This window comes from Haloglycomyces albus DSM 45210, assembly GCF_000527155.1.
GTDB classification, from domain to species: domain Bacteria; phylum Actinomycetota; class Actinomycetes; order Mycobacteriales; family Micromonosporaceae; genus Haloglycomyces; species Haloglycomyces albus.
Map to the genome: position 1 here is coordinate 2,644,825 of NZ_AZUQ01000001.1, position 57,671 is coordinate 2,702,495.

The window sequence follows — 57,671 nt, forward strand, 5'->3', positions numbered from 1 at the left end:
GGAATCGAGGTGTCGCTGCCGCCGACGGCGGTGATGACGCCGTCTTCGACCACGACGGTTCCGTTGGGGACGGCCTCACCGGTAATCGGAAGTACCGTGGCGCCGGTGAGAGCGAAGGTGTTGTCGGCCATGGTGCGAACTCCTTCTCGCAAGTGAGTGTTGTCGACTTCGGATGTCGACCGGTAGCCGATGGGGTGGCCGCCGACGGCATCCTAGCCGCTTGGCTAGTAGCCTAGCAGGGTCGTGAATTGCCTGATGCGGCGGTCAATCTGAGACCTTTTGTGCCCGAGTTGTCGGAATCGACTTGATTGAATACCGGGTTCGACCCGCCTGGAACGAGGCGAGACCGTCGGACCCTGATGTCACAATGGAGGGGTGACTGCCGAGGAAAAAGACTTCACACAGGCCAAGGAACGGCATGAGGAGCTTGCTGCCGAGATCACCGAACACCGTCGTCGCTACTACGTCGACGACGCCCCCACGGTTTCGGACGCCGCTTTTGACCGATTGATGCATGAACTGATCGAGCTGGAAACCGCGTTTCCCGAGTTGGTCAACGCCGATTCACCCAGTCAGCGGGTGGGTACCTACTCCACCGCCTTCGCTCCAGTGCGCCATCCGCAGAAAATGCTCAGTCTCGACGACGTCTTTGAACAGTCGGAGGTGCGGGCTTGGGCCGATCGAGTCACGCCGCACGTTCCCGACGCGCGGTATCTCTGCGAGGTGAAGATCGACGGTTTGGCCGTGGATCTGTTGTATATCAAAGGGCGGTTGACCTCGGCGGCGACGCGCGGTGACGGTGTGACGGGCGAAGACGTTACCGCCAATGTCGCTACGATCGGCGCGGTGCCGCAACGACTGGTCTCCGACGGTGATTACCCGGTTCCCGAGCGCCTCGAGGTGAGGGGAGAGGTCTACATTGCCGTCGAGGATTTCGAAGCTTTGAACGCCCATCAGGTCGAGGTGGACGGTCCGGTTTTCGCCAACCCGCGCAATGCCGCCGCCGGTTCCCTGCGGCAGAAGGACGCCACCGTCACCGCTTCCCGCCCGCTCAGCTTCATCGCACACGGCATCGGGGAGCATGTGGGGTTCGAACCCGACGGCCAGTCGCATTCGTATCGTGCACTCGACAGCTGGGGTATCCCGACCAGTCCTTACTGGAAACTCGTGGACTCCGTTTCTGAGGTATTCGATTACATTGATCATTATGGGGACAACCGCCACAGTCTGATTCATGAGATCGACGGAATCGTGGTGAAGATCGATGACATCGCGTCTCAGGAGCGTCTCGGTGCTACCGCGCGTGCCCCGCGCTGGGCGGTGGCGTACAAGTACCCGCCCGAAGAGGTCAATACCCGGCTGCTGGACGTCAAAGTCTCGATCGGGCGTACCGGAAGAGCGACTCCGTACGCGGTTCTGGCTCCGGTTCGGGTGGCCGGCTCCGAGGTCGAGTTTGCGACCTTGCACAATGCTGACCAGGTGCGTGCCAAGGGGGTTCTCATCGGCGATCTCGTTGTCGTGCGGAAGGCCGGCGACGTGATTCCGGAAGTGGTCGGGCCGGTTACTCAGGTCCGTACCGGAAACGAGAGAGACTTCGAAATGCCGGAGGCCTGTCCCGAATGCGGTACCGCGCTGGCGCCTGCCGCTGAAGGGGATGTGGATCTGCGTTGCCCCAACGCCCAGTCGTGCCCTGGGCAACTGCGGGAGCGTTTGGCCTTCCTTTCCGGTCGTTCGTGTTTCGACGTCGACGGTATGGGGTATGTGGCGTGCGCGGCCCTGGTACAGCCGTTGGATCCGAGTCAGCGCGTATTGGACGATGAATCGGGAGTGTTCGCGCTTCGTATGGAAGATCTGCTTCCCATTCAAACCGTGGTACGCGATCCCGATACCGGTTTGCCCAAGCACGACGCCGAGGGCAACGAAAAGGTCGTCACCTATTTCGCCACCAAGACGGGCGAGCCGAAGAAAACGACGATTCAAATGCTCGACAATTTGGAAAAGGCAAAAGAACAGAACCTCTGGCGTGTGGTCAACGCTCTGTCAATTCGCCATGTGGGGCCGGTTTCCGCGCAGGCATTGACAGAATACTTCGGTGACATTCAGAAGATGATGGAGGCGGATGAGGCGGAACTTGCCGATATCGACGGCGTCGGTCCCACCATCGCCGCCGCAATTAAAGAATGGTTTTCCGTCGATTGGCATCGTAATATTGTGGACTGTTGGCGTACGGCCGGCGTGCGAATGCGTGAAGACGTTGAGACCGAAGGCAGTGGCCTCTCCCAAACCTTGGCGGGCGCGACCGTCGTTATTACCGGAGCGCTGGAAGGCTATACGCGTGACAGTGCGGCCGCTGCGGTGAAGGCGCGTGGCGGTAAGGTGACCTCGTCGGTATCGAAAAAGACGTCAGTGGTTGTGGCAGGGGAATCAGCGGGTTCGAAGTACGATAAGGCGCTGAAACTCGGTGTGCCGGTGGTTGACTCAGACGGATTCGACGGATTGCTCGAGTCCGGAGTCGAGTAAGGAACACTAAGATAACAAAATTGTAACGATTGGAGTCGGCGCGCGCAACTCCAATCGTTTTGCGTGGTTTTTTCCCGGAGTCGTTGTAGTCTGAAATTCGCTATGTGACATATTAAATAATAATATCTCTTCACCATTATAAATGGCTGCAATTGTTACTATTTCGTAACTCACTGGAAGGGTTTGGTCGTGAGTGTGGTGTTTATAAGGGAGACAAGAAAATACCGTGAATAGCTTATTCGGCGATGCCGTCCGCCTACAAAGGGTTCCGGGTGTTCCTCAGTAGGCTCGGCGAGGTTTCGAATAAGGCTGCACTTGAACGAGTTCAGCAGGAGGAGAAATGGCGACCACCTTGATGCGGAATACCGCGCCCAGCGACAGTCCCGGGCGCTACTACCTGTATCTCGCCGTGGTGGGGATCGGCGCCGCTCTCGGTGTCGGCGTGACGCTCCTGTCACTCGATGCGAGTTGGGCCGCCCTGCAGCCGGCCTCCGCGGCCTTCGTCGTGTGCGCGGTAGTGGCCGTTGTTTCGGAATTCGACCCTTTGCGATGGCGCGGTATCCACAGTACCGCCGCTTCCCTGGTCTCGATATCCTTTGTCCTTGCCCTGCTGGCTACCTGGGGATTGATTCCGGCTCTGGTCGTGCAGGCGATCGCTATATCGATCGTGGGTTTTCGAGTTCGATCTTCGCTGCTGCGGGCCCTGTTCAACTTGAGTCAAACCACGCTGGCTCTCATTGCCGCGGCCGTGGTCTGGAACTGGCTCGCAGGTGGTGCGACCTGGCTCAATACTCCCTCACATATTCTCGCTCTTATCGCTTCCGGAGCGGTGTGGTCGGTCGTCAGTTACAGCTTTGTTTCCGGCGCGTTGACCCTTCGCCTGGGCGGCAGCTGGTTGAGTCATTGGGTTAAGTGGGTGAAGGGAGAGTGGAAACTCCGTTCGCTCCTGATCGTCGTCGCGCCGGTCATCGCCTTGGCCGCCACGACCTCGGTATGGATGGTCGTCACCGTGGCTCTTCCCCTTTTCGGCCTGCATTATCTCCTGCGCGTCATGGCGCAGCGAGAACGTGAGGCCGAAACCGACAGCTTGACCGGTCTACTCAACCGTCGTGGCTTTCAAAGCGAGTGTGAACGAAAGCTGCTGGACGCCGCCGAGACCGAGACCGCAGTAGCGGTGGTCGTTCTCGACGTCGACCGGTTCTCCGAGATCAACAACGCCTTGGGACACGGCATCGGGGATCGTGTGCTGCGTGAACTCGCCCAGCGTTTCGTGAATGAGAACGTGCCGGGCAAATTGTTGGCCCGTCACGGTGGGGACGAATTCGCCTTTGCGTGGTCGGAACTGGACGGTATGACCGACCCGATGGAATGCGCTCGGGCCGTGAAGGGCGCCTTGGACGCTCCCATTTCATTGGGTGAGTTCAGCGTTGAAGTGGACGGATCGGTCGGGGTCGCGGTTTACCCGGATGACGGTGACGGTTTCGACACCGTTCTGCAGCACGCCGATATAGCTCTGTACGAAGCCAAACGACGGTCGTCGACGTATACGCGGTACACTCCGGACTTCGACCATCCCTCGCCGGAGCGGATCACCCTGCTCGCCGATCTACGTCGCGCTTTGGAAAGTAGTGGGACCCCCGGTGTCGAACTGTTCTACCAGCCTCAGATCGACTTGCGCGACGGGCGAGTGGTGGGGGCCGAAGCTCTCTTGCGATATACCCACCCCACTCGAGGACACGTCCAGCCTTCGGAATTGATCGCGGCAGCGGAACAGTCCTCGGTCATGCGTATGTTGACCGAACGGGTGGTCGAGATTGCTCTACGCCAGATGAAAGAGTGGGAGCGCGACGGATTCGACCTCGGCATGGCGGTCAATGTGAGCGTGCGTGATCTGCAGTCGGCCGAGTTCACCGACTATCTGACCGGGCGTGTGAAGGAACTTGGGGTGGAAGCCGGTAAACTGCGCCTGGAAATCACCGAAAGCGCGTTGATGGACGACCCACGCCGGGTGGTGGGAAACGTAGAGAAGATCGCCGACATCGGCGTGCAGATCAGTCTGGACGACTTTGGCACGGGTTTTTCCTCCATGCAGCATTTGAGACGTCTGCCGGTCAGCGAAATCAAAATCGATCGCCTTTTTGTCTCCAACCTGACTGAAGACAGCGACGACGCCGCGATCGTCTCGTCGACGATCGATTTGGCGAAGGCACTTGATCTCAATGTGGTAGCCGAGGGAGTTGAGGACGACTCGACTCGCGATCTTCTGCGCAGCTGGGGCTGTCACATCGCCCAAGGCTGGCATTTCGCACGCCCGATGGACGCGGTGCGGTTCGACGTCTGGCTGCGTAGCTATCAGGCGCACGAGGCGGAGTCACGAGGACTGCGGGACGTTTCCTGATCGTCGTTTGGGCGCTTGAAAAAGGGATCGCGCAACACCCAATCGCGATCCCTTCGCTGGCTCTTTAGAACACCACCACAAGTGACAATCAATGCCACTCGCACATCAGCAAGGAAACAGAAAGGAAACCAGAACTTTTTCATTCCCTGAGCCAGGTTGAAACCCGTATGGATCTCAACAATATGAAGAGTACCACATGTTTCCTCGAGTTTGAACCTGCCCCGTAGGCCAAAACAGTTCGCAGCGTAAAGCTGGAGGGTGATTCGTATCGTCCACAGTGGGGCACCGAGTTCCGATCAAAGCGATACTCTCAGTATTATTATCGACAACCATTGCCAATAATCGAGGAGTGTTCGCATTGTGAAGGAACTGAGATAATGCCGGGTGGATTCACTGCCTTCCTGGAATGGACGGTTCTCGGCCCCGTTCTCTTCAGCTTGATATCAGCGGGCACCACCTTGCTGGGCGGTGTTACCGCCGCCCATCTCACCCGAGGTAAAGAGCTGGTCATGGCCCTGGCCGCCGGTCTCATGTTGGGAGTGGTGTTTTTCGACCTCATTCCCGAGGCGCTCGAACTGACCGGAGGGGCGTGGCATGGAGTCCCTGAAGCGATGCCCGCCGTGGCCGCCGGTTTCTTCACCTTTCATCTCCTTGAACGGCTGCTCGGCGCACATCCGGGACATGAGCGCGGATACGCCGTCCATTCGCACAGCGTTCGCCGGCTCGGCCTTCTCGCCGGCGGAGGTTTGGTGTTCCATTCTCTGCTGGACGGATTCGGTATCGGTACGGCGTTCCAAGTCAGCGGCGGCCTCGGACTCTCGGTGGCCGTGGCGGTGATCGCGCACGACTTCGCCGACGGGTTCAATGCCTTCACCCTTCCCAGCGCGTACGGCAACGAACGCAAACGTGCCTTCCACGTCCTGTACGCCGACGCCGCCGCACCAGTCGTTGGTGCAGGATTGGCGATCTTCCTCACTGTTCCTCCGGAAACCGCTGGACTGTACCTTGGGTACTTTGCCGGCGTCCTGCTCTATCTCGCCACGGCAGAAGTGCTCCCGCAGGCACACTCCCGCCGTCGCGGCCTGGCATTGTTGGCGACCGGTACGGCGATGGGGGCCATGTGGCTCATTGTCGGATTCGCCGAGCACTCGAATTGACCAAGGTAGGCGACTACTGCCACGCGGGTGGCCGGTTCGTCGATCGCAGCCGCGACGGCTTAAAATTGATGAGTCTTCCCAGACCAATTCTCGTTTCCCGCTTCCCGGTCGTCGCGACGAACCTCGGGCCACGGCGGAACCGGGAATGAGTCGTACACAATTCGAATTTGTAAGGACAAACAACGTGAGCACTATTTCTCGCGACGAAGTCGCGCACTTGGCGCGCCTCGCTCGACTGGAGGTCACCGAAAGCGAACTGGACTCCTTTGCCGATCAACTCGACGTCATTCTGGATTCGATGAAGTCGCTCTCCGAAGTCGATACCGACGGAGTCGAGCCGACCTCACAATCGGTTCCCTTGATTAATGTGTTCCGGGAAGACCAACCTCATACCTCGCTCGAAAGGGACGACGTCCTTGCCGGAGCGCCCGATACCGCCGAAGACCGCTTCCGTGTACCACAGATTCTCAGCGAGGAAGAGTAAGCATGAGTGAACGCATCATCGACAAGACCGCCGCGGAACTGGCCGACGACATTCGCGATGGAAAACTGACGTCCGTGGAAGTCACTCAGGCGTTTCTGGACCGCATCGCCGAAGTCGACGACACTGTTGGAGCCTTCCTCACGCTTGACGCCGAGGGGGCCCTTAAAGCAGCTGCCGAAGTGGACACCGCATTGGGTGCCGGGGAACGGCTCAGCCCCCTGGCGGGTGTTCCGATCGCGGTGAAGGATCTCTTCGTGACCAAGGGCTTGCGAACCACGGCCTCGTCGAAGATTCTGGAAGACTGGATTCCCCCGTACGACGGAACGATCGTGAGCCGCCTACGTCAAGCCGGGCTACCGATCCTGGGTAAAACCAACCTCGACGAGTTCGCCATGGGGTCGTCGACCGAGTATTCGGCCTTCGGAGCCACGAAGAACCCCTGGGACACCGACCGCATTCCCGGCGGGTCCGGTGGCGGCTCGGCGGCGGCGGTGTCGGCCCGGATGGCGCCGATCGCGCTGGGAACCGACACCGGTGGCTCGATCCGTCAACCTGGTGCGGTGACCGGAACGTTTGGTGGCAAGCCCACCTACGGGTCCAATTCCCGCTACGGGGTCGTCGCCTTTTCCTCGTCTCTGGACACTCCGGGCCCGGTCAGCCGCAACGCTTTGGATGGAGCCCTGCTCAACGAGATCATTTCGGGGCACGACGAGCGCGATTCGACCTCGATCCCACAGGACGTGCGTCCGGTCGCCGAGGGTGCACGTACCGGAGCCACCGGGGACCTGGACGGCGTCACTCTCGGCGTGGTGAAGGAATTCGCCGACGGTTCCGCGCAAGGGGCCGAGGCGGGAGTATTGGAAGCCTATCAGGCGGGTGTCGAGCAGCTGATCAAACTCGGTGCCACCGTCAAAGAAATCTCCGTGCCGCACTTCCGGTACGCGCTGCCCACTTACTACCTGATCGCTCCGTCGGAGGCGAGCTCGAACCTGGCGCGGTACGACTCGGTACGGTACGGCCTGCGGGCCGGTGACGACGGTAAACATTCGCTGGAGCAGGTCATGAGCCTGACTCGCGAAGCCGGGTTCGGTCCCGAAGTCAAGCGCCGCATCATGTTGGGAACCTACGCCCTGTCGGCCGGCTACATCGACCAGTTCTACGGCCAGGCGCAAAAGGTCCGCACTCTGATCAAACGGGATTTCGACGCCGCCTTTGAACAGGTGGACGCCTTGATCAGTCCAACGACCCCGTTCGTGGCCTTCCCGTTCGGCTCGCGAACCGCCGACCCGTATCAAATGTATCTGTCCGACCTCTACACCATTCCCAGCAACCTCTACGGGGGACCCGCAGTGTCCGTTCCCACCGGCCTGTCCGAAGGAATGCCGGTCGGTTTGCAGGTGATGGGTCCCGTCATGCGCGACGAAGTCTGCTATCGCATCGCAGCGGCGCTTGAAACGACTCAAAGTCCACTGCTGGCCGACACCGTACCGGAAATCGAGGAATAGCCGTCATGACCACATTGAACAAATACGACAAAGCCGTGGCCGACTATGAACCGGTTCTCGGTCTGGAAACGCACGTCGAACTGGGCACCAAGACCAAGATGTTTTGCGGCTGCACCACCGTCTTCGGCGCCGAGCCCAACACGCAGACCTGCCCGGTCTGCCTCGGTCTGCCCGGGGCCCTGCCGGTGGCCAACCGGACCGCGATCGAATCCACCATTCTGATCGGCTTGGCGCTCAACTGCCGTATCGCCGAGTGGACGCGGTTCGCGCGTAAGAACTACTTCTACCCCGACATGCCTAAGAACTTCCAGACGTCGCAGTACGAAGAACCACTGTGCGAAGACGGATACGTCGACGTGACGGTGGACGGCAAGGAGTACCGGGTCGAGATCGAGCGTGTCCACCTCGAAGAGGACACGGGTAAGAGTCTGCACGTCGGTGGCGACACCGGACGGATTCACGGTGCCACGGAATCGCTGTTGGACTTCAACCGAGCCGGTATACCGCTGGTGGAGATCGTGACCAAACCGGTCCCCGGTGCCGGTGAGCTCGCTCCGGAAGTCGCTCGGGCCTACGTTACCGAACTGCGGGACATTCTGCGTTCGCTCAACGTGTCGGACGTGCGGATGGAGCAGGGCAGCCTGCGTTGCGACGTCAACCTCTCCCTCAACAAGCCCGGCGACGAGTGGGGCACCCGCACCGAGACGAAGAACGTCAACTCGCTGCGCAGCGTGGAACGAGCCGTGCGCTACGAGATTCGCCGTCAGTCAGCGCTTCTGGACAAAGGCGAGAAGATCCACCAGGAAACCCGCCACTTCCACGAGGCGACCGGCGAAACCTCCGACGGCCGCTCGAAGGAGACGGCCACCGACTACCGGTACTTCCCCGAGCCGGATCTCGCGGTCATGGAACCCGGTCGCGAATGGGTGGAGGAGCTGCGTCAGCGACTACCGGAGTTGCCGTCCAAACGACGTGCCCGCCTGCAGGGTGAATGGGGCCTGTCGGACCACGATATGGATTCGGTCAACAACGCCGGAGCGGTCGACCTGATCGAGGCCACGATCGACGCCGGTGCGAGCCCGTCCGCCGCGTTCAAATGGTGGATGGGTGAGCTGTCGCGCCGCGCCAACGACGCGGGTGAAGAGCTGGACTCGATGCGTATCGGTCCGGGCGAAGTAGCCGAGTTGCAGAACATGGTCGACGAGGGCAAACTCAACGACAAGCTGGCTCGTCAGGTCATTGACGGCGTACTGGCGGGAGAGGGTGGCCCGGCCGCCGTCGCCGCCGAACGCGGGCTTGAAGTCGTCTCCGACTCCGGAGCGCTCGAGAAGGCGGTCGACGAGGCGATCGCCGACAACCCCGACGCTGCGGAGAAAATCCGAGGCGGAACTCAGGCCGCCGCAGGGCCTCTGATCGGACAGGTCATGAAGGCCACGAAGGGACAGGCCGATGCGAAGACGGTTCGGGAGTTGATTCTGAACAAGCTCAGCTAAGAAACCGTGGAGTCGACCGGGAGACGTAGGGATACGTCCCCCGGTTTTCTCTGTCCAGAGGTGGACCCGTCAGAGGCGTTCAATCCATCGCGTGACTTTTTGGACGATGAAACCGACGTAACCGGAAATACTGTTCGAACATATATATTCAACTCAAGTGGGTAAAGACTGTGTGAGTTGGGAGTCCTCCCGGTCGACCGATACGGCATCGAACCGTGGAATCTTGCTATTCTTGCGATCAGGGTGTCCATACGTATTGAACGCGATACCCCATCATCAGAAGTTTTCCAAGTTCCGGAGCTGCCGTATCGACCCGGATATTGTGGAAAACAACCATGTGTACCAGTGTGCGTCGATATACGGCGAGCGCACCTTGGAATTCGGCGGGGAATGAGATGAACGGTGACCACCGTTCGCTCCGCCAAGCCGACCTGGAACCTCGAGGGGAGGTGGGGGCTGTGAACGACGACCCCGGAGATAGTCGCGGCGTTGACCGGTTTTTTCATATAAGCTCTCGCCGTGCCCCGCATCCACATAAGGTGAAGCCGTCGACTTAATTTCCATAAACCACGCGTCTTCACCCGTGCTCGGCACGGCCAGATCCCGCCAGGAGGTGGCTGATGCCCAACCACACCATGCAACCGATATCACCGGCCGCGGTGGACTCACTGACATCCCTACGCGCACAGTTGGGTGACATTTCCACAGTAGAACTGGCCGAAGAACTACCCCGGATGGAGGTCAGCGAGCAGGCGCTGCGGTTCCGACTGTTGCCCAAGGACAGAGCGCTCGCCGTGTTCGAAGAGCTCGACCCCGTGCACCAGCAGGAGCTGCTTGACGCTTTGAAGGACGAGTACGTCCGTGATCTGCTGGATTCGATGGAAGCCGACGACCGGGCCAAATTGTTCGATGAGGTCCCGGCCAAGGTCGCCACTCGTCTCCAGTCGCAGTTGTCGGCTTCCGAACGCCGTGCGACGGCGCAACTTTTGGGCTACCCACCTCGTTCGGCCGGGCGTATCATGACGCCGGACTATGTATCGTTGCGTGCGACGATGACCGCTGCCGAGGCGATCGAGCGCATTCGGTCGATCCGTGTCCGCCCGCGACATCTGGACGTCCTGCCGGTGACCGACGGGCATCGGAAGCTCTTGGGCGTCGTGGACCTGCCGGATCTGGTGGCCGCGCCGCCTGACAGCGCGGTGGCGAATCTGGTTGGACTGGAACATCACGAGGTGGAGACCGATGCCGATCAAGAGGAGGCCGCCCGGCTGATTCAAGAGGCGAATCTGAACGCCTTGCCGGTGGTCGATCACGAAGGTCGTTTGGTCGGTCTGGTGACCGTCGACGATGCCATGGAGATTCTCGAAGAGGAGGACACCGAAGACGCGGCTCGCACCGGTGGTGCCGAACCCCTGGAACGTCCGTACTTGGCCGCCGGGGTTTTCCGTTTGGCTCGGTCGCGGGCGATGTGGTTGATGATTCTGGCGGTGGCGGCGACGCTGACCGTATCGGTATTGACCTACTTCGAATCGGCTCTTGAGGGGGCCGTTATTCTCGCGACGTTCATCCCGTTTCTGACCGGTACCGGAGGTAACTCCGGTTCACAGGCCTCCGCGGTGATCATTCGGGCCATGGCGGTCGGCGAGATACGCTTCTCCGATACTCTGCGTATTATCTGGCGCGAAGGGCGGGTGGGTCTCTGCCTGGGGCTCATGGTGGGGGCCGTCGCCGGTCCTGTCGTGGGATTCATTTACGGGGTACCGATCGGGATCGTCATCGGCTTGACCTTGATCATTATATGTACCTGGTCGACCCTCGTCGGGTCGTTCCTTCCCCTGATCGCCACAAAGGTGGGCGTTGACCCGGCGGTCGTGTCGGCACCCATGATCGCGACTCTCTGCGATGCGACCGGCTTGATCATTTACTTCAGCATCGCGACGTCGATTCTGACGGCCGTTGGTTAGCCGCACTGCGCGGTCGCAGTTCCCAAGCAGCCGTTTATCATCCACGGTGACGGCCTTTGGCCGTCACCGTCTCGGCTTCAGCAACCGTCGGGTCCGCAGGCTTCTCCCGCAGCGAAGGTCTCCAGCTTGGGTTTTTCCGCCCAAGCCTTGTCGAGTGCTTCCCCGAACAGTTCGACCGGCTGCGCTCCCGAAATGCCGAATCGGTTGTCGATGACGAAGAAGGGCACGCCGGTGGCTCCCAGCGCCGCCGCTTGCTTCTCCTCGGCACGGACCGCGTCGGCATAGGCGGAGGGATCATCCAATACGGCCACCACGTCATGGCGCTCGAGGCCTGCCGCGACGGCGACGTCGATCATACGATCGCGCTGGTAAATAGACTCTTCATCGGCGAAGTTGCCTCGATAGAATGCCTGCCAGACCTCTGCTTCCTTCCCCATGTCCCGAGCCAGGTGTAGAAGTCGATGCAGGTCAAAGGTATTGCCGTGGTCGCGTCCGCGAGTGCGGTACTCCAGTCCGAGCTCGGCGGCCATCGCCCCCAGCCGATCCTCGTTCTGTTCGATCTGCTCTTCGGTGGCTCCGTATTTCTTGGCTATCAGCGGAATGACCGGACTGATCTCGTCGGAGGGGAAGTTCGGGTCCAGTTCAAAGGACCGATGGCGAATGTCCACCGCCGCGCCGTGTTCGAATTCGGACACGGCTTGTTCGAGACGTGCCTTTCCTACGTAGCACCACGGGCAGGCGATATCGGACCATACGTCCACTTGGATTGTTGCGTTAGTATCCGTCACTTTTGGAAAACACGCGCCGTCGGGGGAGTATTTCCATTCGGAGAGTGGCGTTGCGGACATCGAATCGACCGCAAACAGGAATTCGTCTACGTCTTACCCGGTGCGCTGGTCGATCACATCGTCGAGGCTTCCACCAATTGCATGAACTCCAGGCGGTTTCCGAACGGGTCACGGGTATGGAACCGACGAAATCCGATGAAGTCGTCGTCCCAGTTGACCTGGTATTCGCGATTTTCCAGAATCCGAGCGAGCGTGGTTACCTCTCGCACCACGATTCCCGGGTGGGCCTTCTCCATGGCGGCCATGTTCGGTTCGATCCCCAAGTGGATTTCCAGGGAGTCGGTCCGCAGCCACAGCCCGCCTTTCTTTGCCAGTTCGGGCGGCTTGGGTACTTCCCGCATGCCTAGGACATCGACGTAATATTCCCGGGCGACGTCCTCCGCGCCGGTGGGAATCGACAGCTGGACGTGATGTAGGCCGAATCCGTGCGATGACCGTCCGGCGGTAGAAAGGCCGTCGTCGGCAGGGGAGTGGGTGGTACCGGTGTCGAGGTGCGCCATGGGCACCGTCCTTCCAGAGTTGTCAGGGTGAACGGGCAAGGGAGATCAAGTGCAGTGGGCATGCGGTGGGCATAAAAAACGGGGGAAGCAGACGCCCCTACTTCCCCCGTTTGCGCGACTTCGTGAGTCGGCGGTACGTGGTTACTTATTCAGCAATCCACGCAGAACATAGGCGAGAATTCCACCGTTGCGGTAGTAGGCCGCTTCACCCGGTGTATCCAGACGAACGACCGCGTCGAAGGTGGTTTCCGCGCCTGAAGCATCGACGGCGCTGACCCGAACGGTCTCGGGAATGGAGTCGTTCAGTTGGTCCATGCCGGTGATCGAAATGGTTTCCTCACCGGTCAGTCCCAGACTTGAGTGCGATTCGCCCTCGGGGAACTGCAGCGGTAGGACACCCATCCCGATCAAATTGGACCGGTGGATGCGCTCGTAGCTTTCGGCGATCACGGCCTTGACTCCCAGCAGCCGGGTGCCCTTGGCCGCCCAGTCACGGCTGGAACCGGTGCCGTATTCCTTACCGGCCATGACGACCAGCGGAATGTTCTCGGCCGCGTAGTTTTGTGCGGCATCGTAGATGGTCGTCACGGGGGCATCGTCCTGAGTGAAGTCCCGGGTCCAGCCACCTTCGGTGCCGGGCGCCAACTGGTTGCGCAGACGAATGTTGGCGAAGGTACCGCGCACCATGACTTCGTGGTTACCGCGTCGGGAACCGTAGGAGTTGAAGTCCTTGATCGATACACCCTGCGACTTCAGGTATTCCCCGGCAGGGGAGTTGACCTTGATCGCGCTGGCCGGCGAGATGTGGTCGGTGGTGACCGAATCGCCGAGCTTGGCCAGCAGGCGGGCTCCTTCGATGTTCTCCACCGGTTCCGGAGTCTCCGGCATGCCGTCGAAGTAGGGCGCCTTGCGGACGTAGGTGGAGTTTTCCTCCCAGTCGAAGGTGTTGCCCGTCGGGACCGGCAGCGACTTCCACGTGTCGTCGCCTTCGAACACGTTGGAGTATTCGTCGAGGAACATCTCACGGCCGATGTTTCCGTCCACGACGTCTCGGATGGACTCGGGGCTGGGCCAGATGTCGCTGAGGAAGATGTCCTTACCGTCGGCGCTCTGCCCCATCGGCTGAGTGGTGATGTTGACGTCCATCGAACCGGCCAGTGCATAGGCGACCACGAGGGGCGGACTGGCCAGGTAGTTCATCTTCACATCCGGGTTGATGCGGCCCTCGAAGTTGCGGTTGCCCGACAGGACGGACGTGACGGCGAGGTCACCGGCATTGACCGCTTCGGAGATCTCCTCGGGGAGCGGCCCGGAGTTACCGATACAGGTGGTGCAGCCGTATCCGACCAGGTTGAATCCGAGTTTGTCGAGGTAGGCGTCCAGTCCGGCGCGTTTCAGGTAGCCGGTGACCACCTGGGAACCGGGAGCCAGCGACGTCTTGACCCACGGCTTGGTCGTCAAACCGGCGTCGACGGCGTTCTTAGCCAGGAGACCGGCCCCCACCATGACGTACGGATTAGAGGTATTGGTGCAGGAGGTGATCGCGGCAATGACGACATCGCCATGATCGAGCTGGTATTCGCCCGTGTCGGACGACACCGTCTGCGGGTTGTGCGGACGATCGCCGTTACCTTTTTCGGCGGGCGAGTCGGAGGCGGGGAAGGACTCCCGCTCGGCCTCGTCCTCGACGTAGTTGACCACGTCGCGGCGCCACTGGTGGTCGGCCTTGTCGAGCTGAATACGGTCTTGCGGGCGCTTCGGTCCGGCGATGGAGGGAACGACCGTGGAGAGGTCGAGTTCCAGGTATTCGCTGTACTCCGCCTCGTGATTCGGGTCGTGCCAGAGGCCCTGTGCCTTGGCGTAGGCCTCGACCAGTTCGATGTGCTCCTCATCGCGGCCGGTCAGGCGCAGGTAGTCGGTGGTGCGTTCATCGATGGGGAAGATGGCGCAGGTGGAACCGAACTCGGGGCTCATGTTTCCGAGCGTGGAACGGTCGGCGACCGGCACCGAAGCGACCCCGTGTCCGTAGAACTCCACGAACTTCCCGACCACACCGTGCTCGCGCAGCATTTCGGTAATGGTGAGAACCAGGTCGGTGGCCGTAGCCCCGGGCGGCAGGTCACCGGTGAGCTTGAACCCGAGGACGCGTGGAATGAGCATGGAGATCGGCTGCCCCAGCATGGCCGCTTCGGCTTCGATACCGCCGACGCCCCAGCCGAGGACTCCGATGCCGTTCTCCATCGTGGTGTGGGAGTCGGTACCCACGCAGGTGTCGGGGTAGGCGGTACCGTTGCGGGTCATGATCACCCGAGCGAGGTGCTCGATGTTGACCTGGTGGACGATACCGGTTCCGGGGGGAACCACTTTGAATTCGTTGAAGGCCGTCTGGCCCCAACGCAGGAACTGGTAGCGTTCGCGGTTGCGCTCGTATTCGCGCTCCACGTTTCGTTTGAAGGAATCGGCCTGTCCGAAGAAGTCGACGACCACCGAGTGGTCGATGACCATTTCGGCCGGAGCCAGCGGGTTGATCTGGTCGGGGTCGCCTCCCAGATCGCGGACGGCTTCGCGCATGGTGGCCAGGTCGACGATGCAGGGCACACCCGTGAAGTCCTGCATGATGACTCGCGCGGGGGTGAACTGGATTTCGGTGCTGGGCTTGGATTTGGGGTCCCAGCTGCCGAGCGCTCTGATGTGGTCGGCGGTGATGTTGGCACCGTCTTCGGTGCGCAGCAGGTTTTCCAATAGGACTTTAAAGCTATAGGGCAGCCTGTCGTGTCCGTCGACCTTGTCGATCCGGTAGATGTCGAAGTCCTCGCCGCCGACGCTGAGTGTGTCGCGCGCTTGGAAGGAGTCTTTACTCACCATGGGTACTCCTATTGGGAATCAATCGTGTTTTGTCTGGAGACCTGTTCTGAAGGCCATTCGCGGCATGGTGTGCACAAACGTCGGTTCCCGCGTCCTGGCGATGACCTTGCGAACAGGTTTCCCAGTGTCGCCCATCCTCTTATTCGTGTGTGGGAGGCTGGGGTGAACGCGACAGAGTGCACTGCGAACCAAGCTAAAAAACAGTACGTCCGTCTTATTTGTTTTCCTCCACCATACCATATTCTGTTCGCTGCGATGGAGTCTAGGTGGAATCCGAAGAGGTGCTTGGGAAGCGATACGGGAGCCTGCCGAACCGAGAAACGGTCGGCGGCGGCTGGCGGTTGTGGTGTGGTGACGAACGCCGCCGCCGACCCGGTGCGGTGATAAAAGTCTTCAACCGCACTATACGCCGCTGGGCGAGGCCTCCCGCACGGGGTCCGCCTCGCCGCGCATCATTACGAAACGCGTTGTGGGCCAGTGGAAAAACCAAATCCTGGCCCGGTGTCACTCCGTTTCGATCACTGCGGTAGACGTGGTCCGGCCTGACGCTGTTCGGCCAGCCAGCTCTCCACCTCGTCGGCGGTGCGTGGCAGCCCGCTGGAGAGGTTCTTGCAGCCGTCGGCGGTGACCTGGACGTCGTCCTCGATCCGAATCCCCACGCCACGGAGCTCTTCCGGTACCAGTTCGTCGTTGGCCTGGAAGTACAGTCCCGGCTCCACGGTGAGAACGAAGTTTTCCTTCAGTTCGCCCTTGTGATAGTGCTCCGGACGGGAGTTGGCGCAGTCGTGCACGTCCAGTCCCAGCATGTGCCCGAATCCGTGCAGGGTCCAGCGCCGGTACAACATCGAGTCGGGCTGCATGGCCTCGTCCACCGATTCCGGGAGAATACCGAGCTCGTGCAGGCCCTCGGCGAGAGTGCGCATGCACGCGTGGTGGACGTCGGCGAACTTAGCGCCCGGCTTGATGGTGTCCATACCCGCTTCCTGCGCGGCGTAGACGATGTCGTAGACCTTGCGCTGCAGGGGAGAGAACGTGCCGGAGACCGGCAGAGTACGCGTCACGTCGGCAGTGTAGAGATTGTTGTTCTCCACTCCCATGTCCATCAGGATCAACTCACCCGGTTTGGTCTGGCCGGTATTGTCAATCCAGTGCAGGGTAGTGGCGTGCGACCCCGCGCCCACGATGGAGTCGTAGCCGATACCGTTGCCCTCGAACCGGGCCCGGGTCCCGAAAACACCTTCCAGGACGCGCTCGGAGATCGCTCCCTCGGTGGGGAGGACGCGGGCGACGTCCTCGAAGCCGCGAACGGAGGCGTCCACGGCTTCCTGCAGCTGCGACAGTTCCCACTCGTCCTTGGTCAGACGTAGTTCGGACAGAATCGTCGCCAGTTCCTTGTCGTGGTCGTCGGCGCTAAAACGCTCGTCCAGCGTGGCGTCGAATCCGCGCAGCAGCCGGACGTCGGCGCGCTTTACTTCGGCGACGACCGATTCCAGTTCTTCGATGTCGCGGCATTCGATCCCCAACCGGGTGCGGGTCTCGTCGAGGGAGAAACGTCGACCGATCCACAGTTCGCCGTACTTGGCGGAGCGGAAGAATTCATCGGATTCGGTTCCCTTGCGGGGGCGGCGGTACAGTACCGAATCGTGGCCGGAACCGTTCGGCGTCATGACCAGAACGCCCTCCGGATCCAAGTCACCGGTCAGCCATGCGAAGTCGGTGGCCGCACGGAAACGGAAGAAGGTGTCGTTGGCGCGAACCTTCTCCTCGCCGGTGGGAACCACCAATGTCTCGCCCGGGAAGGCTGCGGAGAGACGATTACGGTGCTGACGGTGCCACTGGGCCTGTTCCAGCTCCTTGACGTCCACATCGCTGGGGCCCCAGCCCTGGGCCATGAAGTCCAGGAACTTCTGTGGGAATCGAGGGTCGTGTGGGCGCTCGCCCGCTTTTTGAGCGGTGCCGCCGGACTGGTCGGCTTTGACCTGATCGTTCATGCGATTGTCCTTCCCAAGACTGATAATGGTTCCCTACGACCATACTCCAGGTGGTGCGGTCGCGCTTGCCGCCCGGCCAGGGGTTAATCTGAAGACGTGAGCGGAAAACATGCAGATGACGCCCCTGGAATCCCGGCGGCGTCGTCCAGCGAAGGTGAGAAATCCCCCACCGGCGAGAACGGTTCCGATGGGCACACCGTTAGCCTGAGTGAAGGCCAGGTGCGCGAGATCGCCCAGCTGGTTCGCTCTGGGAAAGCCGCGTCGGTCGACGACTACGTGCTTCGTGCGGTCGAAGATCGTCTGGAACGGGACAGGTCGCTGACGCAGCTGCAGGAGCTTTTCGACCGCAAGGGGCACGGCCCCAGCGCCGAACACCTGGCGTGGGCGCGCGAAGTCCTGGGTGTGGAGAGGGAACAGGGGGAGGAGCCTACGTGATCGGTGGTCGAATCCTGGACGTGTCGGCCATAGTCGGTTTCGCGACCTCTATGCCTTATCCGCAGGCGGTGGTGTTTACCGCCAACGAGGCCAACTTCGTGCTCGCCATCCCCTCGTCGGCACTCACCGAAGCCTGGTGTCAGGCGCGGCGTCGCGATCGCGACGCCCTGCAGGTACTTCTAGGGCTGCCCGTGACGGTCATCATGGATCTCGACCGGCGATCCGCCCGTGACGTGGGGCTCATGCTGTCTCGGTCGCGGCAGTCGGGCAATCTGGCGGCCGGGCATGTGGCCTGGTGTGGTTTGCGACGCCCCGGGTGGCCTATCGTCACCGGTGAACCGAAGACTCTGCTTGCATTTGACTCAAACCTGGAGATCGACCAACTGCCCTAAAGGATGGGATAATGGGACGCAGCGGAACAATCGAATCCACAGCGGGGAACATCGACATGACGACATCCAAATCCAAACCCGTCTTCGAATACCGACCGCGTCGGTCGCGCCTGGGTTCCTGGATCACCGCGGCGGTATTCTTCCTGACTTTCGCGGCCCTGTCGTTCAGTCTGAGCGCCACCACCGAAGGCGGAGGCGTCATGACTCCCGCCGACCACTTCGCCATGTGGGGGCTGGGCGTGCTGGGGGCTCTCGCGTTCCTAGTCTTCAGTCGACCTCGTATCCGGGTTTTCGACCACGGTATCGAGGTGCGTAATCTGGGGTCGGCGCAAGTGTTCCCCTGGGAAGTGGTGACCGGTCTCTCGTTCCCCAAAGGCGTCCCGTGGGCCACTCTGGAATTGGCCGACGACGACGAGGTGTCGCTGATGGCGCTGCAGCCGACCGACAAGGAACGGGCGCTGGAGGCCACGCGAACCCTGCGGGCCCGGATCGACGCGCACCGCAACTAGTGCTATTATTGGTGCAGACAAGCGGAGCCCAGCTCCCACCCGCACCAATACACCTGGGATCGGGTAATTCACCACTACGGCCTGGATTGGCGACGCAGTGGTGTGGAGATGGGCCTCACATCTGCCGTAGGGCGGATGCCGGGGTCTTTTTTATTGCTCTGAGAGTTCACGATCCTGATGAGTGCAATATGGTCCCGGGCCTGCTTGTTGACGTAATTGTCATATAGACCGGCACCGTCGTCGATAAGGTATCGCGGCGTTCTTTTGAGGAGGACTCATCAGCGATTTGCGCGTTAACGACCAGATCCGGGTACGTGAGGTACGCCTGGTCGGCCCGCAGGGTGAGCAAGTTGGAATCGTTTCGCTTGATAAAGCCCTGCAGTTGGCCGCCGACGTAGACATGGACTTGGTCGAGGTCGCGCCCAACGCTCGTCCACCGGTCTGCAAACTACTCGATTACGGCAAATACAAATACGAAGCCGCGCAGAAGGCGCGAGCCGCTCGTCGTAATCAGCAGCAGACCGTGATTAAGGAAATGAAGCTTCGGCCCAAGATCGATCAGCACGACTATGAGACCAAAAAAGGCCATGTCGTCCGTTTCTTGAAGGCCGGTGACAAAGTCAAGATCACCATCATGTTCCGTGGTCGGGAGCAGTCCCGTCCGGAAGTCGGGCGTCGTCTGCTGGAAAAACTCGCTGACGAAGTGAGTGACCTCGGCAGTATCGAGGCCGCTCCCAAGCAGGACGGTCGCAACATGATCATGGTGGTCGCTCCGCTACGCCCCAAAGGCGACGGTGGAGGTAAAGGGGGCCGCAAAGGTGGTCGTTCCCGCAACAACCGCCCCAGTCGGCGTGAGCGCGGTAGCACTTTCACCAGCGAGTCACCCCAATAGGGACAACGGGCTCCACGCTGGCCCCGTTGCGTCGCCGTTCGGCAGGACGGTGGCACATGCCAATCAGAGGAGACTATTCCGATGCCGAAAATGAAGTCGCACAGCGGTGCTAAAAAGCGCTTTAAAGTTACCGGCTCAGGCAAAGTGATGCGCCGCAAGGCCAATAAGAACCACCTGCTGGAGCACAAGAACTCCAAGCGCAAGCGCAACATGAGCGGTCGCACCCAGGTGGACAAGTCCAACCAGAAGCAAGTAGACCGCCTGCTGGGCCGTCGCTAGTTTTATGTCCGACATTTGAATCTGTAAACACCCAAGGAGATAGACCGTGGCACGTGTTAAACGTTCGGTGAACGCCCACAAGAAGCGTCGCACCGTCCTCGAGGAGGCCAAAGGTTACCGTGGACAGCGTTCCCGCCTCTACCGTAAGGCCAAGGAGCAGCTGCTTCACTCCTACACGTACTCCTACCGTGACCGCAAGTCGCGCAAGCGTGAATTCCGCAAGCTGTGGATCACACGCATCAATGCCGCCGCGCGCGCAAACGGCATCACTTACAACCGTTTCATGCAGGGCCTCAAACTGGCCGAAGTCGACGTCGACCGCAAGATCCTCGCCGATCTCGCCGTGAACGACGAAGCCGCCTTCACCGCCCTGGTCACGGTTGCCAAAGAAGCCCTTCCGGCAGACAACAAATAACGTAAAGTCAGCTTTACCGATGTCGGACTCATCACCCGGGACAGAAGCGTTCACCATACGCTCGTCCCGGGTTTCCGCTGCCCGAAAACTCACCCGGCGTCGCGCTCGCGACCAAGCCGGTCGCTTCCTCGTCGAGGGGCCACAGGCGATAGGTGAAGCGCTCCGGGCCGACGCGGTGGTCGAGCTGTTCTATACCGAACGTGCCCTGGAGCGGTGGTCGTCGTTGATCGTCTCCGCTCCGCGCAGCGCCTTGGTAACCGAAGAGGCCCTGCAGGCCTTGGCGGAGACGATGACGCCGCAAGGCGTCGTCGCGGTATGCCGCTTTCTGGACCAGACCCTTCCGGTGGAGCCGCAGTTGGTCGTGGTCTTGGACGGCATAGCCGACCCCGGCAACGCCGGTACCGTGCTGCGAGCCGCCGACGCCGCCGGCGCCGATGCCGTCGTGTTCGGAACCGACTCGGTCGATCCCTACAACGGCAAATGCGTGCGATCATCGACCGGAAGCATTTTCCACCTTCCGGTGGTGCGGGGTAAGGCGACCGAGGACGTTCTGGACGCCTTCGACGCTCAGGTGCTTGCCGCGGCCGCCGACGGCGACGATCTTTTCGACCTGCGTGACGCGGGCGACTTGGACGTTCCGACCGTGTGGCTCTTCGGTTCGGAACCGCACGGTCTCGATTCGACCACGATGGCGTTGGCGCACCGTCGCGTGGGAGTTCCCATCTGGGGAAACGCAGAGAGCCTCAACCTGGGCGTCGCCGCCGGAGTGTGTCTCTACACTTCCGCCGCCGCCCAACGGTCGTCGTAAACGGCGACCGTTGTGGTTCGGCCCGAGTGAGGCGTCGTTTCGTGAGTGAGCCGCTGCCCTATGGCCGTCGGCCTGCCTTGTGCGGTAAAGTGGAACGCATGCGGATGCGTCAACAGGAGTTTATGCGGCCCGCCAGGAGCGGGCCGAGAGTCGAATAGATCTCGCCATATGACGCTTTCTGGTGGGCGGCGGTAGAACCGCACGTTTGTTTTTTGATGATGTCACCCACCAGGAGATAATCCATGACAGACAATCCCGCTTCCGCCTTGGAGCAGGACCAACTTGACGCGGCGGTGTCCGCCGCGGAGAAGGCCTTCGAGTCGGCCGCAGATCTCAATGAATTGGCGACGGCCAAAACCGCGCACTTGGGCGACAAGTCCCCGGTGCTGCTGGCGCGGCGCGCCATCGGGTCTTTGCCGGGGAAGGAACGCGCCGACGCCGGAAAACGGGTCAACGTCGCCAAACAGGCCGTCACCGCAGCTTATGAAGCTCGACGTTCGGTCCTGGAGGCCGAAGAGGCCGAGCGTATCCTGCGGGAGGAAACGGTCGACGTCACCGCCCGAACACCTCGCCGCCGTACCGGATCGCGGCACCCTGTGAACGTCCAAATGGACCGGATCGCCGATCTCTTCGCCGCCATGGGATTTACCGTCGGCGATGGGCCGGAGATCGAACTGGAATGGTTCAACTTCGACGCGCTCAATATTCACCCCGATCATCCGGCCCGTACCATGATGGATACGTTTCACATCGCCGACACCAACGGCGAGTTCGGATCGAATTTGGTGCTGCGTACGCACACTTCCACGGTGCAGATTCACACCATGCTGAATCAGCAACCTCCGATCTACACCGTCGCGCCCGGGCGAGTCTATCGCACCGACGAAGTGGACTCCACCCACTCGCCCGTTTTCCATCAAACGGAAGGCCTGGTGGTGGACAAGGGAATCACCATGGCGGATCTGCGTGGCACCCTGGACCACTTCGCCAAGGCCCTGTTCGGGGCCGAAGCGCAAACGCGTCTACGTCCTTCTTATTTCCCCTTCACCGAGCCGAGTGCCGAGGTCGACGTGTGGTTCGCCGAGCACAAGGACGGTCCTCGTTGGATCGAGTGGGGCGGTTGCGGAATGGTTAATCCGCGAGTTTTGCGTGCCTGCGGCATCGATCCCGAGGTATACAGCGGGTTCGCCTTCGGCATGGGGGTGGAACGTGCGCTCATGTTGCGGCACGGCATCACCGACCTACGCGACATCATCGACGGCGATGTGCGTTTCCCTGCGGGCCTACGAGTGGAGGAATAACGAACAATGCTGATTCCCGTTTCCTGGTTGAAAGAATACGCCGCACTGCCGGACGATCTGACCACCGCTGAGATCGACGCCGCCCTGGTGAACGCGGGTCTGGAAGTCGAATCGGTGGAGGACCTGCGTGAAAAGGTCACCGGTCCGCTGGTGATCGGGCGGGTGACCACCATTGAAGAACTCACCGAGTTCAAAAAACCGATAAGGAATTGTACGGTCGACGTCGGGCGCGATCAACCGCAGAACATCGTCTGCGGTGCGCGCAACTTCGCCGAGGGCGATCTCGTCGTGGTGGCGCTTCCGTCGGCGGTGCTCCCCGGCGATTTCGCGATCAGTTCCCGTAAAACGTACGGGCGCACCTCGGAGGGAATGATCTGTTCCGCCGCGGAACTGGAACTGTCGGACGATCACAGCGGAATCATCGTGCTGGAAGCCGACTCCGCCCGGCCGGGGGAGGACGCCCGGCCGCACCTCGGCCTCGACGATACGGTGTTCGAGCTGGATATCACCCCTGACATGGGGTATTGTTTCTCGTTGCGCGGTGTCGCGCGCGAAGTCGCCCATCAATTGGACGTCTCCTTCACCGATCCCGCCGACGCGGTGAAGGAACCCGACGCCACTGAACCGGGCGCTTGGCCGCTGCACGTCGATACCGATAACTGCGAGCGCTTCGCGCTGCTGACGGTCGAGGGAGTCGATCCCAATGCGGCGTCTCCGCAATGGATGGCGCGTCGCCTGACCCAAGCGGGGATGCGTCCGCTGTCCTTGGCCGTCGACGTCACCAACTACCTCATGTTGGAACTGGGGGAGCCGCTGCACGCCTTCGATCGCGACCGCTTGCGCGGTGACGTGACCGTGCGGCAGGCTCGTTCCGGGGAAAAACTCACCACGCTCGACGATACGGTGCGGGAACTTGACGGTGAGGACGTCGTGATCTGCGATGAGTCCGGGCCGTTGTCGCTGGCCGGCGTCATGGGTGGCGCGACGAGCGAAGTCTCCGACGAGACCACCAACGTGCTGTTGGAGGGTGCGTGGTGGAATCCGGTCGCCATCGCTCGTACCTCACGGCGTCACAAACTCATTTCGGAGGCGTCCAAACGTTTCGAACGTGGAGTGGACCCGGCGTTGGCGGTCGTGGCGATTCGTTACGCCGCCGAACTGTTGGCTCGTTACGGCGGCGGCACGATTTCGGAAAACGTCACCGATGTCGATCGACGCACTGCCGTAGAACCGATTGAGCTTCCGGTATCCGAACCCAGTCGCATTGTGGGAGTTGACTATTCACCGCAGACCGTCCGGGCCGTGTTGCAGGCGGCCGGTTGTTCGGTGGAGGGCGATGCGGTATTGGCGGTGACGCCGGCCAGCTGGCGTCCCGACCTGACCGATCCGGCCGATTTGGTGGAAGAAGTCGCTCGTCTGGACGGGTATCGTCACATTCCTTCTACTTTGCCGCGTGCGGCGGAGGGCCATGGGCTCACCAAGGAGCAACGGCGTCGCCGTGCGGTGGCAAACGCATTGGCGCACACCGGTTTGACCGAGCTGTACACTTTCCCGTTCGTGAATGTGGAGCGCGACGATCAATTCGGTCTCGCCACCGAGGACGATCGGCGTCGCAATCTGTCGGTCCTCAACCCGCTGGACGAGTCCGCCGATCGGATGCGCACCAGCATTCTGTCCACGCTGGTGGACGCTGTACGCACCAATCTGTCGAGAGGCACCCGGGACCTGGCCGTTTTCGAGGACGGCCTGGTTTACCGTCCCGACGCCGGGTGGGGGGAACGAGAGGTTATCGACCTTCCTGTTTCCGAGCGTCCCGGGGACCGGTCCCTGGAGACGGCCAGGCTCCGCCTTCCCCGGCAGCCCCGGCACGTGGCCGCGATCCTGACCGGTGAGGCCCAGCAGGCGGGGGTTGGCGTGGACGCCCGTGCGGTGAATTGGTCGGATGCGATCGACGTCGCCGAGACGATCACCGACGCCTGTGGTGTCGCGTTGACCGTCCGCCAGGGCCACAACCCGCCGTGGCATCCGGGGCGCTGTGCCGAACTTTCGGTGGGAGAGACCGTCGTCGGTTATGCCGGGGAACTGCACCCGGAGGTCTGCGCGGCGGTGGAGCTTCCGCAGCGGACTGCGGCGGTGGAGATCGATCTCAGTGCCATCGCCTTCCCCGAATTGTCGACGGCACCTGTCATTTCGCATTACCCCGCTACGCTCATCGATGTGGCGGTCGTGGTGGATCGCGATGTTCCCGCCGGAGACGTCGCTCAGGCCTTGCAGGACGGGGCCGGCGAACTGCTGGACGACATTCGTCTGTTCGACGATTATCGGGGCGAGAAATTGGGCGCGGGCAAGAAGTCGCTGGCGTTCAAAATGAAATTGCGTGCCGCCGATCGAACCCTGACCAATGAGGAGGGGAGCGCCCTTCGCGACCGGGCCGTCGCGGTGGCCGCCGAACGGCTCAACGCGACCATTCGTTCGTAATACCTTGGGGATTCGGTTCACCGACGCGCCGCGAACGGAAACCGAATCCCCAAGGAGTATTAATGCACGCGGGCTCCAAGGGGCGCTTCGGCGTCCGGGCTCAGTAGGGTGATGTCGGAATTGTCGTCCACGCCGGCTCCGAGCACGAGCACTTCGGATTGAAAGTCCGCGATCCGCATGGGCGGGAAGTTCATGACCGCGATGATGCGGCGGCCTTCCAGATCCTCTAGTGCGTAGCGTTTCGTGATCTGCGCACTGGAATTCTTCATCCCGTACTCGCCGAAATCGATGGTGAGTTTGTACGCGGGTTTGCGGGCCTTAGGAAAGGGCTCCGCCTTGACGATACGTCCGACCCGCATTTCAATTTTGGTGAAATCATCGAAGGTGATCTGTTGGTTTCCGGTGTCATTCATGCCCGAAATTCTAATTCAGTCGTGGTGGACGTCCAAGGGCGTTGCCTCCGGTCGTCGTTTCTCGGAATTAGAGTTCCACTCGTGCCAGCTCGGCTCGGGAGGAGACGCCGAGTTTCGGGTACGCGTTGTACAAGTGGTATCCGACGGTGCGAGGACTGATGAACAGTTGCTCGCCGATCTGTCGATTGGTCAGTCCGTCGGCGGCCAGCCGTACGACCTGTAGTTCCTGTGGAGTAAGTCGGTCGGCCAGTCCGAGGGAACCTTCCACCCGCTGGGAGTCGCCCGCCGCGCGTAGTTCCGACTTGCCGCGTTCGGTCCACGGAGCGGCACCGAGGCGTTCGAACGTCTCCACCGCGTCACGAAGATGAATGCGTGCCTCATTGATGCGTCGCGCCCTCCGCAGCCACTCACCGTACGTCAGCGCGGTACGGGCCCGTTCAAAAGGATTGACGTCGTCGGCGCGATGCAGTTCGATCGCCTTCGCGAAATGCGCTCCCGCGTCGGCCTCGTCGCCCAGTAGACCGTGACAGCGCTCCACAAGCGCTTCCCAGTACCGTTGGCCGGTCGCCCGCGCCCAGTCGCAGAACCATTCGAACACCGCGGTGACCTCGGTTTCGCGCCCACAACGATGAGCCGCCTCCACCAGATTCGGTACATCGCGCAGCATTTCCATCGGAGTGACACCTTGAGCTATGGCCCATAGTCGTTCGAAGGCCGCTTTGTAGCGTCCCAGCCCCAGGTCCAAGAGCCCCAGTGCGGTGTCGGCGGGAACCACGGAATCGGCGGGAGCGTCGTTGACGGCGGCCGCGACCAATTCCCGGCACCACTTCTCGTCACCGCGCACCGCTGCGATCGGGAGCAGTACCCACAACCGTGTCTGCATCAACGCTCGACGTTCCCCTTGTTCGGGAAGCAGCTCGATGGCCGATGTCGCCGCCGCTTGGGCATCCGCGTAGCGCGCGAACTCGAACTGCGCTTCGGCTTGAACGGCCAATGCCTGTACCAGGGGAGAGGTGGCGCCTTTCTTACGACATGCGGTGACCTCCTCGGAAGCAAGGCGATACGCCGCCTTGGTGTCGCCGGCCAAGAGACGCCATCGCGCCGATAGAATTCGATCAAAACGGACGAAGTCCTCATGGAGCGGCCGGTAGTACTCGTACAGGCTGCGGAGTGACTCCACTGCCTCGCCCGCCGAGGCCGACCGTCGGTTCAAGCCCGCCGCCGCCCGTGCCAGACGTCGCGCCCATTCGTTATTCGAACCTCCGTAGGCCTCCGCTCGGCGTGCCGCGTGTTCCACCTGAGTGAAATCGCCTGTTTCCCACGCGTGCCACACTCCTCGTAGAAGCGGGTAACCGGTGCTTTCGTGTCCGGACGTGGCATAGTGGTCGGCGGCGCTCATCCACATTTCAAACGCGCGGGATTCGCCCGTCCATGACCACACCGTCGCTCTAATCAGTGCGGCTCGCGCCAGGATTTCCGGATTATTGGACAATCGCTCTGCCTCCGAAGCCAAGGTGATCGCCTTCTCCGCCAGGCACGATACATACGCCGATTGTGCCGCGCGAATCAGCCGAGACGCCCTGACCTCCAAGTCAGGAGTGAACGACGCCGCCCTTTCCAGCGCGCTCATTTCCGCGATGCAGCCACCGCGGTCGGCCTCGAAGGAGGCAATCGATTCCAATGCCGCCGCGGCGGTTTCATCCTGACCCGTAGTTGCCGCCGCCAAATGCCACGCGTGGCGAATATCGTCCGGACCAAAGGTTTCCGACAGGGCCCGGCGAGCGTCGATGCGGCGGTGGCGGGGAGCCGAATGATACGACGCCGAACGAATCAAAGGGTGTACGAACTCGATGCGTCCCATGTGGAAGCGCACCAATCCATCACGCTCGGCCGGTTCCAGATCGGCCACGGTAGCCCCCAGCTTGCCCGCCGCTTCCACGATCACCGAGTTGTCGCCCGTTTCTTCAGCAGCCGCCACCAGCAAAAGCATCCGGGTCGGTTCCGGAAGTGAAATGATACGTTCCGTAAAAGCTTGCCGGATACGTGACGTCGTGGAAAACCGACTATTGGACGTCGTCACCCCGCCATCCTCGTGATCGGCCACGGGCAACTCCAACAAGGCCAAAGGGTTACCACCGGCGGTACGCAGAATCCAGTCACGGCCCGAATACGAAATATCATCGCCACGCTGATTGACCAAAACGTCCGACGACGTCATGTCCAGTGGTCCCACATTCAACTCGGGAATACCGGGAGCCGCGAAATCCGGGGCGAAACCGTCGCGTGCCGCCATCACCACTGCCACCGACTCCGTCGCCATTCGCCGAGAAGCGAACAGCAAAGCTTCGGTGGAATCGGCGTCAAGCCAATGGGCATCATCGATGACGGCACATACCGGGCGATCGGCGCTCGCTTCCACCAGAAGGTTCAGTACCGCCAAGCCCACCTGAAGTCGAGGCGCACGTGGCCCCGCCTCCGCCAGGCCAAGGGCATTGCTCAGCGCGACTCGTTGCGCCTCGGGCAGTCGGTGCCTCCGGTCCAACAACGGCTGCAACAACATGGACAAGCCGGCCCACGACCACGTATGTTCCGCCTCCACGCCGAGAGCACGCAAAACCAAAAAGTCCTCAGAATCGGCCACGGCGGCGTCGATAAGTGCGGACTTTCCGATCCCCGGTTCACCCCGAACGACCAATCCGCCGCCATGCCCCAATCGTGCACTGTCGAGAAAGGAATTGAGATGCGACCATTCATTGTCGCGGCCGACCAAACCACCCCGAGGAGAGGGTGATGCGGGAAGGGGAACCGTTGGCATATCTGTATTTCGTGCGAGCAGGTGTCCTTCGGCGTTCGACGTCACGGCAACTCCCGATGAAAGCGGTATACACAAAGATATTGCAGTCCGCGAACGTGTACACGTAACGCCGACTCCTATTAAACGTACCCGGAGACCGACCTGGACGCATCTGTCAATTGACTGGGTTGTCCGGCAACCGGCTCAACCACGTAAAAATCCGGTCGTCCAACCAAGTCGGACGACCGAGGCGGGCGCTGTGGCACCGCCATAGCGTGGAGTCCATGATTCAACGAACTCTGAGGTCCGCAGGCGCAACGATTCTCGCCCTGATTACCGCGATGGCGGTGTTCGGGCTCTTCCCAGCCCTTATCGGCGAATACGATGGAGCACTTCAGTTGAGCGGTACCCTGCGATTTCTACCTCTCATTCTGGCGAGTACCGCATTTGCCGTCGCCGTGCTCACCTCTCCCGTCACGGACACGCCGCACGGCCTGCGTCTCCTCGGCTACGCGAGCCTGGGGATGGTGGCGGGTGGAGGGCTGCTGAGCGCACTCGCCGGGAACATCGCGCTCCTCGCGCTCGCCGCTACCGTCACCGGGGTTGGCTCTGGGATGACGGTGCGAGCTGCACATACCGTACTTAACGCCCAATACGACCGTCGTCGCCTCTGGCTGGTGTATTTCGGCGCCGCGGCGGTGTCCTTGTTTCTGGTCGCAGGGGCCCTCGCGATATTGCCGGTATACGAGTGGCGTGGGGTGTTCGGGCTCGGTGTGTTGGCCGCCGGTATGAGCGCCTGGGCGTATGCCGCCAACGTGAAACCGATACCTCGCAACGTCGTGACGAGGGCCGCTTGAAGTACGTAGACCATACTCCAGTCACGGGGAGTCGCCGCGCGGCTCCCCCTATCCGTTGCTTGTCCCGCATCTGGTGAAATCTACAAAACACCTTGTAGAGAACCTATAAAAATAGCGTGTCATGAATATGCGAGCATCATAGCCATGTCGGACACTTCGATTGCGCTTGAACGTTTGCTGGATGCTGCGGCGGCATCCATGGAACCACGTCATAAGGACCTAGAGACGGTACTGACCAGCTCCGATTCCGAGCTTATGGAGGTGGTGGCCGCCGCGTCCCGCCTGCGTTTTCAGCACTTCGGCAATCGAGTGAAGCTCAATTACCTCGTCAATCTTAAAAGCGGTCTGTGCCCGGAGAACTGCACCTACTGTTCCCAGCGCCTCGGCTCGGACGCGGAGGTTCTCAAATACAGTTGGCTTTCGGCCGAGGAGGCGACCGAGGCAGCGGGCGCGGGCATTGCCGGAGGCGCCAGTCGCGTGTGTCTGGTCGCGTCCGGTCGTGGACCCAGTGAACGCGACGTTGACCGGGTGAGCGATACGATCGCGTCGGTGAAGAACGATCACCCGGAGGTAGAGGTATGCGCCTGCCTCGGTCTACTCCGCGACGGACAGGCGGAGAAACTGTCGGAGGCCGGTGCGGACGCTTACAATCACAACCTCAATACCTCGGAGAGCCATTACGAGTCGATCTGCACGACTCACGACTATTCGGATCGTCTGGACACCGTGACGAAAGCTAAGAACGCCCAGCTGTCGCCGTGTTCGGGCCTGATCGCCGGGATGGGCGAATCCAATGCGGATCTGGTCGAAGTGGCCCTGCGCTTGCGAGCCTCGGAAGTTGATTCGATTCCGGTGAACTTTCTGCTGCCCTTCGACGGAACTCCGTTGGAAGGTACCTGGGAACTTGATCCGCGACAGTGTCTTCGGATCGTGGCCATGATGCGGCTGGCTAATCCCACAAGTGAAATCCGGTTGGCTGCGGGGCGGGAGGCGCATCTGCGTACGTATCAGGCAACCGCGCTGCACATCGCCAATTCGATATTTCTGGGCGACTACCTCACCAGTGAAGGTCAAGCGGCCCAGGCCGACTTGGACCTCTTGGCTGATGCCGGGATGGTTCCCGAAGAGGGGCACCGCCTGTACCAACAGAAGAATAAGCCGCAGCCTCGGCAACGAGGTGCCGGTACGGCGGCACCTCCGAACGCCTAAGTCGACGCTGAGCCGGCCTCCCCCTCCTCGGCCATCTCAGGCGGGAGGTCGAACTCGCCTTTACTGACTCCGTCGCGGAAGGCCTCCCATTCTTCAGGTGTGTAAATCAGCAGGTCGCCGTCGGGGGCATCGGCCAAACGAAGGGCCACCAGGTCGTTGTCGCCGTAGCCGATTTCGAACGCTCCCGGCTCCCCATCGGCCTTGACCGGACGTTCCCAGCGGGCGGTGTCCATATTGAATTCACCCTTGAGCGGATGTTCCCGTGTCGTCATGCTCCAAGGATACGAGAGTGAAGGTAAATGGCAACCCCCGGCACCACGAGTGAGTGTCCGTTCTGCCGGAGGGGAAATGCCGGTCTGGTGCCGAGGTCACGTGGAGTGACGGGCGCCCGTTGTGGTGAGAATGGCCTCGGCAACCGCCGTGGGGTCGTCGCTCATTGGTACGTGTCCGCAGCCTTCGAGCGGGAGGTGGCGTACTTCGGGCAGCCGTACTTGAGCGCGTATGGCTTGACGGGGACGGAGAATGCGATCGTTGGTTCCCCAGGCGACGGTGGTCGGCGCTTTGGGCTCCCCTCGGAAGGAATAACGGGGTGCTTCCTTGGCGATAGGACGAAATCCCTTGCCGCGCCGTAGGGCTCGCGCGTCGTCCAGAAGTCGCTGCGACGGCAGTGTCGTCGGATCGGCGATGATGGGCTTATAGGACAGATCGCGCACGAACGGCAAACGCAAGGCGGTACGCAGGATGGGTTTCGGCCAGTAGGTACTGGCGCGCATTCTCTTGAGAATCCTAACTCCGCGTCGTGCTTCTCCCGGAGTAAAGAACCCCGCCGGGGACAGGGCGGTACAACTCGCGACCAAATCGTGGTCGGCCAATTCGAGGGCGATGGCGCCACCCAAACTGTTGCCGGCCACGTGTGGTTTTTCAATACTCTGGTCGCGGAGGAATCGAGCCACTTCGGCGACGGCTTCATCCATATTGGTGGGTACACCGTTCGGGGGAACGGGTGATTCTCCGAATCCGGGGAGATCGACGGCGATCACCTCGTGGTACTCGGCGAGTCGATCCAGTATCGGTTCCCAGGCCTGCCAACGATGCCCGATTCCGTGAAACAGGAGCAGTGGTTCGCCGTGACCTTGCCGGTGATGGTTGAGTTCGTAGTTCGACATGACGTGTCCTTAACGCAGAAGGTAGTGGCTGGGCTGGAAGCGGTTCTGCATGAGTCGGAAGGTGGGGACGAACCCCGGCCAAACGGTGGTATTGGTATTTGTGGAGTCCAGATACCAGCTGTCGCAACCGCCTGCTACCCATACGGTTCCCTTCATTTTCTTGGCAATGCGTTGGTGGTAGGCCTTTTGAGCCAGTGCGGTCGGTTCGACCGAGCGCTTCCGGTGTTTACGCATGTACTTGAGAGCCTTGATGACCTGTTGCATCTGCGCTTCCACCATGAGAACGACGGAATTGTGTCCGAGGGCCGAATTCGGCCCCAACATCATGAAGAAATTCGGGAAACCCGAAAACGTTGTGCTCTTATAGGAGCGCATGCTCGGGCTCCACGCTTCGGCCAACTTCTGTCCGCCGCGCCCGGTCACCATTTGGGCGATGGGCGGGTCGGTGACGTGGAAACCCGTTCCCCAAATGATGGCGTCGGCGCGGTGATGGTGGCCGTCCGAAGTGACGATACCCGTCCGGTCGATATGGCGGATTCCGTTTGTGACGACTTCCGCATTGTCTTGGTCCAGTGATCGCCAGTAGGTATTGGACAGCAGAATTCGCTTACATCCCATGGTGTAGTCGGGAATGAGTTTGTCCTTCAACTCCGGGTCGGAAACCTGACGATTAAGGTGTAGTCGTGAGATCTTCTGGACCCGTCGCATGATGGAGGGATTGAGAAATCCAAGTGCCCAGGTTTCCCGACCCCAATAAAGGGCGGTGCGTCTCAGTCGGTTCGCTCCAGGGACATTGCGGTAGAACGCTTTTTCCAAGGGGCCGACCGTACGGGAGGTTCGTGGCATGATCCAGGGCGGGGTGCGCTGGAAAAGATTGAGTTTCTTGACCTGTGGCTGGATCTTGGGAACGAATTGAATCGCGGAGGCCCCGGTGCCGATGACGGCGACCTCGCGGTTGGTGAGGTCGTAGTCGTGGTTCCATTCGGACGAATGGAAGGTCTCGCCGGCGAATTCGTCGATTCCTTCGATCTTGGGAATCGAAGGGTCGGAGAGTGGCCCGGGTGCGGCGATGACTATTCGCGCGGTCATGGTGCCCTGGTTGGTATCGATGTTCCACTGTTGTCGGTCGTCCTCCCAGACAACGGTGTCGACTTCGTGGTTAAAGCGAATATGCGGTTCAATGCCGAGTTCTTTGACGGCTGTGCGCAGATAATCCCAGATTTCGCCCTGACCGGCGAACGTGTCGCTCCAGTCCGGGTTGAGGTGAAAAGCAAGGGAGTAGAGGTGACTGGGGACGTCACAGGCACAGCCGGGGTAGTTGTTGTCGCGCCACGTGCCGCCCACCGAGTTTTCTTTCTCCAGGACCGTAAAGTTACGGAAACCGTGCTGGAGGAGGCGGGCCGCGGCTACGATGCCGCCGAATCCGGCTCCTATGATCGCTATGTCGGTGTGCTTTATAGATTCAGCAGACATGTACTCATTAGTAACAGTAACTTACTCCCGCGTCAATATATGCATTAAGTAAAATGATGACGTAGTGATGTCACTGTGTGATCATCGAGCAATAGAGAATTACATACTTACGTACACCGATTAGTATTGCGGCTGACGAACAGTGACCGAACGATGACATCCGTACCGGCAACTTCCCCGTCAAACGGAAACGCTTTGCTCACCTTGCCAGGCACGCCACAGCGACGCGTAGGTTCCGTCCCGATCGACCAGATCGGAATGCCCTCCCGATTCGACCACCCGTCCTGAATCCATCACGATCACCCGATCCGCGTCTCGAGCCGTCTGCAATCGATGCGCAATAGCGATTACCGTGCGTCCCTTGAGGACCTCCGCAATCGATTCCTCGGTGCGGTGGGCCGAAACCGGATTCATTGTCGACGTCGCTTCGTCCAAGACGACGATCGCCGGATCCGCGAGGATCACCCGTGCCAGAGAAATCTGCTGTGCGGCAGCCGGATCGATCTCCTTCTCTTGACCGCCAAGCAAGGTGTCCAAGCCCTGCGGCAATGCGGACGCCCAATCCGCCCCCACCAATCGCAATGCCTCCCACAGCTGCGCATCGGAGGCATTGGATTCCGCCAACAGAAGATTGTCACGCAACGACGCACTGAACACATGATGATCCTGCGACACCACGACCACCAAACGGCGACGTTGCTCCAAACTCAGCTGCGAGACTTCCACATTCCCAACGCGAACGCTACCGCGCGACGGCGCATCGGTACCGGATATGAGTCGAGCCAACGTAGTCTTTCCCGCCCCGCTGGTACCGACAATGGCAGTTCTCTCCCCGCTGGCGACCGAAAACGATACTCCAGAGACGACATCGCTATGGCCGTCATAGGAAAAGTGAACGTTATCCAAAACGATCTCCGTATCCTCCGGCTCACGTGCCGACGCCTCTCGGCGCGCCCCATCGGCAAGCAGACGAATACCTTCGACGCGAGAGAGGGAGGCGAACGCCTTCTGCAAGCCCTCCAGAACGGTCAGAATGCCGTCGACCGGATAGCTCGCCTGGCGGCTCAAAATCGCACAAGCCGACACCGTACCGAGACTCATCGAACCGTTGAACCACAGAAGCCCACCCAGCAGCAATATCGCCGCAGTAGGAAGCAGATAGGAACCGTCCAAAGTCGGATAGAACACACAGCGGAGAAAGACGGTTCTCTTATTGGCGGCCACGAAACCACGCAGGCCGCTACGAACCGTATCAGCACGCTGCTCCCGCAAACCGAACGCCTCGGTAGTCCGCGCACCGGCAGCAGAAGCGGTCAGTGCCTCACCGACGACGGACTCCGAGGCCCGCTCGCGAATATACGCCGCCCGAGCACGTTTGAGATACCAGCGCGTCCCGGTTGCCATCGTCGGGACGGCGATAAGAACACACAGTGCCAACAGAGGTGAGAGCCATACGAGCGCAGTGAGGAACGCGGTCGCCTGCAAGGCGCATATGACGATGCGATGGAAACCTTCCTGATATACGTATACCGCGTTCGGAATGTCCGAAGTGGTGCGGGTAACCAGGTCACCGCTTCCGGCGCCTTCCGCCACAGACATGGGCACCGTCAGTGCCGAGTCTACAAAGTCCTCCCGAAGCCGAGCGGCGACGCGCTCGCCGAGGACGTTGCTCACCCATGAACCCCACCACGTGAACACGATGATGGCGGCAATCGCGGCAACGAGAACTGTTGCCTGCCTGTCAACGCCGGCCACATCGGTACCCGCGGCGATTTCATCGACGATCCGTCCCAGATAGAGCGGCGCGACCACACCGGCTCCGGTTGCTATGCCGTTGAGAAGCACGGTGAGGGCGACGAACCGTTTTTCATGTCGCAGTGCCCGCAGGAAGGCGGTTCGCGTTTGGCGGCGGCTCGCCACCGGCAGGGCCGCGGTATCGGTTTCGGCGTTGTTCATCGATTCTCCCGAGAGACCAAGTGTTGATAATCGTGTTGGCGTTGCGCCACCTCGTGATGGGTTCCGGAATCGATGATCTTTCCATCACGAAGGTAGGCAACGCGGTCGGCTCGTGACAGCCAGAGCGGGGAGGTGGACACGACCACGGTAGTAAGATCCCGTCGGAACTGATACACGCGTTCGGCGATCGCGGCTTCGGTGTGGGAGTCCACCGCCGAGGTCGGGTTGGGGAGAAGAAGTATCGGCACATCGGTGGCTACGGCACGGGCCAGGCGCAGGCGTTGCCGTTGCCCACCGGACAAGGTACGAATCTGGTTTCCCACCCTTGTGTCGATCCCGTCGCTCAGCGAGCTGATGATGTCGTCCGCGTGAGCGGTCCGCAGCGCGTGCCGTGTTGTAGAGGCCGAATGAGGGGAAACATTGTCGGCGATGGTCCCGGCGTACAGGTACGCATCGTGGTCGGCGAGAAGGACGGTACGGCGCAGGTCGGCACGATCCAATCGATTGACGGGAATCGATCCGATTGTGGCCTCAGTGGCTCTATATGAACAGAAGCGTTCGAATATGGCCACTGCTTCGTCGTCATTGGCGGTGACGACGACCGTCAGCCCCTTCATGGTCTGAAGTTCCGAATCGGGATCGTACAAGCGGTGGTCCGTAGGCAGTGGAAGTGGGGACCGCACACCGTCCGGTTCATGCAGACGTAGGAATTTGGACAGTTTCCCTGCGGCGACATGACCCTCTACCATGGAGCGCAGCATTCCCGAAGCCATGCTCACCGGCAGTAGCATTGCCGAAGCATAGGTAAAGGCCGCGATGACTTCTGCGGTGGAAATGACACCGCTGACGGCCTGACGAGCGGCGACCCAGACTACAGCCGCGATAAGAACGGCCACCGACCCTTCGATGAGCGCGCGAATGGACGCCTGTGGGCGAGCAATGCGCAGTCCGGTACGCAGGAGATCCTGCGACTGCTTCCGGTAGGAGGCCCGGAAGCGATCCTCGCCGCCGATGCCACGTAGAACGCGCAATCCGTTGACGATATCGGTCGCCGATGTAGAGAGGTCTCCAACGTGTTCCCGGTAAGTCGATTGACGTTGTTGCAATCGCGACACCAACGGGCCGTTGATCACTGCCACGATGATGGACCCGATCAGGATGGTGAGGCCGAGCGGGACGGAGATCTGCAGGAGCAATATCGACAGTGCGAGAACCGATAGGAACGTGCCGATGAAATGTCCCAGATAGCCGGCGGCGTCCCCCAGCGCCATCGCATCCTGTAGTCCGATACTGACGACGGCGCCTGCGTCGGACTTCTTGTGTAGTTCGTTCCCCAAGCGGGCGGCTTTGCGGTCGGTGAGGGTGATCGACCGAGTCACGATGTCAAGGTCGTAATGAACCCCGTAGCGTTCGGCTCCGACAATGCTCGCGGCGGAAATCAATCCTACGGCGACAAGTGCGAGCGACCACCAGACCAGAGCCGAGACATTCTGCGCGGTGAGTCCCCGCTCGATCGTCTGGTGTACGAAATAGGCGATAGCCGGGAAGGAGACCTGTCCGACGATTCCAAAGAAGCACGACGCGATGAGTAGGAACTTATTACGCGTGATCAGCCACCCCATCAGTCGCCACGGGGTTGGGCGAGTGGGTTCGGAGGTATTGGTCGCTGGAAGCGTAGAGCGGGACGGTGTCATCGCATTGTATTTTCATTCTTTTCCGTGCCGTCCGCAATTTGTTTTACGTGGGGCCTCCATCGGCGTTCCGAGGCGAACGGTGCGACGACCCGGTGAATGGCAGCGGCCGTGAGACGTGGCGGACCCTATTCCGCCCTCCCGTCGGTCGGATTGAGGATAGTCGATTAGGGTAAAACGGTGTAGGAAGAGGACGCGTCTCAATACCGTTTGAAATCGCAGAATATCGGCATTTCAGGCATGGATTTCCTCGGAGTGCGGGTCATCACTCAAACTCATGCATTTGCGCACTCAGGTCTTGACAATTGCTCTCGAATATTATTTGCTATGTTCACATTCCCCCAAAAAGATCGACCCAAAGGAATGAGAACGTGATTACTAAACTGAAACGAGCCGGCGGTGCCGTGGCAGTCACTCTGGGAGCTCTCTCAGCTGTGATGTTCGCCGCACCCGCTCAAGCAGGAGACACCGACTGGTCGTCTGAGACGGGAATCGTCCAGCCGGCCGGTGACACCGATTGGTCGTCAGGCGGCGTCGGTGCCACCGGAGACACCGACTGGTCGTCGGGTGGCACGGGAACCACTGGAGACACCGACTGGTCATAGACCCCGAACGCTGCACCCACCCACGGGTGCGCGACTGGATTAAATCCACTCCAGGGAGGTTAACCTAGGTCCTCCCGAGACTGACGCGCCATGGTTGAGGACATCCGTAGTAAAGCCACCCAGACCGGATGTCCTCGACGACACATCGCTTCCGCTGTTTCGTTGCGGTGGAGGCGTCTATTGCTGGAGGGGTTTCGAACGTTCCGTCGTCTCTGAGAGCGGCTGTCGTCCTATCGGTACCAGCGAGTCCGGGTCCTTGCTTGTGAGGGAGCATGCCTGCGCCATTATACGTACCGAGGCAAGTATCCAGGGTCGACGAATAAGCGTCCTCTTAGGAAAGAATTCCCCGGGCACGACACGGAATTGCGACTTCGGCCAGAGATGTATGCATAACGATGCTGTTGTATCGGTTCGGTCCCCGGAAAACAGGATGCCCTCCTTATTCTGTCCAATGTGACTTGTCAAGTGGTTGATTCCCTTCGGAACGTGGACCGACGGAGACAAGGTCGCTTGCTGAGTGGATCGTTTTTCTTGTGGTGCAACACCAATGCCCCACCGGTATGGCGTGTGCGGAAAGAGGAAGTGCTAATGCTAAGGAAGAAAACGAAAAATGATAACTTAACTGCGTTACAGTCAAATGTAGGAAGGATCGCCCCCGTGGTCTTCGATAAGTTTAAGCAAGCGTTCGGCGCCGGAGTCAGCATCGACACCGTCCTGTCCCCAGAAGGTGTCAAGCCCGGCGAAACGTTGAAAGGCGAGGTGCATTTCAGCGGCGGCGATGTCGAACAGAACGTCAATGGAATCAATCTTGCTTACACCGCCGTCGTCACCTCCGAAGACGACGGTAAGGAGAAATCGGACGAAGTGGATTTCTTCACCGCCGGTGTGACCGGACCGTTCGATATGGATGCCGGCAGTGAGCACACTGTGGAATTCGAAAGCCAAGTACCGTGGGAAGCTCCGATTTCCACGATTGCCGGTCGTCCGATGGCGGGTATGAAACTGGGAATCGCCACCGAGTTGGACCTGAAGTTTGCCCTGGATAAGGGAGACATGGATGAATTGAGCATCGATCCGCTTCCCATTCAAGAGGCCGTTATGGAAGCAATCGAGGAGCTTGGCTTCATCTATCAGGAGAGCGACCTGGAGCCGGGGACTATCGAAGGTTCTCATATGGCCTTCTACCAGGAGATCATCTTCTGGGCCAATGGTGACTACGCTGAGAAGTTCCGTAGGCTGGAATTGACCTTCGTGGCCGGGCGTGAGGAAACCGACGTCATACTCCAGATTGACAATTCCTCCGACCTGGTCAACCCCGATCACAACTCCTTTATCCGATTCACGCTTCCCACCGACGACACCGAAGGGGTCGCCGATGCGGTCGCGGAGAATCTGGAATCGCTCGTGCAACGCAAGAATCTGTAGAGTGTCCCGTTCCCCGAGAAATCGGGGCAGGCCGGGCCCACGGGATGACGGCAGAGACGTGACAGTGTTGTTGTTTCGGGCCGGCGACCTGCGCGTCGCGGACGTTCCACACTGAGGCGGCTCAGGTCGTCGCCCCTGTCTGGGAATCACGAGAACTGCTGGACTGGTCAGGTTGCGCACCTGGCCAGTAGGGGCAGGTTACGGTGTAACGATGCTTGTGTTGGAGGGAAGCCTGGTCCCTAGGATGAGGGTGGGTGGTGTCCAGTTCAAGTCCCCATTGATCGGAGATTTCAGCGGCGCCGACCTCCGGATTTGTCCGTGGGGTTAGCCGCTCACAACGGTGCGCGGTGGAATACTTGAGTCCGATGCAAGCCGGCCGCGCAATATCAGTAAACTGTATCCGGGCAACTGCGATAGCCAAGCAACCGCCTACGCCGCAGGGCTTGCGGTGTCAGCCTGTGGAGACCTCGCCGCCGGGCGGTCGACGAATCAGGAACCAATGGCCCCCGCGAGGGGACCATGCCAGCCTTCGGGTTGGAATCCCCCGGATTTATCCGTGGGGAGGAGGTCAATGCGCTGAGTGCTCGCTCACTAGAAACCCCCTTGTCAACAACCGCCACACACTGTAGTATTGAGCAGTCCGGTCATTGGTATTTAGCGTCCAAGGCTGTGGTGTCTCTATGGCTTATGGTGGCACAGATCGGTATGTGAGCTAACGCGATTATTCGATTAGTCGTGCGAAGGGTCCTCCCTTTGGCAGCCGTGAACATGAGGAACAAAAAGTAAAGGTTGCACAAATGGCGCAAGGGACCGTTAAATGGTTTAACTCTGACAAGGGCTATGGTTTCATCGCCCCGGACGAAGAAGGTAAAGACCTTTTCGTTCACTTCTCAGAGATTGAAAACGGCCGTTACCTTGATGAGAATCAGCAGGTCGAATTCGACGTGAAACAGGGCGATCGCGGTCCGCAGGCGGTCAACGTTCGCATCTAAGACGTCGAGACATACTGTTCTCGTATAGACGTTGAGGCTCGTTTAAAGATTATTCCCAGGCTTGGTCGTGGTTAATCCTTATTAATAAGGCATAGCGGCGAGGTGGCATGGAGATGGATGTTTGAACGGGTCTCAAATTGTATCTAGACGACGTCAACGGTGATCGAGTGATGGCCCGTCGCACCGTCGGGTATGACCGACGATTCGGTTGACGTCTGTATATTCCCGTCCCCATCGGTGGCTCGCACCGTGAGCGTATGTTTCCCTTTCGTGGCCTTTTTCCAGTCCCATTGCCACAATCGCCAGGTATCCGGTGACGGCACCGTGGCCAGTTCGGCCCGATTCCATTCCCCGTCGTCCACTTGAATTTCGACTTTCTCGATTCCACGCGACTGCGCCCAGGCGACTCCAGCCACCGTTACGTCCCCGGCGGAGGCCTTTTTTCGTGGAGTATCGATGCGTGAGCTGGTTTTAATCGGGCTAGGCAACGCCCAATCCCGCTTGATCCAGTAGGCGTCATACGCGTCAAACGTCGTCAGTTCCAATTCGGTGACCCACTTGGTTGCCGAAACATATCCGTACAGCCCGGGAACGACGATGCGAGCGGGCCATCCGTGTTGTAGTGGCAGAGGTTCACCGTTCATCCCGAGAGCGATCAGGGCGTCCCGACCGTCCATGATCAACGAGGTAGGAGATCCCGCCGTCCATCCGTCCTGGGAACGTGACACCAACTGGTCCGCACCACTGTGCACACCTGCCTCGTCCAGAACCTCCGATAGCGGTACGCCCAGCCACCGGGCGTTTCCGACCAGGTTCCCACCGATCTCATTGGATACGCAGCACAGCGTGATATCGCGTTCCACCAATCGCCGAGCGAGAAGGTCCTCAAAGGTCAACGTCAGCTCGTGGTCCACCATGCCGTGAACCCGAATGCGGAAGTCGTCGAGTTTGATCCGAGGCGGAGAAATCGCCGTATCAATCTGGTAGAACGAGGCGTTGTCCGTGTGGAAACGGGTGAGGTCGTCGACGGAGGGAAAGTCCGGGTTCGCTACTTGAGGGGCCGGTTCGGCCGGTTCAGGGAGGTCAACACCGGCACGCTCTTCCTCCACCGCCGTGGTCAGGCCATGATGGCGCGACCACCACCCGATGACGGTGGAACCGACCGCGATAGCGGAGGCCGTGAGCAGGAAACGGCGACGGTCGGTGCGAACGGCGTCCGGTTCCGTCGAGCGTTCGTTCTGGCGAACCAGGGCCCACAGAACCAGGAGAGTCGCGGCCCCGGCCGCCAACGTGGGCAGCCCGGCCATTCCAGTGGAGTTGGGACGGCTGTACGCCGCGATGCCGACCAGAACGGTCAAACCAATCAGTATCGTCAGTGCGATCCGTCGATGGCGTTTCCACAGCACGCCTAGGATCGCTCCGGTGACCAGGACGGTCGCAATAATGGACGATTGTAGAATCGTCTTATTGGCAGTGCCAAAGGTGTCGATCGCCCACCGTGTCAGGGAAGGTCCCGAGAGATCGATTACCGAATCCCCCATAGTGGTCAGAGGGCTTAGCGCGCCGTTGACGAGTGAGAACACCTCTCCGGCGGCAAAGCCCGCGAGTGTGGCGATGGCCCCGCTGAACAGACAAGCAACGGTGGTGTGACGGTGCCAGGCGGTTGAATCGCTCATGTATCCCAGTGTGGCAGATGGCGGAAGGCCGGGGACAGGGAGAAGAGACAGGGAAGCAGAGAGTGAAGCGCCGTCGCCCATGGACAGAAATTGACGCATGTCGGACAATTGCAATAGGCGTAGGTGGAATCAGTGTTCATCGTGCCGTCGGATGCCTACCAGGGGTAGGTGTCTCCGTGTTCGAGTGGCAATCCAACACTCTAGCCACGATCGCATTGAAGAACTATCAATCCATATATATAGTTATCTGATATAGAGGAGAGACCTCTATCGAAGTTTCTACGGAAACAACAGTTAAGGAGAGGTTCCAATGCGATCCGTTCGATCAGTTATCACGCTGATTGGAACCAGTATCCTGGTTACAACAGGGCTAGTAGCGGCAGGCTCGACCAGCCAAGCCGCCCCGCACGATGAGCCGGTCATCTGGGAGGTATCCGAGATATCTCCCGACGAAGTGCTCGATCTGTACGACAGCGGTTTCGACGTGGCTGAATACCACGACGGTACGGCCGATGTCATCGGCGATCATGAGGTCGCCGACGCCCTACGGGACCGAGGACTGGAACCGCAATTCCATGACACCGTCTATAAACCGGTCAACGACCGGGTATCCGCCCAAGGGACTTTCTATGGTGGATATAAGACCCCGGACCTGCATCTTCAGCACGTGGATGACGTCGCCGCCGCCAATCCGGACTTGGCCACGGTGCACGATATCGGGGACTCCTGGCTCAAAACCCAGGGCCGAGGCGGATACGACATCAAAGCCATCTGCCTGACCAATCTGCAACCGGGCGATTGTGAGCTCTCGCCGGACTCCGATAAACCCCGTTTCTCACTCGTATCGCAGATCCACGCTCGCGAGCTCGCCACCGGAGAAATCACGTGGCGTTGGCTTGATTACCTGGTGGACGGCTACGGTACGGATTCCGACATCACCGAGTTGCTGGATACCACCGAAGTCTGGGTGGTGCCAATGGCCAATCCCGACGGCGTGGACCTCGTCGCGGAAGGTGGTGACAATCCGGTTATGCACCGCAAGAACGCCAATGACAGTAACGGTTGCAGTGGTACGGGTGTCGGCGTTGATCTCAACCGCAATCACTCTTACGAATGGGGAGACGCTTCGTCCAGTCCCTGTGCCACGACGTACCGTGGGCCGTCACCGGCTTCGGAACCGGAGATTCAGGCTCTGGAGGGACTGTTCGAGAACATCCACCCCGATCAGCGTGGAAGCGGCGGTAACGATCCCGCTCCCGACGACGCACGGGATGTGATGATATCACTGCACTCCTATGGAAACTACCTCATCGTTCCGTGGGGCTACACCTCATCGCCGCCACCGAACGACGATCAGCTGCGGGAACTCGCTCACAGCATGGCTGACCACAATGGATACCAGGTTGGAAACGCGTGGGAGACGGTAGGGTACACCGCCAGCGGAACTACCGACGACTTCGCCTATGGAGAGCTCGGGGTAGCCGGGTACACCTTCGAAATCGGAGGTTCGTACGGTTCCTGCGGTGGTTTCTTCCCCTCCTATTCCTGCCTGGACAGTACTCTGTGGCCGGAAAACCGGGACGCGTTGATGGAAGCGGCTCTACAAGCCGACGCGCCTTATGGCGGCGGTGGGGGAGGAGACCCCGAGCCGCCTGAGGACTGCGACAACCATGACACCGTTGACAACGGCTCGTTGGCCTCCAACGGAAGTGCCGTACATCCGGACAGCGGTTGGTACTACTCGGGCGCTTCGGGGAGCCACCAGGCTTGCCTGTCCTCGGCGCAGGGGACCGACTTCGGTCTCGAACTGCAGAAATGGACCGGTTGGGGATGGACGTCCGTAGCGCAGGGATCTGGGTCGGCCACTGAAAAGTCGGTCGATCATCAGGACTCCAGCGGGTATTTCCGATGGATAGTGGCCGCCGACAGTGGAAGCGGTAGCTACACCTTGGGTTACAGCCGACCGTAGTGTGACCGAAGGAAACACCTTCGCGTCAACGACAAGGCTATGACGAAGAAAATGTGGGCTCGACGGACCATGAGGCTGCGTCGAGCCCACATTTTTCGTGCCGGGGAGGAACGATCCTTACTTCTCGGCTTCCACAACTCGGTCGGGAAGTGCATTGGCCAGGTCGTCGTTGACTCCACTGGGATGACGCAAATCTTCGAACCCGGGGTTGGGGTTGAGAATTCCCGGTTGAACATGGGTGGTGCGTGATACCCAATCTCCTACGTCCGGGGTGTCTTCAAAGAAGTCACACCACTGCTGTTCGTCGTTGGCGGTGTTCTTACTCGGGGCGTCGGCCCAGAGGCGAATCCAGGTCTGAGTGGTGGCCTCTTCGCTGTACTGCGGGAGCAGTATGCTGGGGCGAAGCAAGTGGAGGGCGAAATTTCCCATGGATGCGGCGATTTCGCGAGTGGTGGCCCCTTCGGCACGCATCATGGTGAAAGCGCCCGGCGCGTTGTAGATGGTCTCGAGAAGTGGGTCGGTCAACTCCACTTTATCGATCTTAATCGATCCAACTTGGGGAAGTTTTGTCGTGCCGAGGTCGTAAGCCATGCCGTCGAAACGAAAGTGCTTTTTAATTCCCTGGTAATGCGGTTCGCTGTACAGCGTGACAACGGGGGCTCGTACCAGGTGTTGGCGAAACGCTATAGCGCTGCCCAGCACGGCACCGGTGGCCAAGGCGGCGGTGAGAATCTTGGAGCTCTTGCGCACTGTCCAATCCTTACTGTTCGAAACCAAAGTCGTATTTCGATTATCGTAGTTCGTCGCCAGTGGTCGACCAACAGTGAGGTGTGATGATGCAGTGGTGTCCCGTCATTGGGCTATTCGCGTCAAGCGAAGGGATGATCGAGCGAGCTGACCGTGCGGTGGTAATGCGATGGCTTCATCGGAATTGTGGATAGCGTCGACCCCGGCTTGACGTATGGGTGGACGTCCAGCTGTGGGTATTGCCTGAGACGTCTGTGCGGTTTCAATAGCGACTTGGACCGTCTCGGAAACGATATACTTGAATTCCCTCTTCATGCAGGCACACCAGGTTGACGTCTGAAACATCGCAGCCCCAATGTGTGAAGTCCTCTGCGATCACCGTGCTGCTACCGTCCTGCACTCCCAACCCGATGATCGAACCGGCATTGTCCGAATCATCGGCATTGCTTCGATAGGGATATTTGATGGCGCTGGCATTGTCGATGGGTCTATAGGGTGTGCCGTCACTTCGCCCAATCTGTTCGAATTGTTCATCCAAGACGACCGTGTAGCCATCGGAATTCATGTCTTGGCTAAGCAGAACGCGATTACCGACAGCTGTTATTTGGAAAATCATTTGAAACTCGTCATCGGAGCTGTAGACCCATTCTTCCGCCTCGAAGTCATAGACCCGGAAGGATTCACCGACTGACGAATCGTCGTTTCTGCTTTCCAGGACACAGACACGGGTCTTACCACATACCACCAATCCCAACATGCCTTGAACGCCAGGATCGTCAATCTGAGCGGTATCGACGGACGACAGATCGTCGGACTCATAAACGTCAAGGGTGTATCCGTTGTCATTGGAGCCGACGAACACTTTGTCGTTAAAGACCAAATAATAATCGTACGGTTTCCCTATCTTCCCTTCGGTGACCATGGTGCGTTCCTCCACGTCGTAGAGGTGGAACGTCTCGCTCCCGTCGTCCTGAACGGTCGTCCACCACACGCGGCCGTTGTTTTGGTCGGTGTACGGTTGCCCCTCGACGTATCCGTCATCAAGTGCGTAGCCGTAGTCATTAAGGGACTTAGCACCCGGGCTGGCTTGAAAGGCATAGAATTCCTTGCCGGACTCGTCGTATATGGAAAAACTCAATTTCCCTTCGCGTATCGACAGGATATTGTCGTTGAGTCGTTTCCCATACCTGTCCGTGGTTACCGCTGTGCGCAGGTCTCCGGTCGAGGCGTCCACAAAACGCCATTCGTAGTCGGTGTCGGAACAGTCATCGGATTCGGGTACGGTGCGGCGGGACAAGATCATGTCGTCTCCGGCCGTGATGTTGTACCAATTACAGGCCTCAAGATTGTCGTCGGTTTCCCATAGGACTTTCCCGGTGGTCACGTCGATGGCCTGTAGATAGAGGACGTCGCGGTCGTTGGGTCCGCCCTCGTCTTCCACATACGACACGTAGGCGGTATCGCCACGCACATCGACGTCATTGGCATCGACGTCGTCGGATTTATAGGCGATGGTGTCGCCGACGGTCTCCAGCGAAACAAACGGACGCTGCACGTACTGCTCCCGCAGTAGGAAAAACGCCAAGGGTGTGGCGATGGCGGCGACGGCGACGACCGCGATCGCCGCGTACAGCCACTTACGGCCCTTCTTACGCGGCGCAGCCGCGGGGATGGGGTAGGTCTGATCACCCGCCGGTGGCGGCGGGGTTTGGGGTGGCAGAGACTGTTGCGGCGACAGGCCCGCCTCCGGCGTCGCCGGACCCTGCCCAGGGGACGGTTGTGGTTGTGGTGTTGGTGCCGGTGGGGACTGCGGTGGTGACTGGACCCGCTGCCGAGTCTGGACGGCTCGTATCGCGCCTTCCGACACCGGCAATTCCGGTTGCTCCAGGACTGTGGGCGCGATGGCGACCTGTTCGTGCAACACCTGCGCCACCAACGGCAGGCGCGATGAGCCGCCCACCAGAAACACCCCGGCAATCTGATGAGGACCGTAACCTGAGGCGGTCAATACCCGCTTCAACTCACCCGCACCCCGTGCCAGGAGTGGCCGAGCGAGCTGGTCCAACTCCGCCCGCGTCAAATGAAACGCCTGATCGACTCCGGGGATGGTAATCGGTGCTACCGAGGAGCGCGACAGCATCTCCTTGGCGCCTCGCACGTCCTTCCACAGTGTCCGCCGGTCGCGCAGCTCCACCGGGCTGGAGGGATGCTGCAGCGTCTTCCACGCCTCGGGGTGACTGTCGGCGACGGTGGCCCCCAAATGCTCCACCAACGCCGCGTCCACATCCAAGCCACCGAGATCGGCCAACCCACCCTCGGAGACGACGCGGAAGCCACCCGCACCGTCGGGGGCGACCACGGCGATATCGAGGGTGCCGCCGCCGAAGTCGAACACCGCCAACGCCTGCCCGGCCTCGACGGGATGGTCGAGGCGATCAGCGTAATAATAGGCCGCCCCGACCGGTTCGGGCACGATCTGCACGGGCGGATACCCCGCCGCCGCGGCCGCGTCCTGCAACACCGCGCGCCGCCGCTCGCCCCATTCGGCCGGGCAGGTCAACACCGTCGCCGGCAGCGACCCGACCGACTCGACCGCCGCGGAGGCGACCCGCCGCAAAATCCCGGCAAACGCCTGCGCGACCGAAATATCACGCTCTCCCAGCAGGATGAATCCGTCGTTGATGCGTTGTTTGGGGTTGGGTTCGTATCGTTCCGGCTCGGCCGCCGCCATCGCTTCGGCGTCCCGCCCGGTATGCAGCGTGCCCGCCTGGTCGAGAAAGATCGACGACGGCATGATGGGCGAGCCGTCGAACAACAACGGACGCGTACGCCCGTCAGGCCACTGGATAACGGCAACGGTATGCGACGTACCGAGATCAACGCTGAGAAGGTAACCGGGAGACATAGGTATCAGGTTAGGACACGGTATCCCGGCCCCACAATGTCAATCAATGAACGTGGAGTGCAGTCCGCTTTCGGAGACGGCAAAGGATAAAACGATCGGACCGGGCCGTACACAAGGTTGCGTCCATACCGAATCGTTCCGGGCATCGTACTTGAAATATTAAGCGGCATCGGTGCCTTAGTATGTGATCTGGCGCCTGCCCTTAGAATTTCATCCCATGGAAATTGATTCCGATAGCGCGTATTCAAAGTGCTGTATAAATACGACGGACGTGCCGTCTATGGTTGATTCGGCCGTGCACAGAGCAACGGAGCGTCGATGACTGCTTCGTGGATTCTTCTCTCCCTGGTCGTCTTCCTGATCGCTGCGAACGCCCTTTTTGTGGCTGCCGAATTCTCCTTGGTGGCCGTCGATCGTCCGACGATCGCGAACCTGGCGGATGACGGCGACCGCAGGGCGAAATCCGTGCGTTCGGCGCTGAGAACGCTGTCTACACAACTTTCAGGTGCGCAGTTGGGCATTACGATCACCAGCCTGGTGGTGGGGTCCATCGCAGAACCGTCGATCGCGACACTCCTGCGCGGTGGCCTGGAACCGTTCGCGCTACCGGACGGCGCCGCCTTGGCGGTATCGATGACCGCCGCGTTTCTGATTGCCACCACCGCCCAAATGGTGTTCGGTGAGTTGGTTCCGAAGAACTGGGCCATTGCGGAACCGGTTAAGGTCGGCCGTTCCGTTGCCGGCGCACAGCGGGGGTTTAGCTGGGTGAGCAAGCCACTGATCGCATTCCTTAATGGTGCTGCCAACACCATTGTCCGACGATTGGGAATCGAGCCGCAGGAAGAGCTGGCTTCCGCTCGCTCTGCCCAGGAATTGGCCGCGTTGGCCACTCGATCGGCCGACCAAGGGATGCTCGAAAGCGATGTTGCTCAAAGGGTCGCGCATTCGATCGCACTCGGGGAGCGTACTGCCGCGGATGCCATGACTCCCCGACCGCGGGTTCATTTCGTAGACGATGTGGACACGGCCGCCGATGTTCTCGACCTGGCTGCCAGGACGGGCTATTCACGATTCCCGCTGGTGGGGGAGACGGTTGACGACATCCTCGGGGTTGTGCATTTCAAACATGCTCTGACCGTTCCGCGCAGTGAACGTGGTTCGACCCCGGTAGGCGAGATCGCCGTGCCGGTCAGGTCCCTACCCGCGGTGATGCGGTTGGACTCGGTGCTCGAGCGTTTGAGAGAGGGAATCGCATTGGCAGTCGTCGTCGACGAATACGGCGGTACGGACGGAATCGTCACACTTGAGGACATCATAGAGGAGATCGTGGGCGGTATCGCCGATGAGCAGGACCGTCCGGAGTCGCGCGCTCGTCGATTGGAGGGGGATCGTTGGTCCTTGCCGGGAATGATACGTCCAGACGAAGCCGGAGAGGCAGTGAGTATGCGCTTGCCGGAAGGGACGGAATCAGACACGCTCAGTGGCTTGCTAACGGAACGTCTTGAGCGTTTTCCTGAACCTGGTGACGCGATTACGGTGGAGGCCTCCGACCTCGCTCATGTGGACGAAAGTGGTCTGCCGCTTCCGATCATCGTTCGGATGACAGTGGAATCAGTGGACGGACATCGAGCCGAGCAAGTGATATTGGAACGTGTCGAACCGGTGGAGGATGTCGATGTCTGAATTGATCGCGATATTGTTGACCGTTGTGCTGTTGGCGGGTAACGCGTTTTTCGTCGGTTCCGAGTTCGCGCTCTTGGCCGTCAGGCGTTCCCAGATCGAGTTGCGCGCAACCGAGGGATCTCGTATTGCCAAACTAACCCTCAAGGCCATCGAACGGGTGTCATTGATGATGGCGGGGGCACAACTTGGTATCACCGCCTGTTCGTTGGGGCTCGGAGCCATCGGTGAACCGGCCATTGCGGCGCTGATCGAACAGCCGATGAGGGCCGTTGGAATTACCGGCGCGCTCCTGCACGGTATGGCCTTCACAATTGCGATGAGCATAGTGGTGTTCCTTCACATGGTGTTGGGGGAAATGGTTCCTAAGAACATCGCAATTGCCGGACCGGAACGCTCGGCCATGGCGCTTGGGCCGATACTTTACGGCATGGTACTCATTCTGCGGCCGTTCATCGCCCTACTCAACGGGTTCTCGAACCTTGTTCTCCGGCTATTCCGCGTGGAGCCGAAGGACGAGGTCGCGTCTGCATTCACCGCGGAGGAGGTCTCTGCGTTCATCGCCGAGTCCCATCGTGAAGGTTTGTTGGATGAAGAAGAACGTCGACTTCTGTCCACCGCTATCGAACTCGACAGCGAAACCTTGTCCTCAGCGCTTGTACCGTTGAACCACCTTGTCGCACTACCGCATCGCGCCACGCCTGCTCAGGCGGAGGCAGAATTTCTGCGGACGGGATTCTCCCGCTTTCCCCTCGCCGACGACAACGGAGTCCTGAACCGGTACGTACACCTGAAAGACCTGCTTGGACTCACCGAATCGGTTGCAGAGGAGCCCATTCCGTACTCCCGAACACGACCGTTGTCTGTTCTATCGGTCGATACCGCACTCGACGATGCGCTTGATCGTATGCAGGCGGACGGTGCTCACCTTGCATTGGTGGAGGAAAACGGCGATACGATCGGTGCTGCCATGCTTGGCAGCGTAGTGCAACGTCTGGCGGGAACCCGATAGGCCACTCGGAGACCGTCGGATCTGTAGCGGCTACGGCGGAAAGGTTCCGTTTCGTTGAGTTGGCACCTAATATGCCGTTTCTAACGACGCCATTCCGTCCGGATACATGGTGGATTGTTGCCGTGCGGTTGCTTCCAAGCGCGCCGCCTGGGTATTGCGGAAGGGAAGAACATCTGCGGGCCCGGCGCCGGCTGGGAAGCGTAACACCTGGGACGTCACTACATTGTTACCTGCCTGCCTCGAACTGGGCCTCATAGAGTCTCGCGAAGGCGCCGTCCGCCGCGACCAGATCCTCATGGGTGCCCTGTTCGACCACGCGGCCGTGCTCCATGACGACGATCCTGTCGGCGTCTCGGATCGTGGAGAGACGGTGGGCGATAACGAAGCTCGTGCGTCCGCTTCGCAGCTTCACCATCGCCTGCTGCACAAGCATTTCCGTGCGGGTATCGACCGCGCTCGTCGCCTCGTCCAGCACCAGGATCTGCGGGCTGACCAACACCGCCCTCGCGATCGTCAACAGCTGGCGCTCACCCGCACTCAAATCTCCGTCCTCGCCGGTCAAAACCGTGTCGTAGCCGCCCGGGAGCGTACGAATGAAATGATCCGCATGCGCTTCTCGTGCCGCCGACTCGACCTCCGCACGAGTCGCGTTCGGCCTTCCGTAAGCGATGTTCTCCGCGATCGTCCCCTCGAACAACCATGTATCCTGCAGCACCATACCCACGCGCGAGCGCAGGTCCTTCCGTGCGATATCGGTCGTCTTCGTGCCGTCGATGGTGATACAGCCTTCGCGGGTCTCGTAGAAGCGCATGAACAGGTTCACCAGCGTGGTCTTCCCCGCGCCCGTCGGTCCGACGATCGCAACCGTCTGGCCCGGTTCGACCTTCAGGTTCAGGTCCTCGATGAGCGGTTCGTCTTCCTTGTAACGGAAGGAGACGCCATCGAAGACGACGGATCCGGCGATGTCGGCGTCAAGCTCCACACTCACCGAGTCGGGTTCCTGCTCTTCCTCGTCGAGAAAATCGAAGACCCTCTCGGCACTCGCGATCGCGCTCTGTATCTGCCCCACCAGGGAAGTGAGCATGGTGACCGGGTTCTGCAGCTGCGTCACGTATTGCAGGAAAGCTTGGATCTCTCCCACGCTGATGGTTCCGTTGGCAATGCGGAAGCCGCCGATGACGGCGACGACTATGAATTGCAACGAACCGACCAGTTGCATGATCGGACCCATCAAGTGGGAGAGGAACTGCGCTTTCGTGGAGGTTTGGTACAGGTCCTCGTTCAACTCGTTGAAATCATGGGTGAGTTTCCCGTGTCGCCCGAACGAGGTGACCACGTCGTGGCCACTGTAGGTCTCCTCGACCTGGCCGTTGATCTGTCCCGTCAGCGACCATTGCCGTTTGAAAATCGGCTGTGAGACCTTACCGATCTTCACCACCCCGTACAGTCCGACGGGCAACAACGCCAGTACGAGCAGTGTCAGCAATGGCGAGATGGTGAACATGACGATCGGTACCGCGACGATCATCGTCAGTCCGGTAAGGACGCGTTGTGTGACGATTTGGAAGATCGACGAGAGGTTGTCGACGTCGTTGGTCACTCGGGAGATCACTTCGCCACGCGTACGCGAGTCGAAGTAGGACAACGGCAACCGTGCGATCTTGTCGTCGGCGTCGGCCCGCAGTGACCGCGCGACGCCCTGGGCGACACGCGCGACGAGGCGACCGCTGACGACACCGAAGACCCACCCCGCGAGACCGAGTGCGGCGGCCATACCAACGAACAGGCCGATGCGGCCCATGTCAACGGAGTCCTCCGCCAGCCCGTTGAGGAGCGTATCGGTGGCCCGGCCGAGGATGCTTGGTACGGCGACGGAAGCACCGACCGTACCGAGAACGGTGACGGCCATGGCGATCAGCGGCCACCGATGCCGTCGGACTCGGCCGAGGAATCGGCGGAATGTGGCGGTAAAGGCCGTAGGCTTGCTTCCCTCTGGGATGTGGTGTGTCATTTGGAGTCCTCCAGGGCGAGTTGTGATGAGACGATCTCGGCGTAAACGGTGCTGGCGGCGATCAGCGCATCGTGCGTTCCAATGTCGGCGATACGCCCCTTGTCGAGGACGATGATGCGGTCGGCGTCCCGGATGGTCGAGATGCGTTGCGCGACGATGATGCGGGTGACGCCGTGGAGATCCGTGTCGAGGGCGTTTCGAACGGCGGCGTCGGTAGCGGTGTCGAGTGCGCTGAAGGAGTCGTCGAATATGAGGATCGCGGCATCTGACAGCAGGGCTCGCGCTATCGCCAGGCGTTGCCGTTGCCCACCGGAGACGGTCATGCCGCCTTGGCCGATGAGGGTGTTGAGGCCGTCGGGCATATTCGTTACGAAGTCGGCGGCCCCGGCGGTACGCAGGGCTCGCCAGATCTCCTCCTCGGTGGCGGAGGCGGAACCGTAGCGCATGTTCTCGGCGATGGTGCCGGTGAACAGGAATGCCTTTTGCGGCACGTAGCCGACGAGGTCGGAGAGTTCATCGCGTGTCAAGTCGCGAATGTCGGTTTCGCCGATGGTGACGGTGCCGGAGTCGGGGTCGTAGAGGCGTGGCATGAGTTTGACGAGAGTTGATTTACCGCTGCCGGTGGATCCGACGATGGCAGTGGTCTTGCCTTCCGGAGCGATGAAATCGATATTGGAAACAACGTCGTCCTCCGCTCCCGGGTAGCGGAAGCTCACCCCGTCGAAGGCGACTGTGGAACCGGTTCGTGAGGCGTTTTCACAGTCCGCATTCGTCGGGTAGGTGATGGCGGGCGTTGTCCGGAGTACTTCAGCGATGCGTTCACCCGCGACACGAGCGCGCGGCCACTGCATGAACACGCTCATTCCCATCATGATGGCCTGCACGATAAGCGCCAGATAGGCAATGAAGGAGATCATCTGCCCGACCTGAAGGTCGCCGCCGGTGACGAGCCCGCTGCCGATCCAGACGATGCCGGCGGTCGCAAGGTTGACGACGAGGCCCAATGTAGCGCCGAAGAGTGCTTGGATACGTCCCATTCGTAGACCGACACCGCTGAGTTCGGTATTGGCGGTGCGGAAGCGCTCGCGTTCGTGCTTGTCGCGCGCGAAGGCGCGTATGACTCGGATTCCGGAGATGTGTTCGCGGACGATGCCGTTGACGGCGTCGATACGTTCCTGGTTGAGGCGACTAACGGTCCGCATAGCGCGTTGAATGAAGAATACGGTACCCGCGAGTACCGGTATCGCTATGAGGAATACGACGCTGAGAGGTAGGTTCGCCGAGATGGCGAAGCTGAGTCCGGCGACGGCCATGAGAGGTGCGGTGACGCCGACGGTGACGATGGCGAAGGCAAGATTTTGGATTTGGGTGATGTCGCTCGTGGTGCGGGTGATGAGCGAGGCGGCGGTGAATCGGTTGTATTCGTGGGCGGAGAGGCCTATGGAATGAGTGTAGAGGTCACGGCGGATGTCACGGGCGACGCTGGCGGCGATGCCTATGCCGATGTAGAGGGTGGCGATGGAGGAGGCGACGATCAAAAACGCGGCGAGTGCCATGTAGCGGCCGGTATCGAGGATGTGCGCGGTGTCGCCGGTGAGGACACCGTTGTCGATGATGTCGGCGTTGAGAGTGGGGAGCCAGAAGGAGGCGGCTGCGTCAACGGCGGCCAAGAGGATGACAGCGATGACACGGGGACGGTAGGGCTGAAGGTAGGCGACGAATAGGCGTATAAGACCTGGTGGGCGTGTTTTGGCGGGTGTTGAATTTGATGTCATGGATGAAACGATAGCTCAATTTTTGACTGAGTATAATATTAGTCCGATCACAATTTTTGATCTGGTATACTGGAATGGTGGTTAAGGAACAGGGACTGCGTGAACGTAAGAAGGCCGAGACGCGAGATCGCATTATTCGTGCGGCCATCGAGCTCTTCGGGCGGCACGGTTTCCATGACGTGACGGTCGCCGAGATCGCCGAGGTAGCCGAGGTCTCCAAGATGACCGTATTTAACTATTTCGGTTCTAAGGAAGGCATTATCACCAGCGTTGCCGACCGGCGCGGGGACATCGTCACCGAGGTGATCGCGAGTCGCCCTGCGGGAACCACACCGGTGGAGGCGTTCAAACAGTATTACCTCGAGTCCGTTGAGCATCACGACCCTTATATGGGGTTTACCGACAGTGAGGCGTCGCGCATCATGCAGCGGCTTATCCACGACACCCCGGACTTGGCCGATGCCTTCCATAGAGCCTTGCAGCATGTTTGGCATCGGGTCGCACTGGAATTGGAGGCAGAGGGATACGCGCCTCTCGACGCACACCTGGTCAGCCTGCAACTCATGGCCGTCAAACAGGTCCTTACCGCCACCAATCGTGAGCGTTATGTGGAGGGGTTCGATGTGGCGGAACGACGTCGCTTGGCCAAACATGATGCCGATCATGCCTTTGGTCTGCTCCAGAACGGGTGGGGCGACATAATGGCCCGGCCCGCCGGAAACTAACCGAACGTGTCACGTCCCAAACGCGACCGCCGTCCTGGGGCGTCTCAGTCGAATTCTGGTTGTCAATAGTTTCCACGGCGATACTAAGATGCCTCCGAAGAAGTGAACTTTATGGTCCACACCGGCTGCACCGAAGTGGAATGGACTCCTCAACGAGAGACGCCTGGACGTCCTATCGATCGGAAGTCGGTCCCTTCGGCTGTGCAGGGTGAGTGGTGGAACGACGGACATTTCCCTCGGCGATTTCGGAACGGAACCGATAGTCCCTTCCGGGTGTATTTGAGGCTCGACTATGAGATGTCATGGCGTATCCGCAACAGAGTATTTCCATATTGCCCGTTTGATCTAAAAATTGATTTCGGCTGCACATTCTGGCTGCACTTTTTCGCAACAACCGCGCCATAGAAGACATTCCCTGGTGGACGATACTGGGATCGAACCAGTGACCCCTACCGTGTGAAGGTAGTGCTCTCCCGCTGAGCTAATCGTCCTCAACGACAGTTAATTCTAGACCATCCGTCTCCCTCTGTTGCAGGCGGGTATCCGATTCGGAGCTACGCCACAGACCGGATCGGTCTCACTGGCCCGGACCCTGAAAATCGCTTACTTCTCTTGTTGCTCGTCGGAGGTGTCTTCGAGCCAGACCTTGGGGATGCGGACGGTGACGGAGGTGCCGTTCCCTTCCGAACTATGCAGGTCGATCGTTCCCTGGTGGGAGGCCACGATGGCGGCCACGATCGACAGTCCCAGCCCGGTGCCGCCCGTCTGCCGCGAGCGCGACGGATCGGCTCGGTAGAAGCGATCGAATATGCGCCGTCGATGTTGTTCGGGGATTCCCGGCCCGTCGTCGGCGACGGTGATGAGGGCGGTGTCGGTGTCATCGTGCACGCTCACGGTCACGGTGGAACCGTCGGGTGTGTGGGTACGGGCGTTGTTGATGAGGTTGACCAGGATTTGGCGAATCTGTCCTTCATTGGCCAGAACGATGATCGTGGGGGCCGGGGTGAGTTCGAAGCTGTGCCGTGTGTCGGCTGCGGTGGCGTCGTCGACGGCGTCGGTGGCCAGTTGGGTCAGATCGACGGGGGTGCGTTCCTTCTGGACGTTCTGGTCGAGTTTGGCCAGGACCATCAGGTCGTCGACGAGTCGGGCGAGTCGGCTGTTTTCGGCACCGATACGTTCCATGGCTCGGTCGAGTTTCTCTCCGTCGCGGGCCGCTCCGTTTTGGTAGAGCTGAACGTAGCCGCCGATGGCGGTGAGTGGGGTGCGTAGTTCGTGTCCGGCGTCGGCGACGAATTGCTTCAGTCGTTTCTGTTGGGTTTCGCTTTCTCTAATGGAGTGGGTGAGCCTATTGACCATGAGGTTGAGCGCGGCGGAGAGGCGTCCCATTTCGGAGTTGGCCGGGGACGGCGTCATGCGGTGGTTCAGGTTTCCTCCGGCGACGACTTCGGCGTCGTGCACCATGCGATCGACGCTGCGCAGTCCACGTTGCATGATCATCCAGACCACCATGATGGCGGTGACGGCGACGAGGGAGCCGCAGATGATGACGGTGGCGGTGAGTGCTTTGACCGCCGATTTGACGTCACTGAGGGATTCGGCGATGACGAGAGTGCGTCCGTAGGAGTCTTGAACCGCGACGGCGCGGTAGTCCATGTTTCCCTCAACTGCCGAGACGGTGAAGAAGCGTCCGGCTTCGGGGGCGCTGGGGATGTCGGGGAGGGGATCGGGGTCGTTTTCGTATCCGGAGCCTATGCCGACGATTTTTTCGCCGTCGGTGTCGTACAGGATTTGGGCGAATTTGTAGTAGCCGTAGCGGCTTTCATTGTCGTGTTCCAGCTCTTGCCAGTTTCCCTTGGTGATGATTTGCTGTACGTACTTCTCGATCTGTTGGTCGACCTGGTCGGTGAGCTGTGTGGAGACGACGTTGATGGTGACCAGGCCGATGGCGGTGACGGCGACGATGACCAAAACAGCGATCGCGGCCGATATTTTGGCTTTGATTGACACGGGTTATTCCTTTGGCGTCCGGAGCATGTATCCCACTCCGCGAACGGTATGGATGACCCGTGGTCCGAGTTTCTCGAGCTTGCGGCGGAGGTAGAAGATGTAGGTTTCGGCCAGGTTCGTCTCCACCTCGAAATGGTAGCCCCATACGTGTTTGAGGAGTTCCGGGCGAGTGACGACGCGGTCGGCCCGGGCGGCCAGGTAGCGCAGGAGCCGGAATTCGGTAGGGGACAGTTCGACCGACTCGCCGTTGCGGCCGACTTCGTGGGTGGCGAGGTTGAGGGTCAGCTCCGCGACGGTGATGGTGTCGCCTTCTCGGTTGGAGGTATTGCCGGTGAGCGTGCGGCGCAGCACGGCGGCGACGCGGAGGGACAGCTCTTCAAGTCGGAAGGGTTTGGTCAGGTAGTCGTCTCCGCCGGAGTCGTAGCCGTCGCGTAGGTCTTCGGTGCTGGTTCGGGCGGTGAGGAAGATGATGGGGATGTCGTGTCCGGCCTCACGGAGTTGTTTGGCGACGTCGAATCCGTCGTAGTCGGGTAGGTTGACGTCCAGCACGATGAGATCGGGGTCTTCGGTGTCGAGCATGCGCAGGGCGGTCGACCCCGACTGGGCGACCGAGACGTGGTAGCCCTGGAACGACAAAGCCTCCACCAGCAAGTGAGCCAGGCTGTCCTCGTCGTCGACAACCAGTAGGTGTGCTGGAGTTCCATCCGGTCGGCTGAAGGCCTCGGGTGGAGTTGAGCTGTCGGTCACTGGTTCATCACGCTTTCGTTGGGTATGGACCTGGACTTCTTGGCCATACTAGCTCTGTAGACATGCAGTTCAAAGGTCCGCGGTGGGTTTCCATCGGATTTCTACACGGACATTCAGCCGATTCTCAGGTTCGTGGCGCCGGGAGGCCAAAGATCGCGGGGCGGGTCACAGATTTAAGTTACTAATCGGTAGATTGGAAGGGGACGGATAAAGATCGCCCCGCGTTGAGTTGACAGGGGAGAATCAACCGTTGATCCACCGTTGGTTCGAAGGAGAACGATTCACATGGACACAAGTAAACTCACCGGCTCTACGGCCTTCATTACCGGGGCCAGCCGAGGAATCGGTAAGGCGATTGCGATCGCACTCGGCAAGGCCGGGGCCAACGTGGCCCTGTTCGCCAAGACCGGCGAGCCGCATCCGAAGCTTCCGGGCACGGTATACGAGACCGCCGAGGAGATCGAAGCGGTGGGCGGTAAGGCCCTTCCGATCATCGGTGACGTCCGCGACGAGGAAGCGGTCGCCGACGCGGTGAAGAAGACCGCCGAGACGTTTGGAGGCATCGACCTCTGCGTGAACAACGCCTCGGCCCTTAACCTCAA

General features: G+C 60.3%; 45 protein-coding genes and 1 tRNA gene (2 of these 46 only partly in view). 26 read left to right on the forward strand and 20 right to left on the reverse strand.

Features of this window, described 5'->3' with window-relative positions; all coding sequences use genetic code 11:
- On the reverse strand, positions 1–131 hold the 5' portion of the coding sequence (locus HALAL_RS0112265) for an amidohydrolase (RefSeq protein WP_025274282.1). Its footprint begins 1,042 nt before the window's first position; 131 of the gene's 1,173 nt are visible here — the first part of the coding sequence; it begins with the start codon at positions 129–131; the stop codon falls past the left edge of the window.
- 244 nt (positions 132–375) lie between these two features.
- Between HALAL_RS0112265 and ligA the strand changes: the two genes are divergently transcribed.
- The 7 genes from ligA (at position 376) to mgtE (ending at position 11,521) form a co-directional block, all read left to right on the forward strand.
- Entirely contained in the window at positions 376–2,520 is a 2,145-nt protein-coding gene (gene ligA / locus HALAL_RS0112270; RefSeq protein ID WP_025274283.1) for an NAD-dependent DNA ligase LigA, read from the forward strand.
- A 340-nt stretch (positions 2,521–2,860) separates the two neighbouring features.
- The gene (locus HALAL_RS0112275; protein WP_025274284.1) at positions 2,861–4,918 is read left to right on the forward strand and encodes a putative bifunctional diguanylate cyclase/phosphodiesterase; all 2,058 of its coding nucleotides are present in this window, start codon (positions 2,861–2,863) and stop codon (positions 4,916–4,918) included.
- Between the two features lie 377 nt (positions 4,919–5,295).
- On the forward strand, positions 5,296–6,075 hold the full coding sequence (locus HALAL_RS0112280) for a ZIP family metal transporter (protein WP_025274285.1): 780 nt from the start codon (positions 5,296–5,298) through the stop codon (positions 6,073–6,075).
- 184 nt (positions 6,076–6,259) lie between these two features.
- A complete protein-coding gene (gene gatC / locus HALAL_RS0112285) occupies positions 6,260–6,559 on the forward strand; it encodes an Asp-tRNA(Asn)/Glu-tRNA(Gln) amidotransferase subunit GatC (protein WP_025274286.1) in 300 nt (99 codons plus the stop codon).
- 2 nt (positions 6,560–6,561) lie between these two features.
- On the forward strand, positions 6,562–8,064 hold the full coding sequence (gatA, locus tag HALAL_RS0112290; protein ID WP_025274287.1) for an Asp-tRNA(Asn)/Glu-tRNA(Gln) amidotransferase subunit GatA: 1,503 nt from the start codon (positions 6,562–6,564) through the stop codon (positions 8,062–8,064).
- A 5-nt stretch (positions 8,065–8,069) separates the two neighbouring features.
- Complete coding sequence (gene gatB, locus HALAL_RS0112295; RefSeq protein ID WP_025274288.1) at positions 8,070–9,557, forward strand: Asp-tRNA(Asn)/Glu-tRNA(Gln) amidotransferase subunit GatB; 1,488 nt, start codon at positions 8,070–8,072, stop codon at positions 9,555–9,557.
- A gap of 620 nt (positions 9,558–10,177) precedes the next feature.
- Positions 10,178–11,521 (forward strand): magnesium transporter, encoded by a 1,344-nt coding sequence (gene mgtE / locus HALAL_RS0112300; RefSeq protein ID WP_025274289.1) that lies wholly within the window; start codon positions 10,178–10,180, stop codon positions 11,519–11,521.
- Between the two features lie 77 nt (positions 11,522–11,598).
- Here the strand turns inward: mgtE and HALAL_RS0112305 are convergent, their stop codons facing one another.
- From HALAL_RS0112305 to HALAL_RS0112320, 4 genes are all read right to left on the reverse strand, one after another.
- Positions 11,599–12,288 carry a DsbA family oxidoreductase gene (locus tag HALAL_RS0112305; RefSeq protein WP_029767870.1) on the reverse strand — a complete coding sequence of 230 codons (690 nt, stop codon included), beginning with the start codon at positions 12,286–12,288 and terminating at the stop codon, positions 11,599–11,601.
- Positions 12,289–12,422: 134 nt separating this feature from the next.
- Positions 12,423–12,869, reverse strand: a complete 447-nt coding sequence (locus HALAL_RS0112310) for a VOC family protein (RefSeq protein WP_025274290.1) — start codon at positions 12,867–12,869, stop codon at positions 12,423–12,425.
- Positions 12,870–13,010: 141 nt separating this feature from the next.
- The gene (acnA, locus tag HALAL_RS0112315; protein ID WP_025274291.1) at positions 13,011–15,731 is read right to left on the reverse strand and encodes an aconitate hydratase AcnA; all 2,721 of its coding nucleotides are present in this window, start codon (positions 15,729–15,731) and stop codon (positions 13,011–13,013) included.
- A gap of 521 nt (positions 15,732–16,252) precedes the next feature.
- Positions 16,253–17,725, reverse strand: coding sequence for an aminopeptidase P family protein (locus HALAL_RS0112320; protein ID WP_025274292.1), 1,473 nt, complete (start codon positions 17,723–17,725; stop codon positions 16,253–16,255).
- 96 nt (positions 17,726–17,821) lie between these two features.
- On the opposite strand from HALAL_RS0112320, the gene HALAL_RS0112325 reads away from it, so the two are divergent.
- The 9 genes from HALAL_RS0112325 to pheT all read left to right on the forward strand — a co-directional run bounded on the left by HALAL_RS0112325 (position 17,822) and on the right by pheT (position 25,234).
- Positions 17,822–18,160, forward strand: a complete 339-nt coding sequence (locus HALAL_RS0112325) for a hypothetical protein (protein ID WP_025274293.1) — start codon at positions 17,822–17,824, stop codon at positions 18,158–18,160.
- Positions 18,157–18,552: a hypothetical protein gene (locus tag HALAL_RS0112330; protein WP_025274294.1), complete on the forward strand. Its 396-nt coding sequence runs from the start codon at positions 18,157–18,159 to the stop codon at positions 18,550–18,552. The genes HALAL_RS0112325 and HALAL_RS0112330 overlap by 4 nt, the downstream gene beginning before the upstream one ends.
- 56 nt (positions 18,553–18,608) lie before the next feature.
- Positions 18,609–19,061, forward strand: a complete 453-nt coding sequence (locus HALAL_RS0112335) for a PH domain-containing protein (RefSeq protein WP_029767873.1) — start codon at positions 18,609–18,611, stop codon at positions 19,059–19,061.
- Positions 19,062–19,347: 286 nt separating this feature from the next.
- Complete coding sequence (infC, locus tag HALAL_RS0112340; RefSeq protein WP_025274296.1) at positions 19,348–19,953, forward strand: translation initiation factor IF-3; 606 nt, start codon at positions 19,348–19,350, stop codon at positions 19,951–19,953.
- A gap of 81 nt (positions 19,954–20,034) precedes the next feature.
- Complete coding sequence (gene rpmI, locus HALAL_RS0112345; RefSeq protein ID WP_025274297.1) at positions 20,035–20,232, forward strand: 50S ribosomal protein L35; 198 nt, start codon at positions 20,035–20,037, stop codon at positions 20,230–20,232.
- 46 nt (positions 20,233–20,278) lie between these two features.
- Complete coding sequence (rplT, locus tag HALAL_RS0112350) at positions 20,279–20,647, forward strand: 50S ribosomal protein L20 (protein ID WP_025274298.1); 369 nt, start codon at positions 20,279–20,281, stop codon at positions 20,645–20,647.
- Between the two features lie 19 nt (positions 20,648–20,666).
- Positions 20,667–21,455, forward strand: a complete 789-nt coding sequence (locus tag HALAL_RS0112355; protein WP_025274299.1) for a TrmH family RNA methyltransferase — start codon at positions 20,667–20,669, stop codon at positions 21,453–21,455.
- 242 nt (positions 21,456–21,697) lie between these two features.
- A complete protein-coding gene (pheS, locus tag HALAL_RS0112365; protein ID WP_029767876.1) occupies positions 21,698–22,756 on the forward strand; it encodes a phenylalanine--tRNA ligase subunit alpha in 1,059 nt (352 codons plus the stop codon).
- 6 nt (positions 22,757–22,762) lie between these two features.
- Positions 22,763–25,234 (forward strand): phenylalanine--tRNA ligase subunit beta, encoded by a 2,472-nt coding sequence (pheT, locus tag HALAL_RS0112370; protein ID WP_025274300.1) that lies wholly within the window; start codon positions 22,763–22,765, stop codon positions 25,232–25,234.
- Between the two features lie 59 nt (positions 25,235–25,293).
- Here pheT and HALAL_RS0112375 read toward each other — a convergent pair whose 3' ends face one another.
- Together HALAL_RS0112375 and HALAL_RS0112380 are read right to left on the reverse strand one after the other, a co-directional pair.
- On the reverse strand, positions 25,294–25,647 hold the full coding sequence (locus HALAL_RS0112375) for a tRNA-binding protein (RefSeq protein WP_025274301.1): 354 nt from the start codon (positions 25,645–25,647) through the stop codon (positions 25,294–25,296).
- Positions 25,648–25,714: 67 nt separating this feature from the next.
- Positions 25,715–28,462 carry a helix-turn-helix transcriptional regulator gene (locus HALAL_RS0112380; protein WP_051462940.1) on the reverse strand — a complete coding sequence of 916 codons (2,748 nt, stop codon included), beginning with the start codon at positions 28,460–28,462 and terminating at the stop codon, positions 25,715–25,717.
- A gap of 263 nt (positions 28,463–28,725) precedes the next feature.
- Between HALAL_RS0112380 and HALAL_RS0112385 the strand changes: the two genes are divergently transcribed.
- Together HALAL_RS0112385 and bioB are read left to right on the forward strand one after the other, a co-directional pair.
- A complete protein-coding gene (locus HALAL_RS0112385) occupies positions 28,726–29,298 on the forward strand; it encodes a hypothetical protein (protein WP_025274303.1) in 573 nt (190 codons plus the stop codon).
- A gap of 144 nt (positions 29,299–29,442) precedes the next feature.
- The gene (gene bioB / locus HALAL_RS0112390) at positions 29,443–30,507 is read left to right on the forward strand and encodes a biotin synthase BioB (protein WP_025274304.1); all 1,065 of its coding nucleotides are present in this window, start codon (positions 29,443–29,445) and stop codon (positions 30,505–30,507) included.
- On the opposite strand, the gene HALAL_RS0112395 is transcribed toward bioB, so the two are convergent.
- From HALAL_RS0112395 to HALAL_RS0112415, 5 genes are all read right to left on the reverse strand, one after another.
- Positions 30,504–30,779, reverse strand: a complete 276-nt coding sequence (locus HALAL_RS0112395) for a DUF397 domain-containing protein (RefSeq protein WP_025274305.1) — start codon at positions 30,777–30,779, stop codon at positions 30,504–30,506. The genes bioB and HALAL_RS0112395 overlap by 4 nt on opposite strands.
- Positions 30,780–30,875: 96 nt before the next feature.
- Positions 30,876–31,673: an alpha/beta fold hydrolase gene (locus tag HALAL_RS0112400; protein WP_025274306.1), complete on the reverse strand. Its 798-nt coding sequence runs from the start codon at positions 31,671–31,673 to the stop codon at positions 30,876–30,878.
- A gap of 9 nt (positions 31,674–31,682) precedes the next feature.
- Positions 31,683–33,146 (reverse strand): flavin-containing monooxygenase, encoded by a 1,464-nt coding sequence (locus HALAL_RS0112405; RefSeq protein ID WP_025274307.1) that lies wholly within the window; start codon positions 33,144–33,146, stop codon positions 31,683–31,685.
- Positions 33,147–33,326: 180 nt separating this feature from the next.
- Entirely contained in the window at positions 33,327–35,102 is a 1,776-nt protein-coding gene (locus HALAL_RS0112410) for an ABC transporter ATP-binding protein (protein ID WP_025274308.1), read from the reverse strand.
- Positions 35,099–36,796, reverse strand: a complete 1,698-nt coding sequence (locus HALAL_RS0112415) for an ABC transporter ATP-binding protein (RefSeq protein WP_084471999.1) — start codon at positions 36,794–36,796, stop codon at positions 35,099–35,101. Before HALAL_RS0112415 ends, HALAL_RS0112410 begins: the two co-directional genes overlap by 4 nt.
- Before the next feature lie 368 nt (positions 36,797–37,164).
- On the opposite strand from HALAL_RS0112415, the gene HALAL_RS0112420 reads away from it, so the two are divergent.
- From HALAL_RS0112420 to HALAL_RS0112430, 3 genes are all read left to right on the forward strand, one after another.
- A complete protein-coding gene (locus HALAL_RS0112420) occupies positions 37,165–37,398 on the forward strand; it encodes a hypothetical protein (protein ID WP_025274310.1) in 234 nt (77 codons plus the stop codon).
- A gap of 657 nt (positions 37,399–38,055) precedes the next feature.
- A complete protein-coding gene (locus HALAL_RS0112425; RefSeq protein WP_025274311.1) occupies positions 38,056–38,823 on the forward strand; it encodes a sporulation protein in 768 nt (255 codons plus the stop codon).
- Between the two features lie 797 nt (positions 38,824–39,620).
- Positions 39,621–39,815, forward strand: coding sequence for a cold-shock protein (locus tag HALAL_RS0112430; protein WP_025274312.1), 195 nt, complete (start codon positions 39,621–39,623; stop codon positions 39,813–39,815).
- Between the two features lie 143 nt (positions 39,816–39,958).
- On the opposite strand, the gene HALAL_RS0112435 is transcribed toward HALAL_RS0112430, so the two are convergent.
- Complete coding sequence (locus HALAL_RS0112435; protein WP_025274313.1) at positions 39,959–41,491, reverse strand: molybdopterin-dependent oxidoreductase; 1,533 nt, start codon at positions 41,489–41,491, stop codon at positions 39,959–39,961.
- A 310-nt stretch (positions 41,492–41,801) separates the two neighbouring features.
- Between HALAL_RS0112435 and HALAL_RS0112440 the strand changes: the two genes are divergently transcribed.
- On the forward strand, positions 41,802–43,460 hold the full coding sequence (locus tag HALAL_RS0112440; RefSeq protein ID WP_025274314.1) for a M14 family zinc carboxypeptidase: 1,659 nt from the start codon (positions 41,802–41,804) through the stop codon (positions 43,458–43,460).
- Between the two features lie 117 nt (positions 43,461–43,577).
- Here the strand turns inward: HALAL_RS0112440 and HALAL_RS0112445 are convergent, their stop codons facing one another.
- Positions 43,578–44,210, reverse strand: coding sequence for a hypothetical protein (locus HALAL_RS0112445; RefSeq protein ID WP_025274315.1), 633 nt, complete (start codon positions 44,208–44,210; stop codon positions 43,578–43,580).
- 259 nt (positions 44,211–44,469) lie between these two features.
- Positions 44,470–47,112: an Hsp70 family protein gene (locus HALAL_RS17765; protein ID WP_025274316.1), complete on the reverse strand. Its 2,643-nt coding sequence runs from the start codon at positions 47,110–47,112 to the stop codon at positions 44,470–44,472.
- A 318-nt stretch (positions 47,113–47,430) separates the two neighbouring features.
- Between HALAL_RS17765 and HALAL_RS0112455 the strand changes: the two genes are divergently transcribed.
- Both HALAL_RS0112455 and HALAL_RS0112460 read left to right on the forward strand, forming a co-directional pair.
- Positions 47,431–48,795: a hemolysin family protein gene (locus HALAL_RS0112455; RefSeq protein ID WP_025274317.1), complete on the forward strand. Its 1,365-nt coding sequence runs from the start codon at positions 47,431–47,433 to the stop codon at positions 48,793–48,795.
- Complete coding sequence (locus HALAL_RS0112460; RefSeq protein ID WP_029767882.1) at positions 48,788–49,804, forward strand: hemolysin family protein; 1,017 nt, start codon at positions 48,788–48,790, stop codon at positions 49,802–49,804. The genes HALAL_RS0112455 and HALAL_RS0112460 overlap by 8 nt, the downstream gene beginning before the upstream one ends.
- 226 nt (positions 49,805–50,030) lie before the next feature.
- Here HALAL_RS0112460 and HALAL_RS0112465 read toward each other — a convergent pair whose 3' ends face one another.
- On the reverse strand, positions 50,031–51,815 hold the full coding sequence (locus tag HALAL_RS0112465) for an ABC transporter ATP-binding protein (protein ID WP_025274318.1): 1,785 nt from the start codon (positions 51,813–51,815) through the stop codon (positions 50,031–50,033).
- Entirely contained in the window at positions 51,812–53,590 is a 1,779-nt protein-coding gene (locus tag HALAL_RS0112470; RefSeq protein WP_025274319.1) for an ABC transporter ATP-binding protein, read from the reverse strand. The genes HALAL_RS0112465 and HALAL_RS0112470 overlap by 4 nt, the downstream gene beginning before the upstream one ends.
- Positions 53,591–53,667: 77 nt before the next feature.
- Here HALAL_RS0112470 and HALAL_RS0112475 point away from each other — a divergent pair, with 77 nt between their 5' ends.
- Positions 53,668–54,315 (forward strand): TetR/AcrR family transcriptional regulator, encoded by a 648-nt coding sequence (locus HALAL_RS0112475; protein WP_169732451.1) that lies wholly within the window; start codon positions 53,668–53,670, stop codon positions 54,313–54,315.
- Between the two features lie 416 nt (positions 54,316–54,731).
- Here HALAL_RS0112475 and HALAL_RS0112480 read toward each other — a convergent pair.
- From HALAL_RS0112480 to HALAL_RS0112490, 3 genes are all read right to left on the reverse strand, one after another.
- Positions 54,732–54,806 (reverse strand) — tRNA-Val (locus HALAL_RS0112480).
- A 112-nt stretch (positions 54,807–54,918) separates the two neighbouring features.
- A complete protein-coding gene (locus tag HALAL_RS0112485; protein ID WP_025274321.1) occupies positions 54,919–56,322 on the reverse strand; it encodes a sensor histidine kinase in 1,404 nt (467 codons plus the stop codon).
- Between the two features lie 3 nt (positions 56,323–56,325).
- Positions 56,326–57,069 carry a response regulator transcription factor gene (locus HALAL_RS0112490; RefSeq protein ID WP_025274322.1) on the reverse strand — a complete coding sequence of 248 codons (744 nt, stop codon included), beginning with the start codon at positions 57,067–57,069 and terminating at the stop codon, positions 56,326–56,328.
- 285 nt (positions 57,070–57,354) lie between these two features.
- Here HALAL_RS0112490 and HALAL_RS0112495 point away from each other — a divergent pair, with 285 nt between their 5' ends.
- Positions 57,355–57,671, forward strand: partial view of an SDR family oxidoreductase gene (locus HALAL_RS0112495; protein WP_025274323.1) — the 5' end (the start) only. 523 nt of this gene lie beyond the right edge of the window; 317 of the gene's 840 nt are visible here — the first part of the coding sequence; it begins with the start codon at positions 57,355–57,357; its stop codon lies beyond the right edge, outside the window.

Coding starts and splice junctions, on each gene's coding strand:
- HALAL_RS0112335 (WP_029767873.1), top strand. CDS start 18,609: ATGACGACATCCAAATCCAAACCCGTCTTCGAATACCGACCGCGTCGG.
- HALAL_RS0112375 (WP_025274301.1), bottom strand. CDS start 25,647: ATGAATGACACCGGAAACCAACAGATCACCTTCGATGATTTCACCAAA.
- HALAL_RS0112275 (WP_025274284.1), top strand. CDS start 2,861: ATGGCGACCACCTTGATGCGGAATACCGCGCCCAGCGACAGTCCCGGG.
- rpmI (WP_025274297.1), top strand. CDS start 20,035: ATGCCGAAAATGAAGTCGCACAGCGGTGCTAAAAAGCGCTTTAAAGTT.
- HALAL_RS0112320 (WP_025274292.1), bottom strand. CDS start 17,725: ATGAACGATCAGGTCAAAGCCGACCAGTCCGGCGGCACCGCTCAAAAA.
- HALAL_RS0112380 (WP_051462940.1), bottom strand. CDS start 28,462: ATGCCAACGGTTCCCCTTCCCGCATCACCCTCTCCTCGGGGTGGTTTG.
- HALAL_RS0112395 (WP_025274305.1), bottom strand. CDS start 30,779: ATGACGACACGGGAACATCCGCTCAAGGGTGAATTCAATATGGACACC.
- HALAL_RS0112405 (WP_025274307.1), bottom strand. CDS start 33,146: ATGTCTGCTGAATCTATAAAGCACACCGACATAGCGATCATAGGAGCC.
- gatB (WP_025274288.1), top strand. CDS start 8,070: ATGACCACATTGAACAAATACGACAAAGCCGTGGCCGACTATGAACCG.
- HALAL_RS0112400 (WP_025274306.1), bottom strand. CDS start 31,673: ATGTCGAACTACGAACTCAACCATCACCGGCAAGGTCACGGCGAACCA.
- HALAL_RS0112440 (WP_025274314.1), top strand. CDS start 41,802: ATGCGATCCGTTCGATCAGTTATCACGCTGATTGGAACCAGTATCCTG.
- mgtE (WP_025274289.1), top strand. CDS start 10,178: ATGCCCAACCACACCATGCAACCGATATCACCGGCCGCGGTGGACTCA.
- HALAL_RS0112310 (WP_025274290.1), bottom strand. CDS start 12,869: ATGGCGCACCTCGACACCGGTACCACCCACTCCCCTGCCGACGACGGC.
- HALAL_RS0112430 (WP_025274312.1), top strand. CDS start 39,621: ATGGCGCAAGGGACCGTTAAATGGTTTAACTCTGACAAGGGCTATGGT.
- HALAL_RS0112455 (WP_025274317.1), top strand. CDS start 47,431: ATGACTGCTTCGTGGATTCTTCTCTCCCTGGTCGTCTTCCTGATCGCT.
- HALAL_RS0112385 (WP_025274303.1), top strand. CDS start 28,726: ATGATTCAACGAACTCTGAGGTCCGCAGGCGCAACGATTCTCGCCCTG.
- HALAL_RS0112435 (WP_025274313.1), bottom strand. CDS start 41,491: ATGAGCGATTCAACCGCCTGGCACCGTCACACCACCGTTGCTTGTCTG.
- HALAL_RS0112355 (WP_025274299.1), top strand. CDS start 20,667: ATGTCGGACTCATCACCCGGGACAGAAGCGTTCACCATACGCTCGTCC.
- HALAL_RS0112460 (WP_029767882.1), top strand. CDS start 48,788: ATGTCTGAATTGATCGCGATATTGTTGACCGTTGTGCTGTTGGCGGGT.
- HALAL_RS17765 (WP_025274316.1), bottom strand. CDS start 47,112: ATGTCTCCCGGTTACCTTCTCAGCGTTGATCTCGGTACGTCGCATACC.
- HALAL_RS0112280 (WP_025274285.1), top strand. CDS start 5,296: ATGCCGGGTGGATTCACTGCCTTCCTGGAATGGACGGTTCTCGGCCCC.
- bioB (WP_025274304.1), top strand. CDS start 29,443: ATGTCGGACACTTCGATTGCGCTTGAACGTTTGCTGGATGCTGCGGCG.
- HALAL_RS0112410 (WP_025274308.1), bottom strand. CDS start 35,102: ATGAACAACGCCGAAACCGATACCGCGGCCCTGCCGGTGGCGAGCCGC.
- HALAL_RS0112415 (WP_084471999.1), bottom strand. CDS start 36,796: ATGACACCGTCCCGCTCTACGCTTCCAGCGACCAATACCTCCGAACCC.
- pheS (WP_029767876.1), top strand. CDS start 21,698: ATGACAGACAATCCCGCTTCCGCCTTGGAGCAGGACCAACTTGACGCG.
- HALAL_RS0112470 (WP_025274319.1), bottom strand. CDS start 53,590: ATGACATCAAATTCAACACCCGCCAAAACACGCCCACCAGGTCTTATA.
- gatA (WP_025274287.1), top strand. CDS start 6,562: ATGAGTGAACGCATCATCGACAAGACCGCCGCGGAACTGGCCGACGAC.
- HALAL_RS0112465 (WP_025274318.1), bottom strand. CDS start 51,815: ATGACACACCACATCCCAGAGGGAAGCAAGCCTACGGCCTTTACCGCC.
- pheT (WP_025274300.1), top strand. CDS start 22,763: ATGCTGATTCCCGTTTCCTGGTTGAAAGAATACGCCGCACTGCCGGAC.